This window comes from Mycolicibacterium vaccae NBRC 14118 = CIP 105934, assembly GCF_001552715.1.
Classification (GTDB): Bacteria; Actinomycetota; Actinomycetes; order Mycobacteriales; family Mycobacteriaceae; genus Mycobacterium; species Mycobacterium vaccae.
Window position 1 is genome coordinate 1 of record NZ_BCRS01000022.1, and the last position, 47,914, is coordinate 47,914.

Consider the following 47,914-nt stretch of genomic DNA (forward strand, 5'->3'; position numbering starts at 1 on the left):
CGTCGAGCTGGCAGCCGCGGCCCCGCCGGCCGAAGCGCCGGCACCGCCGCCGCCTGCCGAACTTGTGCCTGTTGCCGCCGAGCCGGTCGTCGCAGAACCTGTTGCCCCAGAACCGGTCGTCGCAGAACCTGTTGCCGTCGAGGAAGTCTCGGCGTTCCACGACGTGGCGCCGGCCCTCGCGGCCCCGCCGGCCGCGGGATCCGACCTGCCCGTGGAGTCGGCTCCAATCCTGCACGCCGCCGCGGTGCCCGTGGCCGCGCCCGGCCCGGTCGTGCCAGTCGTCCCGGTGCCACCGTTGCCCCTGGGGGCGCCGGTGCCGGTGGTGGCGATGAGCCCGCCGGCCCCGGCCGCACCGCTGACGCTGCCGGCGGTGCCGCTCGGTGACGCGTTGCCGGCGTTCCCGCTTCTTCCGGCGACCCTTCCCGTTCCCCGGGACTTCATCTGCGAGGGCACGGCATGGTCGGCGGGTCCCACCGCGCCCGTCGACAGCGCATCCGGGGACGTGACGCGGAACCTGGACCGTGAGGAGTGGTGACCGGTGGGCAGATTCGCCTTGCCGCACTGAGTGATTGCCCCGGTGTACTGCACGTCACGTCATGGCCGTCGAGTGACGTTGCGGGGGTTCACTGGAGCCAGAACAAGGCGGATGGCATTGTTGTGCGGTGATTCGCACCCATGTTCGCCCGTAGGCACGTTACTGTCTCGGGTGGCACTGCAACTGACGCTGGGAGGATATGGATGAGCGCCTATCAAACGGTGCTGGTTGGTACAGACGGATCTGATTCGTCGCTGCGTGCCGTCGACCGCGCCGCTCAGATCGCTGCCGGGGCGAACGCGAAGCTCATCGTCGCGACCGCCTACTTCCCTCAGCACGAGGACGCCCGCGCTGCGGACGTGCTCAAGGACGAGGGTTACAAGATGTCCGGCAACGCTCCGATCTACGCGATCCTTCGTGAGGCACGTGACCGCGCCAAGGCTGCCGGGGCACAGAGCATCGAGGAGAAGGCCGTCGTCGGCGCGCCGGTGGATGCGCTCGTCGAACTTGCCGAGGAGGTCAGCGCGGATTTGCTGGTCGTCGGCAATGTCGGACTGAGCACGATCGCCGGCCGCCTGCTGGGGTCCGTTCCCGCCAATGTGGCGCGGCGGTCCAAGAGCGACGTGCTGATCGTGCACACCTCCTGACCCGGAGCGAAGACGAAGAACCCTGGGCCGGCTCTGCCGACCCAGGGTTCTCTCATGTCAGGTGTTCGATGCCTTGGCGATCGCGGTGATGGCCGCATCCAGCGCCGAGTTGAATTCCTCGTCGCTCTGCTGGGCGGTCAGACCTTCGGTGAGCGCACGCGAGAAGCTCGCGATGACCCCCTGGTTGGCGGCCAGCTTGTCGCAGGCCTGCTCCCGGTTGTAGCCGCCCGAGAGCGCCACCACCCGCAGTACCTTCGGGTGCTCGACGAGCTCACGGTAGAGGTTGTCGACATCGGGCAGGGTCAGCTTTAGCATCACGGCCTGGTCGTCGCCCAGGCTGTCGAGAGCCTTGAGGATCGACGCCTTGAGCTGCTCCTCGGCCTTGCCCTTCTCGGGGCTGTGGATGTCGACCTCGGGCTCGATGATCGGCACCAGTCCGGCGGCCAGGATCTGCCGGCCGACCTCGAACTGCTGCTCGACGACAGCGTCCAGGCCTGCGCCGGGAAGCTTGATCACCGAGCGCATCTTGGTGCCGAAGACACCCTTGTCGCGGGCGCGGGCGAGCAGGTCGTCGAGGCCCGGGATGGGCTTCATCACCTGGGCGCCGTCCTTCTCCTCGGCCAGGCCCTTGTCGACCTTCAGGAACGGCACGATCTGCTTGACGTTCCACAGGTAGTCGGCGGTGTCGCGGCCCTCGATCTGCCGGTCCATCGTGTCCTCGAACAGGATGGCGCCGACGATCCGGTCGCCGTCGAAGCTCGGGCTGGTGATGATGCGGGTCCGCATCTCGTGCACCAGATCGAACATCTCGGCGTCGCTGGAGTACGCGTCCTCGGCGATGCCGTACAGCTTCAGCGCCTTGGGCGTGCTGCCACCGCTCTGGTCGAGCGCCGCAATGAAGCCGGCTCCCTGCTGGGCCTTGTTGAACTGGTCGCTGCTCATGATCCCTTTCTGAACCTTCTCTCCGGTACCGCGGTCACCAACCGCGCTCGCGCCATTCGTCCAGATGCGGACGTTCGGTCCCGAGCGTGGTGTCGTCGCCGTGTCCTGGATACACGGCGGTTTCATCGGGGAAGACGTCGAACACGCGCTCGGTGACGTCGCCGAGCAACTGTTCGAAGTCGCCTTCCCTCCAGGTCTTGCCGACGCCACCGGGGAACAGGCAGTCACCTGTGAACAGGTGGACCCTGCCGTCGGTGGCCGGCCCGCTCAGCGCCAGGGCCACCGAACCGGGCGTGTGGCCGCGCAGGTGGATCACGTCGAAATTCAATTCGCCGACGGTCAGGGTGTCGCCGCCGGACAGCAGGCGGTCCGGGGCGACGGGCAGCGGTCCGGCGTCCAGGCTGTGTGCGGCCGTCGGCGCATCGGTGCTGTCCACGATGTCCTTGAGCGCCAGCCAGTGGTCCTGATGCTGATGGCTGGTGACGATCAGCGACAGCGTCGGCGCGTGCCGGTCGATCAGTTCGAGCAGGCTCTCCGCGTCGTTGGCGGCGTCTATGAGTAACGTCTCGCCGGTCTGGGAACAGGTGACCAGGTAGGCGTTGTTGTCCATAGGACCCACCGACACCTTGATGATCGACGCTCCCGGAAGTGTGCGTCGCGCCGCCCGCTGGGGCTCGACGTGGCCCGTGTAGTTGTCGTCGACGACTGTCATGGGCAACCACGTTACTTCGTGCGCTCCGGGCGGCGGCGACACCGTCGGAGAAACATGTCGGTGGTCAGACCTAGCATGGGTCTGTACTGCGCCCACTCAACGAACAGGGCCGAGACATTTGAGTATCAGAAGGGGCATCGGTGGCTGACCGCCTAGTTGTCAAGGGTGCCCGGGAGCACAATCTGCGTGGGGTCGACCTCGACCTGCCGCGCGACGCCATGATCGTGTTCACCGGGCTGTCGGGCTCCGGCAAATCGTCGCTGGCCTTCGACACCATCTTCGCCGAGGGGCAGCGACGCTACGTCGAATCGCTGTCGGCGTACGCCCGCCAGTTCCTGGGCCAGATGGACAAACCCGACGTCGACTTCATCGAGGGCCTCTCGCCTGCGGTGTCGATCGACCAGAAGTCGACCAACCGGAACCCGCGTTCGACTGTCGGCACCATCACCGAGGTCTACGACTATCTGCGTCTGCTCTACGCCCGCGCCGGCACACCGCACTGCCCGGTGTGTGGCGAGCGGATCGCCAAACAGACCCCGCAGCAGATCGTCGACCAGGTCCTCGCGATGGACGAAGGGCTCCGCTTCCAGGTGCTGGCGCCGGTGGTGCGCACCCGCAAGGGCGAGTTCGTCGACCTGTTCGACAAGCTGAACACCCAGGGCTACAGCAGGGTGCGGGTGGACGGCGTGGTGTATCCGCTGACCGAACCGCCCAAGCTGAAGAAGCAGGAAAAGCACGACATCGAGGTCGTCGTGGACCGGTTGACGGTCAAGGCGAGCGCCAAGCAGCGTCTCACCGACTCGGTGGAGACCGCACTGAACCTCGCCGACGGCATCCTCGTCCTCGAATTCGTCGACCGGGAGGACGATCACCCGCATCGCGAGCAGCGCTTCTCGGAGAAGCTGGCCTGCCCGAACGGCCACCCACTGGCCGTCGACGACCTCGAGCCCCGGTCGTTCTCGTTCAACTCGCCCTACGGGGCGTGCCCGGAATGCCTGGGTCTGGGCATCCGCAAGGAGGTCGACCCCGACCTCGTGGTGCCCGACCCCGACCTCACCTTGGCCGAGGGGGCCATCGCGCCCTGGTCGATGGGTAACACCGCCGAGTACTTCACCCGGATGTTGTCCGGTCTGGGCGACCAACTCGGGTTCGACGTCAACACCCCCTGGAAGAAACTCCCGGCCAAGGCGCGCCGGGCGATCCTGGAGGGCTGCGACGAGCAGGTGCACGTCCGGTACAAGAACCGCTACGGACGGACCCGGTCGTACTACGCCGACTTCGAAGGCGTGATGGCGTTCCTGCACCGACGGATGGAGCAGACCGACTCCGAGCAGACGAAGGAGCGGCTCGAAGGCTTCATGCGCGACGTGCCGTGCCCGGAGTGCGAAGGCACCCGTCTCAAGCCGGAGATCCTGGCGGTCACGATGACCGCCGGCAAGTTTGGCCCGAAGTCCATCGCCGAGGTCGCCGAACTGTCCATCGCCGAGTGCGCGGAGTTCCTCAACGCGCTCACCCTGGGCACCAGGGAGGCGGCCATCGCCGGGCAGGTGCTCAAGGAGATCCAGTCACGGCTCGGCTTCCTGCTCGACGTGGGACTGGACTATCTGTCGCTGTCGCGGGCGGCGGGCACACTCTCCGGCGGTGAGGCGCAACGCATCCGGCTGGCCACCCAGATCGGTTCCGGTCTGGTCGGGGTGCTCTACGTGCTCGACGAGCCGTCGATCGGGCTGCATCAACGTGACAACCGCAGGCTGATCGACACCCTGGTCCGCCTGCGCGACCTGGGCAACACACTGATCGTCGTCGAACACGACCTCGACACGATCGCGCACGCCGACTGGGTGGTCGACATCGGCCCCGCCGCCGGTGAGCATGGCGGCCAGATCGTGCACAGCGGCACCTACGCGGATCTGCTCAAGAACCCCGAATCGATCACCGGCGCCTATCTCTCCGGTAAAGAGGAGATCGAGGTCCCGGAGATGCGCCGGGTGGTGGACAAGAAGCGTCAGCTCACCGTGGTCGGCGCGCGCGAGCACAACCTGCGCGAGATCGACGTCGCGTTCCCGCTCGGGGTGCTGACCTCGGTCACCGGTGTCTCGGGCTCCGGCAAGTCGACGCTGGTCAACGACATCCTGGCCTCGGTGCTGGCCAACAAGCTCAACGGGGCGCGGCAGGTGCCGGGCCGGCACACCCGGATCAACGGACTGGACCAGCTCGACAAGCTCGTCCGCGTCGACCAGTCGCCGATCGGGCGGACCCCGCGGTCCAACCCGGCGACGTACACCGGGGTGTTCGACAAGATCCGCACGCTGTTCGCCGCGACCACCGAAGCCAAGGTGCGCGGTTATCAACCGGGCCGGTTCTCGTTCAACGTCAAGGGCGGACGGTGCGAGGCGTGTTCGGGTGACGGCACCATCAAGATCGAAATGAACTTCCTGCCCGACGTGTACGTGCCGTGCGAGGTGTGCCACGGCGCCCGCTACAACCGCGAGACCCTCGAGGTGCACTACAAAGGCAAGACCATCGCCGAGGTCCTGGACATGTCGATCGAGGAGGCGGCCGAGTTCTTCGAGCCGATCAGCTCGATCCACCGGTATCTGAGGACTCTCGTCGACGTCGGGCTCGGCTATGTCCGCCTGGGCCAGCCCGCGCCGACGCTGTCCGGCGGTGAAGCCCAGCGCGTGAAGCTGGCCTCCGAGCTGCAGAAGAGGTCCACCGGCCGCACCATCTACATCCTCGACGAACCGACCACCGGCCTGCATTTCGAGGACATCCGCAAGCTGCTGACCGTGATCAACGGCCTTGTCGACAAAGGCAATACGGTGATCGTGATCGAGCACAACCTCGACGTGATCAAGACCTCGGACTGGATCATCGACATGGGACCCGAAGGTGGCTCGGGCGGCGGCACCGTGGTCGCGACCGGCACCCCCGAGGAAGTGGCGGCCAACCCGGACAGCTACACGGGCCACTTCCTGGCCGAGACTCTGGGCATGGCCCGACCGAAGGCGAAGGCGCGCAGGCGGACCAAGGTCAGCGCCTGACGGTGGTCGACGCCGTGACCGTCCGTCCTGCGGAGCCGGAGGACGTGGACGCGATCGGCGCGATCTACGCCCACCATGTGCGCACGGGTGTGGCGACGTTCGAACTCGAACCGCCCGGACGTGACGAGTTGCTGCGCCGCATGGCCGCGGTCACCGACGCGGGGCTGCCGTATCTGGTGGCCGTCGCCGACGGGCAGGTGGCCGGATATGCGTACTGCGCGCCCTGGAAGTCCCGGCGGGCCTATCGTTTCACGGTCGAGGACTCGGTCTACGTCGCGCCGGACGCCGCCGGTCGGGGCGTCGGCGGCGCCCTGTTGGACTCGCTTCTCGACGAGTGCGCACAGGTCGGGATCCGGCAGGTGATCGCCGTCATCGTGGACGCCGACGCGGCCGCATCGCTGGCCCTGCACCGCCGCCGCGGTTTCACCGACGCGGGCCGGCTGTCGGCAGTCGGCTTCAAACACGACCGGTGGCTGGACACCGTGCTGTTGCAGAAGGCCCTCCCTCACTCCAGCTGAGGCCTGCACGCGGGGGACGGAAAGCGCGGGTTCACCCGCACCCCGTCCAACCAGTCCGTCAGCGCATCGGCGCGGGCCGAGAGTGCCTTGCGTGCAACGCGTCCCACATCTTCGACCATCACCAACTCCACCCGGCCGGCGGAATCCTGCCGCCACGCACCGACGATGCGCCCGTCCACCCAGACCGTCGGCCCCGCGTTGCCGTTGCGGTCGAACACCGCGTCGCGGTGTGGCCCCAGGTACCAGTCGCGCCCGGCCCACCCCATCGTCGTGACATCCAGCCCGGGCAGAAGCGCCGACCAGGGTCCGACGTCAGGCACCGGCTCGTCGTCACCCGGCAGCACATATCCGGGCACGCCGTCCATGTCGACCTCGACGGCGTCGACGTCGGCCAGCGCCTGCCGCGCCCAGCCGAGCGTATTGCCGAACCACCACTTGACGTCGGTCACCGTGGCAGGACCGAACGCATACAGCCAACGCCGGACCAGGTCGGCGCGGGCCTGCTCCGGCGGTACCGCCTCGGCGGGCTCCAGCCACCGGTCGGCCGCGACCCACCGCGGTCGCGACGTGGTCCAGCCGCCGTCGTTGGGGCCACGGACGATGTGACCACGAGCAGCCAGCACGGTCAGTACCCGCGGCGCCAGATGCGCTTCCCCGCCGTAGGGCTTGCCCGGTGCGGGGTCGTGGGTTCCGCTCAGCTCCGGGAGCGCTTCACGCAACTGCCTGGCCGTGCACGGCCCCTCTTCGAGCAGATGCCGGATCACCGCCGCGCCGGCGGTCTCCAGCCACCCGAGGCCGTCGTCGGCCACCCCCGCCTTCTCGACGTCAGCGGCCAGTCGGCGCGCCTCGTTGGCGGCCACTCGGTCGCTGGCCGCCGACTGCACCGCCGGCAGATGCCCGGGCCGGACCACCCACAACGTCCGCCGCATCGCCAGATGCTTGACCAGCGAACGCCGTTCGTAGAGCGCCGCGTTCAGATCGGCCACCCGGTATCCGGGCACCCTCGCCCACAGTGACAGATGAGGGGTGGCCGGGTCGGTCGCATGCAGGCCGACCAGCTGACCGGTCACCGATTCCGCCGTCGCCACAGAGTCCGGACCGGAGGCCAGCAGGTGGCGGACGGCCAGCCGGGCGCGCCGCTCGTGGAGGGGGATGGACCGCATCGAGACCGAACGTACCGCCGGGCTCCGACACCGGACGGCGGGACACCCGACTATTGGTCGTCCGGCGCCTTCGGGGTCATCGACTCGCGGATCCGGGCGAGGCGTTCGGCGGCCGCGCGCTGCCGCATGTCGTACTGCTGCTCGACCGCGTGACCCTCCGGTGTCTCCGAGGCCAGTTCGGCTGAACCGATCGACGTCGCGTAGCGGGTCTCGATCTTCTCGCGAACCGCATCGAACGTCGGCACACCGTCGGAGGTGTAACCGGTTTCGGGCTCGGCGGGGGGAACGTCCGGCATATCCGACACGCTACCCGCGGATCGTCCACGGCAGACCGACCTGCGGTGCCGCCGGGGTGCCGATCCTGCCCGCGAGCCAGGGCAGCGCGGCGGTGAACGCGGTCGATGCGAACGGCCAGTCGTGGTTGCCCGGTTGGCTCACCACCGCGCAGTCGATGCCCGCCGTGCGTCCGAGCGCGCACAACGTCTGCGCGGCGACGGCCTGGTCGTTGGGCTTGGGGTCCTCGGCCACTGCGACGGCGTCGTTGACGTCGAACCATCCGGCCATGCCGCGATAAAGGCCGTGCCGGGTGATCACCGCGGCCGGGTCGAACGAGGTGTACGCGGCGGTGTCGCCGCCGAAGAGTCGCTGGACGGTCTCGTCCCGGGTCCCGGCGTTGGGTGCGGCATCACCGGCGATGTCGACGAACGCGCTGAACACGTCGGGGTGCATCACGGTCAGGTCGACCGCGCAGGTGCCGCCCATCGACCACCCCACCACCCCCCAGTTCGCAGCGGCCGCGCTCACCCCGAACTTCGCCTTCACGTACGGCACCACGTCGCCGACGAGATGCTTGGCGGAGTTGCCGCGGGGCCCGTCGACACATTCGGTGTCGTTGTTGAACGTGCCGCCGGGGTCGACGAACACGAACACCGGGGCGTACCCGCCGTGGGCGGCGGCGAAGTCGTCGAGCGTCTTCACCGCGCCGCCGGCACGCAGCCAGTCAGCCGGGGTGTTGAACTCGCCGCCGATCATCATCACCGCCGGCAGAGCCGGGGGAGGATCGCTGGCAAACCACGCCGGCGGCAGGTACACCCATTCCTGGCGGTGCTTGAAACCCGATGTGCTGGCGGGGATGTCGACGGCGACCAGGCTGCCCTTGATCGGGATCTTGTGCCGGCTCTGCATCGCCGCGACAGTGACCTGGTCGGTCTGGTCGGGCAGTGGTCCCGCGGTCAACTGGTTCCAGGCCGTCTGCACGGTGGGGAAGTAGCCGACCCAGAGGTTCAGCACCAACGCCGTGGAGAGCACGCACAACGGCACCGCCAGTACGGCGACCGCCCGGCGCCACCACCGGGCTCCCCACCAGCCGGCCACCAACACCCCGAGAGCGAAGCCGGACAACGCGATCCACGCCCAGAACGTGGCCGGTGCCGGATTCGTGTCGTCGGCCACGCCGGCCGATCGGACGTAGCAGTACGCGACGACGGCGAGCACCCCGCCGATCAGCGCCGACCACGGCAGCCACACCCACCGCCACCGCCGGGTCCGCCATCCCGCCGCGGCGGCCACGGCGACCACTGCCAGGATCTGCACCGAAACCGGCAACCAACCGTGCATCAACGTCACAGCACCCACATTGACCCGCGTGGCTGGAAACGAGCTGTGACCCTGCTGCGAACGCGGTTCGGTTCGACGGCCGGGCTACCGCGGCTTGGCCAGCGGGAACGGCAGGGTCTCCCGGATGCTGCGCCCGGTGATCAGCATGACCACCCGGTCCACCCCCATGCCGAGCCCACCGGTCGGAGGCATCGCGTACTCCATCGCCTGCAGGAAGTCCTCGTCGAGTTCCATCGCCTCGGGATCGCCACCGGCAGCCAGCAGCGACTGTTCCTGCAAGCGGCGGCGTTGTTCGACGGGATCGGTGAGCTCGCTGTAGGCGGTGCCGAGTTCCACGCCCCAGGCGACGAGGTCCCACCGCTCGGCGACCCCGGGGATGCTGCGATGCGGCCGGGTGAGCGGCGACACCGAGGTGGGGAAGTCCTTGTAGAACGTCGGTTCCCGGGTCTGGTCCTCGACCAGGTGCTCGTACAACTCCAGGACCACCGCGCCGGCATCCCAGTGCGTCAGATACGGAATGCCCGCGCGGTCGCACAGTTTCCGCAGCGTCGCCAGCTCGGTGTCCGGGCCGATCTGCTCGCCGAGTGCCTCGGACACCGCCCCGTGCACGGTCTTGACCGCCCACTGCCCCGAGATGTCGACGGGCTCGAGAACGCCGTCGGCCCGGGGTCGCATGAACACGTGCGCGCCGTTGGCCGCCTGCGCGGCGTTCTGGATCAGCTCGCGGCAGCCGTCGATCCACACGTGGTAGTCGGCGTGCGCCTGGTAGGCCTCCAGCAGCGTGAACTCGGGGTTGTGGCTGAAGTCGACACCCTCGTTGCGGAAGGCCCGCCCGAGCTCGAAGACCCGCTCGACGCCGCCGACGCAGAGCCGCTTCAGGTACAACTCGGGGGCGATCCTCAGATACAGATCGAGGTCGTAGGCGTTGATGTGCGTCAGGAACGGCCGGGCGTTCGCGCCGCCGTGAATCTGCTGCAGGATCGGCGTCTCGACTTCCAGAAACCCTTTACCGACCAGGGTTTCGCGGATCGCATGCAGCACCCCGCTGCGGGCGCGGATCAGGTCGCGGGCGTCGGTGTTGACCGCGAGGTCGACGTAACGGGCGCGGACCCGCGCCTCCTGGTCGGTCAGGCCCTTCCACTTGTCGGGCAGCGGTCGCAGGCACTTACCGATCAGACGCCAGCCGGTCGCCAGTAGAGACCACTTGCCCGACCGGCTGTTGCCCATCGTCCCGGTCACCTCGATCAGATCGCCGAGATCGACCGCCCGGGTGAAGTCGGCGGTGTCCCCGCCGGTCAGCAGCGAATTGTCAAGCACCACTTGGATTTCCCCGGACCAGTCGCGTAGACGGGCGAACAGCACGCCGCCGTAGTCCCGCAGTCGCAGCACCCGCCCGGCAACGGTGACCACGGTGCCGGCCGCGTCGGCAGACGCCTCCTCGACGGTGTGACTGGGCGGGCTGCCCACCGGGTAGGCGTCGATGCCCTGTGCCTGCAGCGCTTTCAGTTTGGCCATTCGGACGCGGACCTGCTCGGGCAGCCTCGGCCGGTCGTCCTCCACCGGTTCGTCCTGCAGCGCGATCCCGTCCGGAGCGGTGCCGTCGCTGTGCAGCCGGCCGGTGGCCACCAGCGTGCCGGGCGCAGCGATGTGCTGGCCCGTGTGGGGCTGCGTGTTGCGCCGGGAGAACGGCAGCACCAGAAAGCCTTCGGCGATGACCGAGGCCACACCCACGCGGGGCACCAGCCGGGCGTCCTCGTAACAGGCGTAGCGCGGCACCCACTCGGGCTGGTACTTCATGTTCGACCGGTAGAGGGTTTCCAGCTGCCACCACCGGGAGAAGAACACCAGTAGCCAACGCCACAGCCGCGCCACCGGTCCCGCACCCAACTGGGCGCCCTGCTCGAACGCCGAGCGGAACATCGCGAAGTTCAACGAGATCCGGGTGATGCCGATGTCCTCGGCCTGCATGCACAGCTCGCTGACCATCAGCTCGACGGTGCCGTTGGGGGAGTGCGGGGAGCGTCGCATCAGGTCCAGCGACACCCCGTTGCTGCCCCACGGCACCAGGGAGAGCATCGCGACCACGTCGGTGCCCTGCACCGCCTCGACCAGGAGGCAGTCACCGTCGGCCGCGTCGCCGAGCCGGCCCAACGCCATCGAGAAGCCGCGTTCGTCCTCGGTGTCGCGCCAGGCGTCGGCCCGCCGGATGACCTCGGCCATCTCGTCCGCGGACAGCTCCCGGTGCCTGCGGATGCGCACCGTCGCACCGGCGCGCCGGGCGCGCGTCACCGCCTGCCGGACCGCTCGCATGTCCGGCCCGGACAGCCGGAAGCTGTCCGGATGCAGGATCGCTTCGTCGCCGAGCTGGAGTGCGCTGAGCCCGGCCTCGCGGAATGTCTGGGCGGCCGTCGAGCTGGCTCCCATCACCCCCGGCGCCCACCCGTAGGTCTCACAGAGCTTCAGCCAGGCCTGGACAGCCTGCGGCCAGGCTTTCGGGTCGCCGACGGGATCACCGCTGGCCAGGCATACGCCGACCTCCACGCGGTAGGTGATCGCGGCGCGGCCGTCGGGCGCGAACACCACCGCCTTGTCCCGGCGGGTGGCGAAATAGCCGAGGGAGTCGTTCTTGCCGTAGACCTCCAGCAGACCCCGGATGGCCGACTCGTCCTCACCGGTGAGTGCGTTGTCCGCGCGCTGCGACTGGAACAGCACGATCGCGGCGATCATCAGCGCGACCGCGCCGAACAGGCCGAGCAGCGCGTTGACGAACACGTGCGGGTGACCGCTGAACTGGTCGGCGTCGGCGCCGGCGAACGCGCTCACCCGGTTCAGCGCGTACCAGAACCGATCCGGACGGGCGAGGCTGCCGGGGAACAGTTCCAGCAGACCCCAGCCGATGAGTGTGCCGACGGTCATGCCGGCCACCAGCGTCGCGGCCGACTTCACCAGCGCCCCGCGGCGCACCCTGGCCCAGAACTGGGAGCGGGCCAGTAGCAGGCACGCGACCGCGGCCACGTGGAAGGCGAGGCCGATGATCTCGCCGGCTTCCTGGTACCACCGTTGCCCGCCGTCGACGAGTGCGGCGACGTTCCACCCTGCCGCCGCCACCAGGTAGCCGACCAGAATCCACCACGCGACGCGTTTGCGCGCGGCGAGCGCCGCGGCCAGCAACGCCAGGACGAACGCCCACGCGAAACTGGTGTCGGGGAAGTTGAAGATGTACGCGTCGACCCACTCGCGGGGAACCCGGATCACCGAGCGGACCAGCGGCGACACACTCGCCAGCAGCGACAACGTGGCGATCACGCCTACGACCCAACCGGCGGCCGCCGGGACCCACCGGTAGGTGGACGACGGATGTGCCCGGACGAGGCGGGTGGAGGTCATACGCCCGGAGGATATTCGCTCGGGCCGAGAATTCCCTGCTACCAGACCGGCCCGGTGTATTTCTCTCCCGGACCGTGACCGGGCTCGTCCGGCGCGGCGCTGGCCTCGCGGAATGCCAACTGCAGTGTCTTGAGACCGTCGCGGACCGGGCCGGCGTGCGGCCCCAGGTACTCGACCGACGCGGTGACAAGGCCGGCGAGTGCGGTGATCAGACGCCGGGCCTCGTCGAGGTCCAGGTGCGGGCTCTCCTCGGGATCGGCGTCGGACAGCCCGAGCTTCTCGGCGGCCGCACTCATCAGCATCACGGCCGACCTGGTGATCACCTCGACCGCGGGTATCGTCGCGAGTTCGCGAACGTTCGGGTCGTCGGGATCGGCGGCGGCCGGGCCGCTGGATTCGGGGATGTCGGAGCTATCGGTCATGGCTGCTAGACTGGCATGCGCGACCGTCCCGGCTCACGCCAGGGACAGCAAGTGGAGTCCCAAACTCCCACCGCCGGCCACCGGATCACCGAAGGCTACGCGGTCCGGTCACAGACATCGACGATGTCTGTCCTGGTCGGCATTGGGCCCTGCGCTGAGCAGGGCTTACGTGTTTCTTCGGAAGCCGCCTGCCGACGGATCGAGGGACTCCTGAGGACAACATAGGAGGCCCCATCAGCACTGAGACCCGCGTCAACGAGCGCATTCGCGTACCTGAAGTCCGCCTGATCGGACCTGGCGGTGAGCAGGTAGGCATCGTGCGCATCGAAGATGCACTCCGCGTCGCCGCCGATGCCGATCTCGACCTTGTCGAAGTAGCCCCCGACGCCAAGCCGCCGGTGTGCAAGATCATGGACTACGGCAAGTTCAAGTACGAGACGGCACAGAAGGCGCGTGAGTCTCGCAAGAACCAGCAGCAGACCGTCGTCAAGGAACAGAAGCTGCGTCCCAAGATCGACCCGCACGATTACGAGACCAAGAAGGGTCACGTCATCCGCTTCCTCGAGGCGGGGTCGAAGGTCAAGGTGACGATCATGTTCCGCGGACGCGAGCAGTCGCGGCCCGAACTGGGTTTCCGGCTCCTGCAACGCCTGGGCGCCGATGTCGCCGATTACGGCTTCATCGAGACGTCCGCGAAGCAGGACGGCCGCAACATGACGATGGTGCTGGCGCCGCACCGCGGTGCGAAGACTCGCGCGAAGGCGGCGCATGACGCCGATGAGCCGCTGGCAGGTAGAGCACCCGACACCCAGGCTGCGCCGCCTGCCGGCGCACCGACCGACACACCGAAGAACTGAGGAAACATGCCCAAGGCGAAGACCCACAGCGGCGCTTCGAAGCGGTTCCGTAAGACCGGAACCGGCAAGATCGTCCGGCAGAAGGCCAACCGTAGGCACCTGCTCGAGCACAAGGCTTCCAAGCGCACCCGTCGGCTCGACGGCCGCACCACGGTGTCGGCGAACGACTCGACGCGCGTCGCGAAGATGCTGAACGGCTAGAGCGCGACCGCCCCGAACCTGACCCGACCGAGATAGGAAAACCCCATGGCACGCGTGAAGCGCGCACTCAACGCGCAGAAGAAGCGGCGCACAGTACTGAAGGCCTCGAAGGGCTACCGCGGCCAGCGGTCGCGCCTGTACCGCAAGGCCAAGGAGCAGCAGCTCCATTCGTTGACCTACGCCTACCGTGACCGTAAGGCGCGCAAGGGCGACTTCCGCAAGTTGTGGATCACCCGTATCAACGCCGCTGCCCGCCTCAACGGCATCACCTACAACCGGCTGATCCAGGGTCTGAAGGCCGCCGGTGTCGAGGTCGACCGCAAGAACCTGGCAGAGATCGCCGTCAGCGATGCCGCCGCGTTCACCGCGCTGGTCGAGGTCGCCAAGGCCGCTCTGCCCGCCGATGTGAACGCGCCGTCGGGCGAGGCTGCCTGACCCTCACCGAGCGTTCTGCCCGGGTGGCGGCAGCAGTCAAACTGCACCGCCACACCGGGCGCCGCCGCGCCGCACGCTTCCTCGCCGAAGGTCCCAACCTGGTCGAGGCCGCGATGCGGCGCGGTCTCGTTCACGAGGTCTTCGCCACCGAGAGCGCCGCGGAGCGATTCGCCGCGCTGCTCGGGTCGGCGTCGGTGCATCTCGTGTCGGACAAAGCGGCAAAAGCGTTGTCCGACACCGTGACTCCTGTCGGCTTGGTCGCCGTGTGCACGATGCCGGAAGTCGCACTCGAGGACATCCTCTCGCGAGACCCGACGTTGATCGCGGTCCCTGTGGGCGTCTCCGAACCGGGCAACGCCGGCACGATCATCCGCGTCGCCGACGCGATGGGCGCCGACGCGGTGGTGCTCGCAGGGGACAGCGTCGACCCGTACAACGGGAAATGCCTGCGCGCGTCGGCCGGCAGCATCTTCAACATCCCGGTGCTCAGCGCACCCGACGCCGCGGCCGCCGTGGCCGCGATCAGGGACGCCGGGCTTCAGGTGCTGGCGACCACCCTCGACGCCGCGGTCAGCCTCGAGGACGTCGCACTGGACGCGCCGACGGCATGGCTGTTCGGGCCCGAGGCGCACGGTCTGCCGAGCGAGGTGGCCGCGCTCGCCACCACACGCGTGCGGATTCCGATGGCCGGTGGCGCCGAAAGTCTCAACGTCGCGACGGCAGCGGCGATCTGCCTCTATCAGAGCTTCCGCAGCAAGTAATTTTTCGGTTGCTGGCCTTATGGCTATCTGTTTCCCGCGTGCCGTGCGGAACTACGTCCTCCATCGTTGCCGATGAGTAGTTACCTTCCCTCTGCAACATCCTGAGCTGCAGGTACACCCTGCGTCGGCGAGGGGATCTAGACCGGGTTCACCGAGTAGATGGATCCCCAGGTCTATTGCCGACCGACCAGTCGATTCGTAACCTGGTCGACAAGGGGCAACTTCACGCGGGGGGCGGGTGGTGACCATGAATCGTTGGGTCACGTTGATCGGGGTCGTGGCGGTGGCGTTCACGCCTGCCGTGGCCAACGGGGCGACGGCACTTCTGGTGGGCGGCAAAGGCGGCTACGCCGAGCTGACGGACGAACAGATGTCGACAGCCTTCGGTGGCTTCTTCGGCGACTACCACCGGGTCAGCGTGCCGTTTCCCGGCGCGGACGATTTCAAGTACTCGGTCGAGGTCGGAACTGAGAGCCTTTACCGCGCGATCTTCGAGACGCTCGAGGCCAAGCCGGGAGAGCTGATCACCATCGGGGGTGTCTCGGAGGGCGCCCCGGCGGTCGACAAGGTTCTGCGCCGGCTGATGGAACTCCCGGCAGAGGACCGTCCCGATCCGCTGCGCCTCAACGCGATGATCTACGGCGCGCCGAGCAAGCTGCTGATGACGTTCGGGGGTGTCCCGTACCGGCCGCTGCCGGACACGCCGTACAACGTGATGATCGTGATGGCCGAGTACGACGGCGTGACGGATTTCCCGGACAACCCGTTCAATTTGCTCGCCGTCATGAACGCGGTGATGGGCGGAATCGACCTGCATGTGGCTGCGGCATGGACCGATCTGTACAACGTGCCGACGAAGTACCACATCGTCGAGGGCAAAGCGGGTGGCAAGACGACCATCGTGCTGATCCAGACGCCGTTGCTGCCGCTGCTGCGCCCGCTCAAGGACGCGGGTTTCGCACCGGAGTTCGTCGATTTCCTGGACAGGTTGTTGCGGCCGATCGTCGATTCCGCCTACAACCGTCCGAAGTGGCAGGTCGGGATTCCACCCACGCTGGCCGAGATGGACCTGTCCGCGCAGCAGGCCCCGATGCTGAGCTCGCCGCCCGCCGCACCCGAGCTCACCGCGGGGCAGGCGCCGGAGGCTCGGAGGCAGCTGACCGTCCACCCGCAGACGATGTCGCCACCGGCCGAGCCGACACCCACCAACCAGCCCGAGGCGCCCAAGCCGGTCGCACCGGCGGCCGACGGGGATCACGGCGGAGACGCGTCACTGGATACGCAACCGCCAGGCGGTCCGGATGCGGGCGCCGGGGCGATCGGGCAGCCCGATCCCGACGAAGGCACACAGATCGACGAGAACGACCTGGGCCGTGACGATTCCGACGGCGACGACTCGGATCCGGGCGAGTCAGGCAACCAGGACTCGGGGAACGACGCCGGCAACGACGGCGCCGGTAACGGCACCGCCGATGGACCGGCCGGTGGGGCTACGGACACCGGCGACAACAGCAACGACAACGACACCGGTAACGACAGCGGCACGGAGTAGCGCGAGGTCGGACAGTAACTCGAATGCGCGCCGCGTGGCCTGAAGCTACGGTGACGGCCGTGGCCGAACACCGTCCTGCCGCCGAGCGTTGGCGCGCCGAACTACGTCACCGCCTGATCACGGCACGCAAAGAACGCGACGCCGCGTCGACGTCGGCGCTTCGCTCGACGATGAGCGCCATCGACAACGCAGAGACCCCTGACGGGCCGGTGCCGGCCGCCGGCGCGATCGCCGACAGCGCAGTCGGCGTCGGCGCGGCCGAGGTGCCCAGAAGGGAACTCCGCGACGACGAGGTGCGGCGCCTGATCCACGGCGAGATCGACGAACGACGAACCGCGGCCGACCAATTCACCCTTGCCGGTCACCATGACCGGGCAGCGGTGCTGCACGCCGAGGCCGACGTGCTCGCCCGACTGCTCGACGAGGTCTGAGCCGGCCCGCTAGCCCCTGAGCAGACCCTTTGCCACGTGGGTGATCTGGACTTCGTTGCTTCCCGCGTAGATCATCAGCGACTTCGCGTCGCGGGCCAGCTGCTCGACGCGGTACTCGGTCATGTAACCGTTGCCACCGAAGAGTTGCACCGCTTCCATCGCGACGTCGGTCGCGGCCTGCGAGCAGTAGTACTTGATCGCCGACGCCTCGGCCAACGAGATCGGGGCGCCCTTCTCGGCGGCCTCGATGACGCGGAACAGCATGTTGCGCACGTTCATCCGGGCGACTTCCATGTTGGCCAGCTTCAGCTGGATCAGCTGGAACTGCCCGATCTCCTTGCCCCACAGCGTGCGGGTCCTGGCGTAGTCCACCGAGAGCCGCAGGCACTCCTCGATGACACCGAGCGCCATCGCCGCCACCCCGATCCGTTCGGCGGAGAAGCTCGACCGCGCGCTGTCGCGGCCGTCACCGGACTTGTTGTCCTCGGTCTCGCCGAGCAGGCGGTCCTTACCCAGCCGCACGTTGTTGAAGAACAGTTCACCCGTGCGGGAGGAGTGGATTCCCATCTTGCGGAACGGCTTCGACTGGACGAAGCCCTCCATGCCACGATCGAGGACGAAGGTCAGCACCTTGCGGTCACGCTTGTCGACCGAAGCATCGCCTTCGTCCAGCTTGGCGTACACCACGACGACGTCGGCGTCGGGACCGTTGGTGATGAACGTCTTCTGGCCGTTGAGGATGTAGTCGTCGCCGTCGCGGACCACATAGGACTTCATGCCGCCGAACGCATCTGACCCGGAATCCGGCTCGGTGATGGCCCACGCGCCGACCTTCTCGTAGGTCACCAGCTCCGGCAGCCACCGCTCCTGCTGGGCCAGCGTGCCTCGGCTCTGAATGGTCGGCACGGTGAGGCCGAGGCTCACACCCATGCCCGTCACCACGCCCATCGACACCCGGCACAGCTCGCTGACCACGACGAAACCCATACCGCCCTGGCCGCCGCCGAACATGCCGCCCCCGCCGCCGGAGGACGACTCGCCGTTGCGGAGCCGGGTCAGCCGTTTCTCCAGCGCCTCGCGGGCCATCGCATCGATGCCGAACGTGGTGAAGAGCTTGCGGATGATGGGGTAGGGCTCCATCTCGCCGCTTTCCAGCGCATCGACGTGCGGACGTATTTCCTTGTCGACGAACTCGCGGACGGCATCGCGCACGGCAAGATCGACATCAGACCACTCAAGCATGCGTTCAGGCTGCCTTATGGCGTCCGCGGGCCGGACGGCCCCCCGCCAAAGAGAACGTCGTGTGCACCAGTGAACCGACCCGGTCCAGCAGCGAACGCTGCGGCGGCAGGTAGTGCATGGGCATGTGCCGGCGGTCCCGCGGGGGTGCCATGAACGCCGGCGCCTCCACTAGAGGGGCGTCGGCGGCGATCTTGCCCTCGGCGCGGCGGTAGGCCGCCACCGCGCGCGGGTGCAAGCGGATCTCGTCGGGCACCGCGAGGAAGGCTAGCTCGACCAGCTTGCCGAACAGACGCAGCACGATCTCGTCGCCCGGTGTCCACCGCATGCCCGCCCGCTCGCGCACCACCGGATCGAAAACCCCTGCGGCGACCCAGCGTTGCGCGCCGATCATCGGTTTGAAGATCTGGTCCCACAGTGGCGTGGGCAGCGCCACGAACCACGGCTTGGGGATCCGCATCGAGAAGATGTCCAGCGTCGCCTTGTTGATCTCCAGCTCCTCGCGGCACTTGCGGTCCCAGTACTCGCAGAACGCCTCCCACGATGTCGGAACCGGCTTCATGCTCATCCCGTACATCCGGTACCACTGCACGTGTTCGTCGAAGAGCTGTTGTTTCTCGGCTTCGGTCAGGCCGCCGCAGAAGTACTCCGCGGTCTTGATGATCAGCATGAAGAACGTCGCGTGCGCCCAGTAGAACGTCTCGGGATCGAGCGCGTGATAGCGCCTGCCGTCGGCGTCGACTCCCTTGATCGTGTGGTGGAACCCGCGGACCTGCGCGCCGGTCTGCGCGGCGCGATCACCGTCGTAGACCACGCCCATGATCGGATACACCGAGCGGGCCACCCGCTGCAGAGGCTCGCGCAGCAGCACCGAATGGTCTTCGACCCCGGCGCCCAGTTGCGGATACATGTTCTGGATCGCGCCGATCCAGACGCCGAGGATGCCGGTCCGCACGTCGCCGAAGTACTTCCACGTCAGGGATTCCGGGCCCAGGGGATGGGCGTCGGAGGTCCGGGCGGAGTCCGCCGTCGCCGTTGATCGCACCCTTTCCACGATAGGCGCTGACAACAATCGTTGTCTATGGATCGGAAGTCGTCCCGGACGGCTCGATTAGGCTTGCGCCGTGGACGACGACCCGCCGGGTGAACCAGCAGGCCGACGGTCTGCAGGACCCGTGGGCTGGTTGCAGGGCGTCAATCACCACGACGGGATCATCGCGTTTCTGCGCCGCACCCGGCGTGCGCTGCCCGGTGACCCCGAGTTCGGCGATCCGCTCTCGGTCAGCGGGGTGGGCGGTCCGCGCGCGGCCGCCCGTGCAGCCGACCGGATCCTGGAACGTGACGCGGTGACCCGAGAGGTCAGCCTCGGTGCGCTTCAGGTGTGGCAGGCGCTGACCGAACGGGTCTCGGGGCGTCCCGCCAACGCCGAGGCCACCCTCGTGTTCACCGACCTGGTGGGATTTTCGGCATGGTCGCTGGAAGCCGGCGACGACGCGACTCTGCGCCTGCTGCGCCGGGTAGCGCAGGTCGTCGAACCCCCGCTGCTGGAAGCCGGCGGGCACATCGTCAAGCGCATGGGCGACGGCCTGATGGCGATGTTCGCGGAACCCACCACCGCGGTCCGTGCCGTCATTGCGGCCCGACAGGCTGTGAAAGCCCTTGACTTCGACGGATATACGCCGCGGATGCGGGTCGGGGTCCACACCGGCCGACCGCAGCGGATCGGATCAGACTGGCTGGGCATCGATGTGAATCTGGCTGCCCGAGTGATGGAACGCGCCACGCGCGGCGAGCTCGTCGTCTCCGAGGCCACCCTGGACCGCATCCCGGACGAGGAGTTTCAGACTCTCGGGGTGACGGCCAAGAAACTCCGCAGGCCGGTGTTCGCGGCACGGCAGGACGGAGTGCCGCCCGACTTCACCATGTACCGGCTCAGAACTCTCAGGCAGTTACCAGCGGACGAGGACGGCGACGAGGTGCCCGCCGGCGGATAGTGGGCCCGGTGCGGGTCACCTTGTGCTACACGACGCTCGTCGCCGCGGTCACGGCGGTGACCGTGCAGATGGCACCGGACCGGTACGCCGCCCTCGTCCGGCACGTCAGCACCAACCTGCACAACCTGGGTCACGGCCGGTTCGTGACGCTGATCGGCAGCGCGTTCGTGGTCGACGCCGGGCCGGTCTACCTGTGGCTGCCCGGTCTGGTGTGTCTGCTTGCTGCGGCCGAAATGCTCTGGGGAGGCTGGCGATTGGTGCAGACAGTGGTGGCCGGCCATGTCGTCGCGTCGCTGGTCGTGGCCGCGGGCCTGGCGGTGGCGGTGCATATGGGCTGGTTGCCCGCAGCGATCGCCCGCGCCTCCGACACCGGGATCAGTTACGTCGCGATGGCCGCGTTGGGCGCGCTGACCGGGGCGATCCCGTCGCGGTGGCGCCCGGCCTGGAGGGGGTGGTGGGGCGCGGCCGCGGTGATGGTGCTCGCGGGCGGTCCCGACTTCACCGACGTCGGACACCTACTGGCGTTGGCCATCGGAGCCACGCTGTCACTGCGCTTCGGTGTCCCGTCGGGTTGGACCGGGCCGAGGATCACGCTGTCGGCGGCCGGCGCGGTGTTCGGGTATCTCGTGCTGACCGGCGGCGCAGAATCGACCGGCTACGGCGTCGCGTGGGGTGCTCTGGGCGCTCTGTGGTGTGCCGGTGTTGCACGACTGTGGCGCGGGCGAAACGAAGCGAGGCACCTCCCGGCGGGAGGTGCCTCGGCTCCGGTCTCCGGTCAGCGCACGTCGACGTAGTAGATGCTGCCGGTCTTGCTCTGCTGGTAGGTCCGGTCGTTGAAGTAGTCGCGGACCGTCGAGCGCAGGTCGCCGCCCTTGTTGATGCCGACGACGGTGGCCTGGCTCAGCGGGGCATCGGAGAGACGGTTGACCACGACCCGGTTGCCCTGGGCCTCCAGCCGGCTGATCGTCTGGTCGGCGTTGCCTCCGGTGGGGGCGGCCGACGCGGGGACGGCCAACCCGACGGCGGCGGCGCTCAGACCGGCGGCGATGGTGGTGGCGATGGTGAGGTTCCTCATGGTTCTGCTCTTCCCTTTATCTCGGGTCGGAGCCGTGGAGCAAGTCGCGCGGTTCGACTTCGGTGGTGATGGATCTTGATGATCTGAACCCTTAAACCTGCAGCTCACCGCATAAATTCCGGTGGCAGTATTTGATCGGCGATTGGCAGAAGTTCGTCGTTGGAGGCAGACGGAGTGCGCGGGAACGCATCGCCTATGATCGCCGGGTGGCTGATCAGCCAGGAGACCTAACAGACCAAGCGCTGGCCGAAGCGGTCAGCGCAGCCGAGCGTGCCTTCGACCAGGCCGCGACCCTCGACGAACTCGCCAGGGCCAAGACCGAGCACCTCGGTGATCGGGCCCCGATCGCCGTCGCGCGGCAGGCGCTGGGCTCGCTGCCCAAGGCCGAACGGGCCGACGCCGGAAAGCGGGTCAACGTCGCGCGCACCGAGGCCCAGCGGCTCTACGACGACCGGTTGGCGGTGTTGCGTGCCGAACGGGACGCCGCGGTGCTGGTCGCCGAGCGCATCGACGTCACGCTGCCGACGACCCGTCAGCCGGTCGGGGCCAGGCACCCGATCACGATTCTGGCCGAGAACGTCGCCGACACCTTCGTCGCGATGGGCTGGGAGCTCGCCGAGGGACCCGAGGTCGAGACCGAGCAGTTCAACTTCGACGCGTTGAACTTCCCACCCGACCATCCGGCGCGCAGCGAGCAGGACACGTTCCACGTCGCCCCGGACGGATCTCGGCAGGTGCTGCGGACCCACACCTCACCGGTGCAGATCCGTGCGCTGCTGGAGCGGGACCTGCCGGTGTACATCATCTCGATCGGGCGCACGTTCCGCACCGACGAACTCGACGCCACCCACACCCCGGTTTTCCATCAGGTCGAGGGCCTCGCGGTGGACAAAGGCCTGACCATGGCGAACCTGCGCGGCACGCTCGACGCGTTCGCCCGCGCGCAGTTCGGCCCCCAGGGCCGTACCCGGTTCCGGCCACACTTCTTCCCGTTCACCGAGCCGTCCGCGGAGGTCGACATCTGGTTCCCGAACAAGAAGGGCGGACCCGGTTGGGTCGAGTGGGGCGGCTGCGGCATGGTGAACCCGAATGTGCTGCGCGCCTGCGGTATCGACCCTGAGGTGTACTCGGGCTTCGCGTTCGGCATGGGTCTGGAGCGCACGCTGCAGTTCCGCAACGGCATCCCGGACATGCGCGACATGGTCGAGGGTGACGTGCGGTTCTCGCTGCCTTTCGGGGTGGGGGCCTGATGCGCCTTCCGTACAGCTGGCTGCGCGAGGTCGTGCAGGCGGGCGCTCCGGGCTGGGACGTGTCCGCCGAGGAGCTGGAGCAGACGCTGATCCGCATCGGCCACGAGGTCGAAGAGATCATTCCGGTCGGTCCGGTGACCGGTCCGTTGACGATCGGCCGGGTCGCCGAGATCGAGGAACTCACTGAGTTCAAGAAGCCGATCCGCGCGTGCAAGGTCGACGTGGGGGAGTCGGAGCTGCGTGACATCGTCTGCGGAGCAACGAACTTCGCGGTCGGTGAGTTGGTCGTGGTCGCGCTGCCCGGAACGGTGCTGCCCGGTGATTTCACCATCGCCACCCGCAAGACCTACGGACGCACCTCCGACGGCATGATCTGCTCGGTTTCAGAACTCAACCTCGGGTCGGATCGTTCCGGAATCCTGGTGCTGCCGCCGGGCACCGCCGAGCCGGGCACCCCGGCGGCCGGCGTGCTCGGACTCGACGACGTGGTGTTCCATCTGGCGGTCACCCCGGACCGGGGCTACTGCCTGTCGGTGCGCGGGATGGCGCGGGAGATCGCCAACGCCTACGACCTCGAGTTCGTCGACCCCGCCGACGTCGCACCACTGCCTGTCGAGGGCGAGGCACTGCCGGTGAGCATCGAACCGGGCACCGGTGTGCAGCGGTTCGGTCTGCGCCCCGTCGCCGGAATAGATCCGAAAGCGGTGTCCCCGTGGTGGATTCAGCGCCGACTGATGCTCAGCGGCATCCGCGCGATCTCGCCCGCGGTCGACGTCACCAACTACGTCATGCTCGAGCTGGGCCACCCGATGCACGCCCACGACCGCAGCCTCATCACCGGCGGGTTCCGGGTCCGGTTCGCCGAGCCGGGGGAGAAGGTGGTCACCCTCGACGACGTCGAACGCACTCTTGATCCCGTCGACGTACTGATCGTCGACGACGTCGCGACCGCGGCGATCGGCGGGGTGATGGGCGCCGGCACCACCGAAGTGCGCGAGAGCACCACCGACGTCCTGCTGGAGGCGGCCGTCTGGGATCCCGCGGCGGTGTCGCGGACCCAGCGTCGGCTGCGTCTGCACAGCGAGGCCGGCCGGCGTTACGAGCGCACCGTCGACCCTGCCGTGTCGGTCGCCGCGCTGGACCGCTGTTCTGCGCTACTGGCCGAGATCGCCGGGGGCACAGTCGAACCCAAGCTGACCGACTGGCGCGGTGACCCGCCGCGCGACGACTGGTCGCATCCGGCGGTCAGCATGCCCGCCGACCTGCCCGACCGCACCGCCGGCGTGGAATACCCCCAGGGTGCCGTCCGCAAGCGGCTGACCCAGATCGGCGCCGCGGTCGTCGTGGACGGCGGCACGGTGACGGCCACGCCGCCGAGTTGGCGGCCCGACATCCGCCAGCCTGCCGACCTGGTCGAGGAGGTGATGCGTCTGGAGGGGCTCGACGCGATCCCGTCGGTGCTGCCCGCCGCGCCGGCCGGCCGCGGCCTCACCGCCTCGCAGAGGCGTCGGCGCGCTGTCGGAAAGTCGCTGGCGCTCAACGGGTTCGTCGAGATCCTGCCCACTCCGTTCCTACCCGCGGCGATCTTCGACCAGTGGGGCCTGGCCGACGACGATCCCCGGCGCAACACCACCCAGGTGCTCAACCCGCTCGAGGCCGACCGCCCGAACCTGGCCACCACCCTGTTGCCGGGCTTGTTGGAGGCGTTGAGCCGCAACGTGTCCCGCGGAGCGGCCGACGTCGCGTTGTTCGCGATCGCGCAGGTGGTGGAGCCGACGGCCGAGACCAGGGCCGTCGAGCGCATCCCTAACGACCGGCGGCCCACCGACGAGGAGATCGCGACGCTGGACGCGTCGCTGCCCAGGCAGCCCCAGCACGTCGGCGCGGTACTGGCCGGCCTGCGGGAGCCGGCCGGGCCGTGGGGCCGCGGCCGTCCCGTCGAGGCCACGGACGCGTTCGAGGCCGTGCGGGTCATCGGCCGTGCCGTCGACGTCGAGTTCACCTTCCGGGCCGCGCAGCACCTGCCGTGGCATCCGGGCCGGTGCGCCGAGATCCTCGTCGGGGACGTGGTCGTCGGCCACGCCGGTCAGCTGCATCCCGCGGTGGTCGAGCGCTCCGGGCTGCCGAAGGGCACCTGCGCGGTGGAGATCGACCTCGACGCCGTGCCGCTGGTCGAGCGTCTGCCTGCTCCTGCGGTGTCGCCGTTCCCGGCGGTGCTGCAGGACGTGGCCTTGATAGTGGACGAGGACGTCGCGGCGCAGAGCGTGGTGGACGCGGTCCGTTCGGGTGCCGGTGAGCTCCTCGAGGATGTACGGATCTTCGACGTCTACACCGGCCCGCAGATCGGTGAGGGGCGCAAGTCGCTGGCGCTGGCGCTGCGCTTCCGCGCCCCGGATCGCACGCTGACCGAGGACGAGGCCAGTGCCGCGCGGGAGGCCGCGGTCGCCGCCGCGGCCGCCAACGTGGGCGCCGAGCAGCGCCGCTGAGCTCAGTCGGCAGGTGGATCGAACCCGGCTGCTGTGCACGCCGCCGCGTGTTGTCTTCGCAGCGCACTGAAAGCCGCTGTGTCGCCGTCGTATTCGGCGACAGCCGCGCGAAGGCGCAGCGTGGCGAGCCTGTTGAAGACGAAGCCGTCGTCCGTGGGGATCGCAGCCAGGCGTTCGACGGCAGCCAGCGCCGCGTCGCGATCGAGGGAAGTGCCGCGACGGAGCAGAGACTCGGCAAGCACCGTCGTGGCGACGCCCACCGACAGCATCTCGCCGCTGTCCGTCATCGCAGTGATCGCGGTGCGGGCGAGGTCGATCGCGCTGTCGAGGTCGCCGGCCCGCGCCCGGTGACGGGCCAGCGTCGGAGTCACCAGACTCGCGGCGTTCATCGTGAATCTGCGACTCGTTGCGAAGTTTTCGGCCGCGCTGAGCAGTTCGATTGCTTCCTGTCCGGGGTCGCCGGCATGGATGAGCGCGATGCCCCGGACGATGCGGGCGAGCGTGAGGGTGTATCCGTCGCCCGCCTGCTCGGCCATCTCCAGTGCCTCGGCGGTCTCCCGCAGAGCCGTGTCGTCGACCCGCCGTGCACCGACCGGCACCGCGAGGATGTACTTGTAGACCACCGAGATGATGTGATTCATCGGGTCCAGGCCCCTGGCCATCCGGATCGCGGTGTCGGCGTCGGATCGCCACCCGTGCATCCCCAGACACAGCCGATACAGCCCCCGCATCCTGATCGCGGCGACGGCGGGGCGGCTGAACAGGACGTCGCTTCGTACCCCGGGATCGGTGGCGAGCGCGGAGGCGCGTTCGGCGAGGTGCAGCGCTTCGCGAAGTTCTCCCACCTCTGACTTGGCATACCCCAACGCCAACAGGAGAGCCGGTGTCAATGCCGGATCGTCGATCGATCCGAGCAGGGATGTCAGGTCCGCGATCAGTGGATTCGCCTCGTGATGCCGATGTTGGCCGGCGAGGGCCAGGATCATCCCGGCAGTCCCGATGGCCAGGGATCGGTGGTCGCCCGACCCCGTGCACAGGATCCGCAACTCGTCGAAGCCCGTTTCGTCGAGATCGCCGCCTGTCTTCCAGATTTCGGCGCAGAGCTTCGTCAGCGCGGTGATCAACCGCGACACCCGTTCCGGGTCGCCCTCGGGCAGATGGGCTGCCGCGTGGCGGGCGCGTTGCCAACTTGCCCGGGCGGCAGAGCGGTCCCTGCTGTTGAGCCACGCACCGGCGCGCATATGCCAGTCGAATGCCTGTCGAAGATCCCCGGCGGTGTGAAGGTGGGCCGCGATCAGGGCGGCGTTCGGGTGGGCCTTCCCCGGGTCCTCACCTGCCAGCTTCGCCGCGGCCCGTCGATGTAGTTCAGTTCGCGTCGCCCTCAGCTGCGATTCGTAGGCCACCGTCCGCACGACGGGGTGACAGAAGGCGAAGCCTGCCGCCGGAAGCTCGGCCGCAGGCTCCACGAAGTCCGCGTCACAGAGCTCGGTGAGCGAGGTCGCCACCGGCACGCTCTCGTCCACCAGCGCCTCCAGAAGACCTGTATCGAAATGCATCCCGATCACGGCACCGGCGTAGAGCACCGATTTCGCCGCGGACCCGAGACGGTCTATACGGGCGGCAACGGTGGCCTGCAGGGTGGGCGGCACCGGAATATCGGCAAGCGGGCGGGCGCATCGGTACCGACCGCGTGCGCCCCGCAGAACACCGCGCTCAGCCAGGTCTCTCACGATCTCTGTCACGAAAAAAGGGTTGCCGGAGGAGGTCTCGACAATCTGGTGCGTCAGCGCCTGCAGTGACGGATCGGTGCCGAGCAGCTCCGACAACAGGGCGGTGGTGTCTCCTTCCGCCAGAGGTGGCAGGACGATCGACACCACGCCGCGCAGATCGGCGAGCGCACCCGAGTATTCCGGTCGGTGTGTGATCAGCTGCAGTGAGGCCGACGTGGCCGGGGCCTCGGCCATGCCGGCGAACAGGGATTCACTTGCGGCGTCGATCCAGTGCGCATCCTCGATCACATAGAGGGTCGGGGTGGCTCGGTCGAAGAGGCATCGTCGCACCAGCGCGGCGACCCGTCGCTGGCGCGCCTCCGGACTGATGCCGGACAGCACCGGCGTTGCGTCGGCGATCCCGAGCAGGTCGTCGAGCAACAGCAGGTCGTGTTCGGCGGCGCCGGCCAGTGCCTTGCGCACCTGACTCCGTGCCGTTGCGTTGTCGCGGCCGGTGACGGTGAACACCGACCGCAGCAGGTTGGCGACCGCCCCGCCGGAGATGCCCCGGGTATGTGACTCGCACTGTGTCGTGTGCACCTCGACGAAACGGTCGACAGCCATGCGGGTCACCTCGCGGCGGACGCGGGTCTTGCCGATTCCCGCGGGACCCGCGACACGGACTGCACCACCTTCCCCGGACACCGCACGGTCCAGAAGCGCCGCGATGGATGCGAGCACCTCGGCGCGTCCGACGAGCGCTGGTTCCCCGTGTGTCCGGGGTGTCAATGGATCGTCGGGGACGGCCAACAGGCGGCGCACCGGAACGGGGTGGGGCTGCCCCTTCACCGGCACCGCCTGCGGTGGCCCGAGAACCGCGGCGTGCTCCACCTGTGCGGCGGTGCTCTCACTGAGCATGACGCCGTCGGGCGGGGCGACGGACTCCATCCGCTGTGCCAGACCGACGTGCTCGCCGATGGCGGTGTATCCGAGCGCTCGTGTGCCGATCTCGCCGGCGATGACCTGCCCGGAGTTCAGTCCCACCCGCAGATGCAGTGCGACACCGTCGCGTGCGCGAACCCCGACTGCGACTTCGCGCGCCTGTTCGCATACTCCGAGTGCGGCCCGGCACGCCAGCAGCGCATGGTTCTCCAGTGCGAACGGAGCGCCGAACACCGCCATCACGCCGTCGCCGGTGAACTGGCTGACCACGCCTCCATGGAGTTCGACGACGTCGGTCGCGCGGTCCACGAGTTCGGCCATGATCTCGCCGAGACGCTCGGGTCCGACGGTTCTGGCGATGTCCATCGATCTCACGACATCGGCGAACATGACGGTGACCTGCTTGTACTCGCCGGCGACCGCACGGGGTGCGCGCGCCCCGCAGCGGTCGCAGAAGCGGGCCTCAAGGCGTAGCGCCAGGCCACACGCTCGGCAGGAATGTGGTTCCATCGGAACCCCCGCGAAGTGTCGAAACAGGTCGAGAACAGCGTAGGCGGCGACTGCCGGTGACGGCCCCGGACAGCTGATAATGAATTTGCATATCCATGCATAACCATGCAAAACTGTTCGGCATGGTTTCAGTCGCGGTCGCCGGTGCCAGCGGTTATGCCGGCGGAGAGATTCTACGTCTGCTCCTCGGTCATCCCGCGCTTGCCGACGGCAGGCTGACGATCGGCGCGCTGACCGCCGCCTCCAGTGCAGGAACGGCGCTGGCCGAGCACCACCCACATCTGCTGCCGCTCGCCGACCGTGTGCTGGAGCCCACCGAGCCCGAGGTGCTGGCCGGCCACGACGTCGTCTTCCTCGGCCTGCCGCACGGTCATTCCGCCGCACTGGCCGAGCAGCTGGGCCCGGACGTCCTGATCGTCGACTGCGGCGCCGACTTCCGGCTCACCGACGCAGGTGCCTGGCGGCGGTTCTACGGTTCCGAGCACGCCGGCAGCTGGCCCTACGGGCTGCCCGAACTTCCCGGTGGCCGCGAGCGGCTGCAGGGCGCCAAGCGTGTCGCGGTGCCCGGCTGCTATCCCACCGCCGCGCTGCTGGCGCTGTGGCCCGCCCTGGCCGAGGGCCTCGTCGAGCCCGCGGTGACCGTCGTCGCGGTCAGCGGGACCTCCGGAGCCGGCCGGGCGGCCAAGGTCGACCTGCTGGCCGCCGAGGTCATCGGATCGGCACGGGCGTACAACATCGGCGGCAAGCACCGGCACACTCCCGAGATCGCTCAGGGGCTGCGCGCGGTGTCCGGCGGGGACGTCACGGTGTCCTTCACCCCGGTGCTGATCCCGACGTCCCGCGGCATCCTCGCGACGTGCACGGCCCGCACCGACGCGACGGCTTCGCAGTTGCGGGCCGCCTACGAAAAGGCCTACCACGACGAGCCTTTCGTCTACCTGCTGCCCGACGGCCAGCTGCCCAAGACAGGCGCGGTGATCGGAAGCAACGCCGCGCAACTGGCGATCGCGGTCGACGAGGACGCGTCGACGTTCGTCGCGGTCGCCGCCATCGACAATCTCGTGAAGGGAACCGGAGGAGCGGCTGTGCAGTCGATGAACCTCGCGCTGGGCTGGCCCGAGTCCGAGGGGCTCTCCACTGTGGGGGTGGCCCCGTGACGCGGCTGCTGCGCACCCAGGGCGTCACCGCGCCTGCCGGATTCCGGGCCACCGGCATCGCCGCCGGGATCAAGGCCTCCGGAAAACTGGACCTGGCGCTGGTGTTCAACGAAGGCCCCGACCACGCGGCCGCGGGCGTGTTCACCCGCAACAAGGTCAAGGCCGCCCCGGTGCTGTGGTCCCAGCAGGTGCTGACCACCGGACGGCTGCGCGCGGTCATCCTGAACTCCGGCGGCGCCAACGCCTGCACCGGCCCGGGCGGATTCCAGGACACCCACGCCACCGCCGAGGCGGTTGCCGCGGCGCTGTCGGACTGGGGCACCGAGACCGGGGCGATCGAGGTCGCCGTCTGTTCGACCGGTCTGATCGGCGACCGCCTGCCGATGGACAAGATGCTCGCCGGCGTGCGTGAGGTCGTGCAGGAGATGGCCGGCGGCCTGACCGGTGGCGAGGAGGCCGCGCGCGCCATCATGACCACCGACACCGTGCCCAAACAGGCTGCACTGCACCACGAGGACAAGTGGACCGTCGGCGGGATGGCCAAGGGTGCCGGCATGCTCGCCCCGTCCCTCGCAACGATGCTCTGCGTCATCACCACCGACGCAGTGGCCACCCCGGAGGCGCTGCAGGCCGCGCTCAAGAAGGCGGCCGCCCGCACGTTCGACCGGCTCGACGTCGACGGCAGCTGCTCGACCAACGACACCGTGCTGCTGCTGTCCTCGGGCGCCAGCGAGGTCACCCCCAGTCAGCAGGAGCTCGACGACGCGGTGCTGCGGGTGTGCGACGACCTGTGCGCGCAACTGCAGGCCGACGCCGAAGGCGTCACCAAACGCGTCGTGGTCACCGTCACCGGCGCCGAGAGCGAGGACGACGCGCTGACCGCCGCGCGGGTGATCGCCCGTGACAGCCTGGTCAAGACCGCGCTGTTCGGCTCCGACCCGAACTGGGGCCGCGTGCTGGCCGCGGTCGGCATGGCGCCGGTCAAGCTCGATGCCGACCGGATCACCGTGTCGTTCAACGGTTCCCCTGTCTGCGTCGACAGCGTCGGCGCCCCGGGAGCGCGGGAGGTCGACCTGTCCGGCGAGGAGATCGCAGTCGTCGTCGACCTCGGCGTCGGCTCCGGCGCCGCGTCGATCCGCACCACCGATCTGTCCCACGCCTACGTCGAAGAGAACTCGGCCTACAGCTCATGAGCATGACGACGCCGGAGAAGGCGCAGGTCCTCGCCGACGCGCTGCCGTGGCTGACCGCGCTGAACGACAAGATCGTGGTGGTCAAGTACGGCGGCAATGCGATGACCGACGACCGCCTCAAGGCCGCGTTCGCCGCGGACATGGTGTTCCTGCGCAACTGCGGGATCCACCCCGTGGTGGTGCACGGCGGCGGCCCGCAGATCTCGGCCATGCTCAAGAAGCTCGGCATCGCAGGGGATTTCAAGGGCGGCTTCCGGGTCACCACGCCCGAGGTGCTCGACGTCGCGCGGATGGTGCTCTTCGGTCAGGTCGGCCGCGAGCTGGTGAACTTGATCAACGCCTACGGTCCCTACGCCGTCGGCATCACCGGTGAAGACGCCCACCTGTTCACCGCGGTGCGCCGCACCGTGATGGTCGAGGGCGTGGCCACCGACATCGGACTGGTCGGTGACGTGGAGAAGGTGAACACCGACGCCGTCCTGGACCTCATCGACGCCGGCCGGATCCCGGTGGTGTCGACGATCGCCCCGGATGCCGCCGGCCTGGTCTACAACATCAACGCCGACACCGCCGCGGCTGCGCTGGCCGAGGCGCTCGGCGCCGAGAAGCTGCTGATGCTGACCGACGTCGAGGGGCTCTACACACGCTGGCCGGACCGCGATTCACTGGTCAGCCAGATCAATTCGGACGCACTGGCAGAACTGCTGCCCACGCTGGAGGCGGGCATGGTCCCCAAGATCGAGGCGTGCCTTCGGGCGATCGACGGCGGCGTGCCGAGCGCACACGTCATCGACGGCCGGGTGGAGCACTGCGTGCTCGTCGAACTGTTCACCGACGAAGGAGCGGGCACGAAGGTGGTTGGGGCATGACCGACGGGAACCTGCTGGACCGCTGGTCGGCGGTGATGATGAACAACTACGGCACGCCGCCGCTGGCTCTGGCGAGCGGGAACGGCGCCGTCGTCACCGACACCGACGGCAAGACCTACGTCGATCTGCTCGGCGGCATCGCGGTCAACGTGCTGGGCCACGGCCACCCCGCGGTGATCGAGGCGGTCAACCGCCAGATGCATACCCTCGGGCACACCTCGAACCTCTACGCCACCGAACCCGGTGTCGCGCTGGCCGAATCGCTCGTCGGGCTGCTCGGCGCACCGGCCAAGGTGTTCTTCTGCAACTCCGGCACCGAAGCCAACGAGGTCGCGTTCAAGATCACCCGGCTCACCGGCCGGACGAAGATCGTCGCCGCCCAGGGCGCCTTCCACGGTCGCACCATGGGATCGCTGGCACTGACCGGGCAGCCGGCCAAACAGGCGCCCTTCGAGCCGCTGCCGGGTTACGTCACCCACGTGCCCTACGGGGACGTCGAAGCGCTGCGCGCCGCCGTCGGCGACGACACCGCCGCGGTGTTCCTGGAACCGATCATGGGGGAGGGCGGCGTCGTCGTCCCGCCCGCCGGCTACCTGGCCGCCGCGCGCGAGATCACCTCCGCGCACGGTGCACTGCTGGCGCTCGACGAGGTGCAGACCGGCGTCGGGCGCACCGGAACGTTCTTCGCCCACCAGCACGACGGCGTCACTCCCGACATCGTCACACTGGCCAAGGGCCTGGGCGGCGGACTGCCGATCGGAGCCTGCCTGGCCGTCGGCGACACCGCCGACCTGCTCACCCCCGGGCTGCACGGCAGCACCTTCGGCGGAAACCCGGTGTGCACCGCCGCGGCGCTGGCGGTGCTGAAGGTGCTGGCCGACGACGGTCTGGTGGAGCACGCCGACGTGCTGGGTAAGACGATCGCCCACGGCATCGAAGCGCTCGGACATCCGCTGGTCGACCACGTCCGCGGTCGGGGGCTGCTGCGCGGCATCGTGCTCACTGCCGACGCCGCCAAGCCCGTCGAGAACGCCGCCCGCGAGGCCGGTTTCCTCGTCAACGCCGCCGCGCCGGCCGTCGTGCGGCTCGCGCCACCGCTCGTGCTCACCGAGGCGCAGGCCGAGGCTTTCCTCACGGCACTTCCGTCCATCCTCGACCAGGCGGCACAGGAGACATCTCGATGACCCGGCATTTCCTTCGCGACGACGACGTCTCACCCCAGGAGCAGGCCGAGGTGCTGGCGCTGGCCGCCGACCTCAAGAAAGACCGGTTCAGCCGCCGCCCGCTCGAGGGCCCGCGCGGGGTCGCGGTGATCTTCGAGAAGAACTCGACGCGCACCCGGTTCTCGTTCGAGATGGGTATCGCCGAGCTCGGCGGGCACGCCGTGGTGGTCGACGGTCGCAGTACCCAGCTGGGACGTGAGGAGACCCTCGAAGACACCGGCCAGGTGCTGTCGCGCTACGTCGACGCGATCGTGTGGCGTACCTTCGCTCAGGAACGATTGACCGCGATGGCCTCGGGTTCGCGGGTGCCGATCATCAATGCGCTGTCCGACGAGTTCCACCCGTGCCAGGTGCTGGCCGATCTGCAGACGCTGGCCGAACGCAAGGGCGCGCTGAAAGGGTTGCGGCTGGCCTATTTCGGCGACGGCGCCAACAACATGGCGCACTCGCTGATGCTCGGCGGGGTGACCGCGGGTATCGACGTCACCATCGCCGCCCCGCGGGGTTTCGAGCCGCACCCGATGTTCGTGGCCGCGGCCGAGACCCGTGCCCACCAGACCGGCGCCACCGTCAGCCTGACCGACGATCCGGTTCGCGCCGCCACCGGCGCCGACGTGCTGGTCACCGACACGTGGACCTCGATGGGGCAGGAGAACGACGGGCTCGACCGGGTGCGGCCGTTCCGCCCGTTCCAGGTCAATGCCGAGCTGATGTCCCATGCCGACTCCGAAGCAGTTGTGCTGCACTGCCTTCCGGCGCACCGCGGACACGAGATCACCGACGAGGTGATCGACGGGCCGCAGAGCGCGGTCTGGGACGAGGCCGAGAACCGGCTGCACGCCCAGAAGGCGCTGCTGGTGTGGTTGCTGGAGCGGGCGGGGACCGGGCGATGACCGCGGCCAGTACCCGGGCGGGCCGGCAGGCCCGCATCATCGCGCTGCTGTCGGCGCAGTCGGTGCGCAGCCAGAGCGAGCTGGCCGCGCTGCTGGCCGACGAGGGCATCGACGTCACCCAGGCGACCCTGTCGCGCGACCTGGAGGAGCTCGGTGCGGTGAAGCTGCGCGGCGCCGACGGCGGGGTCGGGGTGTACATCGTCCCGGAGGACGGCAGCCCCGTGCGCGGTGTGGCCGGCGGTACCGAACGGGTGTCGCGGCTGCTCGGTGACCTGTTGGTGTCCACCGACTGCAGCGCCAACCTTGCGGTGCTGCGCACCCCGCCGGGCGCGGCCCACTACCTGGCCAGCGCACTGGACCGGGCCGCGCTGCCGTACGTGGTCGGGACCGTCGCCGGTGACGACACCATCCTGGTCATCGCCCGAGAACCGATGACCGGCGCCGAACTGGCCGCCACCATCGAGAACCTTTCCAAAGCCTGAAGTAGTTCAACAAGAAGGAGTTTCGTTATGTCCGAACGCGTCATCCTGGCGTATTCCGGCGGTCTGGACACCTCGGTGGCCATCAGCTGGATCGGTAAGGAGACTGGTCGCGAGGTCGTGGCGGTGGCCATCGACCTCGGGCAGGGCGGCGAGGACATGGAGGTCATCCGGCAGCGCGCCCTGGACTGCGGCGCCGTCGAAGCCGTCGTCATCGACGCCCGCGACGAGTTCGCCGAGCAGTACTGTCTGCCCGCCATCCAGTCCAACGCCCTCTACATGGACCGCTATCCGCTGGTGTCGGCGCTGAGCCGGCCGTTGATCGTCAAGCACCTCGTCGACGCGGCCCGCGAACACGGCGGCGGCATCGTCGCGCACGGTTGCACCGGCAAGGGCAACGACCAGGTGCGTTTCGAGGTCGGATTCGCCTCGCTGGCACCCGATCTGAAGGTCCTCGCGCCGGTGCGTGACTACGCGTGGACGCGGGAGAAGGCCATCGCGTTCGCCGAGCAGAACGCGATCCCGATCAACGTGACCAAGCGGTCGCCGTTCTCGATCGACCAGAACGTCTGGGGGCGGGCGGTGGAAACCGGCTTCCTGGAGCATCTGTGGAACGCCCCCACCAAGGACGTCTACGACTACACCGAGGACCCGACCGTCAACTGGAGCACCCCGGACGAGGTGATCGTCGGATTCGAAAAGGGAGTGCCGGTGTCCATCGACGGCAACCCCGTCACGGTGCTGCAGGCCATCGAGCAGCTCAACGCGCGCGCCGGGGCCCAGGGTGTGGGCCGCCTCGACGTCGTCGAGGACCGGCTCGTCGGCATCAAGAGCCGCGAGATCTACGAAGCCCCCGGCGCGATGGTGCTCATCACCGCACACACCGAGCTCGAGCACGTCACGCTGGAGCGTGAACTCGGCCGGTTCAAGCGCACCACCGACCAGAAGTGGGGCGAGCTCGTCTATGACGGCCTGTGGTTCTCGCCGCTGAAGACCGCGCTGGAGTCGTTCGTCGCCAAGACCCAGGAACACGTCAGCGGTGAGATCCGGTTGGTGCTGCACGGCGGTCACATCGCGGTCAACGGCCGGCGCAGCGCCGAGTCGCTGTACGACTTCAACCTCGCCACCTACGACGAGGGCGACACCTTCGACCAGTCGGCGGCCAAGGGGTTCGTGCACGTGCACGGCCTGTCGTCGAGCTTGTCGGCACGCCGGGACCTGGCGGGGGATCGATGAGCCGCTTGCGCGAAGAGCAACAGCCGTGAGCACCAACGAGGGTTCCCTGTGGGGCGGCCGGTTCGCCGACGGCCCCGCGGACGCCCTTGCCGCACTGAGCAAGTCGACACACTTCGACTGGGTGCTGGCGCCCTACGACGTCGCGGCGTCCAAAGCGCATGCTCGCGTGCTGTTCCAGGCCGGCCTGCTGACCGAGGAGCAGCGTGACGGGTTGCTGGCCGGGCTGGACAGCCTGGGCTCCGACGTCGCCGACGGCAGCTTCGGGCCGCTGGTCTCCGACGAGGACGTGCACGGCGCACTGGAACGCGGCCTGATCGAGCGGGTCGGCCCCGACCTCGGCGGGCGACTGCGCGCCGGACGGTCCCGCAACGACCAGGTGGCCACGCTGTTCCGGATGTGGTTGCGCGACGCGATCCGCCGGGTCGCCGACGGTGTGCTCGATGTGGTGGGGGCGCTGACGACACAGGCGGCCGCCCACCCGACCGCGATCATGCCGGGCAAGACGCACCTGCAGTCGGCGCAGCCGGTGCTGCTGGCCCACCACCTGCTCGCGCACGCACATCCGCTGCTGCGCGATGTGGACCGGCTCGCCGACTTCGACGCCCGGGCCGCGGTGTCCCCGTACGGATCGGGCGCGCTGGCCGGCTCGTCGCTGGGCCTGGACCCCGACGCGATCGCCGATGAGCTGGGTTTCGCAGCGGCAGCGGACAATTCGATCGACGCGACGGCATCCCGCGACTTCGCGGCCGAGGCGGCGTTCGTGTTCACGATGATCGGGGTGGACCTGTCTCGGCTGGCCGAGGACATCATCCTGTGGAGCACCACGGAGTTCGGCTACGTCACACTGCACGACGCGTGGTCGACCGGCAGCTCGATCATGCCGCAGAAGAAGAATCCCGACATCGCCGAACTGGCCCGCGGTAAGTCCGGCCGGTTGATCGGCAACCTCGCCGGGCTGCTGGCCACCCTGAAGGCCCAGCCGCTGGCGTACAACCGGGACCTGCAGGAGGACAAGGAACCGGTCTTCGACTCGGTGGCCCAGCTGGAGATGCTGTTGCCGGCGATGGCCGGACTGGTCTCCACGCTGAGCTTCGATGTGGACCGGATGGCCGAACTCGCCCCGCTGGGCTACACGCTGGCCACCGATGTCGCCGAATGGCTGGTGCGCCGCGGCGTGCCGTTCCGGGTGGCGCACGAAGCCGCGGGTGCCGCGGTGCGTGCTGCCGAGGCCCGGGGTATCGGTCTGGAGGAGCTCGCCGACGCCGAACTCACCGGCATCCATCCCGCGCTCACCCCGGAGGTGCGCGACGTGCTCACCACCGAGGGGTCGGTCAACTCGCGCGATGCACGCGGCGGCACCGCGCCCGTCCAGGTGGCCCGGCAGCTCGGCGCGGTGCGCGACGTGTCGGACTCGTTGCGACTGCGCCTGCGGCGGTAGCCGGGCGTTACCATCCATCGGCATGGACACCCGTGCCGCGCGCCGGTGGCTGGCCTCGCGCAAGGTGAGCCACTGGTGGAGAGCCGCACTGGCGGCGATTCTGGCGGTCGCGGCGCTGTTCGGCGGTCTCGATCCCGTCAACACCAAGGCCACACCGTTCGCGCCGGGGGAGGAGTTCAGCGACGGGCAGTTCACCGTCACCGTCGAACGGGCCCGTCTGGTCGAGGAGATCCGAGGTGGGGGACGCGTTGTCGGGACGGCCAAACCCGGCCGCAGGTATCTGGGAGTGGTCGCCACTCTGCGCAACGATGCGACGATGCCGGGACGGCTACGCAACGAGCTCGACGTCCGGGACGTGCCCGACAAGGAGTTCCATGGTGTCTTCCGGTTCCGGGACGGCTCGCCGATCCAGAACCTGGGGCCCGGGCTGACCGAGCAGCTCGTGTTCGCCTGGCTCGTCCCCGACCGCGTGCTGGATGCGGGTGACCTGTTGACCATCCGGATCTGGAAGAAGCACCACCGTCAACTGATGGTCACCTACGGCGGGGAGGAGTGGCTCGACAGCCTGACCGACTACGGCGTCACCGAACTCCCGGTGGGAACGCCGTCGTGACCGATCGGAGCGTGAAACTCGGGACGGTGTGGTCGGCGGTCGCGGTCGTCGTCACCGTCTCGGCGGCCGCGGTGATCTGGCACCACCTCCCGGCGCCCACCGATCTGTACGGCCCCTTCGACGTCCGCGGCGCGGCGGGCGACCGTGTCCAGGGCCGCGCAGTCGCCGCCACGGTGACCTCGGTACGTGTTGCGCCGCAGGTCAACTCGGTGACGGCGGCCGGCGACTGGGTTGTCGTCGACACCACCATGGAGGCGACACGCTCCACCGAGCTTCCCCGAGCAGATCTGATCGTGGGTCCGAACCGATACCTGCCGTCGGACCGGTTCTTCGGAAAAACCCTGATGGCAAAGATCTCCCCGGGTATCACCCAACGCGGCAGTTGGGTGTTCGACGTCGCCTCGGAACTCGTCGCGCCGGACGCCACCGAACCCATCACCCTGCGGGTATGGGTGGGCAGCGACATCCTGGATTCCCGTCTGGTCATCGATGTTCCCGCAGGCGACCCGCGCATCGCCAGGGCAGGCGATGTGGAACTCACCCCTCCGGAACTGAGTGCAGAATGAGCCGCATGGCGGCGCTGTGGCAGCGCAATCTCGTCGGCACCGTCGTGGTCGCCTGTGCGGTGAGCGCTTTCGTCGCGCTCGATTTCGGACCGCCGTGGGCGGCCTACCGGAACACGTTGACGCCCGAGTTGGTCATTCCCGACGGTCGCAGCGGTACCGCGGACGGCCAGACCTGGAGGGTGGACTCCATCCGGTACCTCAATCGCACCCCGCTGAGCTTCGGCCCGCAGCTTCCGCAGGGCACGGTGCTCACGGTCATCGTCGTCGACTGGTCCGGGACCCCGCGTCCGGGCTACTGCAAAGGTGTCCTCACCGACGGGGAGCGACGGTGGGATGCCGAAGGAGTCGGCGGTTTCAGTCCGATCCCACCGGAGGGGGTCAAACCGCTGTGCGACAAGCCGGGCCGGATCCAGTTCGGCTTCGTGCTGCCGTCGGATGCGGTGCCCACCGCGCTGGATGTCACCCACGACGGCCAGATCACGGCGCGGATGCTGTTGTAGCGTCCTTCGGGCGGACGTGCTCCAGGCAGTACGCGACCGTGGAGGCGATCAGACACACTCGAAGCGGCTCGATGATCAGGTGTGAGACGAACACGAGCGCCGGTTGTGCCCAGTCCCAGAACGACATGGCATGGGGGCCGACAGCCCAGGCCACGCCCCGGAACAGGTACCCGGCCCGCACCTCCGGCCGGTAGAAACTGCCCGCCATGTCCGACCACGCCAACCCGAGATAGCCCAACACATAAAGCGACAACGCCAGCACACCGCCGTGCAGGATGAGCCGCGCCGAGTCGACGATGGTCCGGTAATTGCCCAGCCGCGACAGCACCCAGTCCCGTGCCTCGCTGCGGTGGACATCGGGCAGGCGCGACCACCGGGCCCGCACCTGATGCTCCCGGGCGGCCGCCACTTCGAACACCCGGTCGGCCCGTCGGCCTGCGACCCGGCGCGCGGCGCCGCGCCAGTCCTCAGGCATGGTGACGCCGTAGATGATCGCACCGACCGCCAGCCACAGCAGCGGTATCGTCGCGCCGCCGAACACGGTGCTCACCGCCCACGCCGCGGTATCCCAGAGCAGCTCCAGAGGACGCAGGTGGGAGAACAGATCGGCGCGGGTCTCGTTGAACCACACAACGATCCGCCGCTCGGCCAGCCAGCCGGTGGGATTGATGAAGAACGTCAGGTCCTTGCTCGCCGCGAAACTCACACCGAGAAACACCCACAGAGCGTCCACATAGACCCGGACGGTGATCATCCAGGCGGGCAGGCTGTCCTTGAACCGGCTGAGCGCATACCGCAGGGCGAGCGCGGCGAAGATCAGTGCCCAGGTGAGCGCGCTGACCGGCAGGGTCTCCGGGTGCAGCTCGGTGACTCCCGGTGTGGCCACGGCGTCGTCGATCCGATACTCGAGCGCCCGTGCCTGGAACGCGATCCAGTCCTCGGCGAACAGCTTCCACGCCAGATAGATCGCGAAGAACGGCACGATGACCGTCGAGAACACGTCGATGCCGCGCGCCGACCTCCGGGGCAGCGCCGCCAGGACCGGGATCGCAGACCGCAGCACGAAGAACATCGCGACATAGGACCCCAGACGGGCCAGCCCGGCCAGCGGCATGATGAGCGAGGCCCAGACGTCGTTGTCATGGCCGGCCCACGCCGCCAACTCGATGGCGCCGCGCCGCCCGAGCATTCCCAGCAGATAGCACGCCGCCAACTGCGGCCAGTAACGTACGCAAAGCACGAACGGCCGCAGCAGAGAGTTCATCTAGCTCTCGAAATGTTCCGAGAGCTCTAGCCAGCGTGACTCCTGTTCGGCCACTTGGCTCTCCAGCTCGCGCAATTGCGCGGTGAGCCGACCGAGCCCGACGTGATCGGACTGGTCGTGCGCGGCCATCTCGTCGTGCTTGGCTTTGATGCGGTCGGCCAGCTTGGCCAGCGACCGGTCGATCGACGAGATCTCTTTCTCCACGCTGCGCAGTTCGGCGCCGGACAGCCCCTCGGTGACAGCTGCTGGTTTCGCACGGGGTGCGGTGCTCTCCGGCTGTGCCGCGGAGAGCCGGAGGTACTCGTCGATGCCGCCCGGCAGATGCCGGAGCCGACCGTCGAGAATCGCGTACTGCTGGTCGGTGATGCGCTCAAGCAGATAGCGGTCGTGGGAGACCACGATCAAGGTGCCCGGCCAGGAGTCGAGCAGATCCTCGGTCGCGGTGAGCATGTCGGTGTCGACGTCGTTGGTCGGCTCGTCGAGCACCAGCACGTTCGGCTCCGACAGCAGCACCAGCATCAACTGCAGCCGGCGGCGCTGACCGCCGGAGAGTTCACCGACCCGCGCGGACAGATGCTCACGGGCGAAACCCAGCCGCTCGAGCAGCTGAGCGGGCGTCACGTCCTTGCCGTCGATCTGGTAGGTCGTCTGCAGGCGGGCGAGCACTTCGCGCACCATGTCGCCGGCCAGCGGTTCCAGCTCACGGGATTCCTGGTCCAGGACGGCCAGTTGCACGGTCTTGCCGCGCTTGACCCGGCCCGAGGTCGGCGTCACCGTGCCCGCGATCAAACCGAGCAGCGTGGACTTCCCGGCGCCGTTGGCGCCGAGGATGCCGGTGCGTTCACCGGGGGCGATCCGCCACTCGATGTCGCGCAACACTTCCCGGTCCGCGGATCCCTCGGCCCCTGCCGGGTAGCTCACCGACACGTCGAGCAGGTCGATGACGTCCTTGCCCAGCCGGGCCATCGCCGCGCGGGACAGCTCCACGCTGTTGCGCAGCGGCGGGACATCCGAGATCAACGCGTTGGCGGCATCGATCCGGAACTTGGGCTTCGACGTCCGTGCGGGCGGGCCGCGACGCAGCCAGGCCAGCTCCTTGCGCATCAGGTTCTGTCGCTTGGCCTCAACGGCCGCGGCCTGGCGGTCACGCTCCACGCGCTGCAGCACATACGCGGCGTAGCCGCCCTCGAACGGTTCCACGATGCTGCCCTGGGTACGGCCGGAGCCGGGGGGATGGACTTCCCACGTGGTGTTGGCCACCTCATCGAGGAACCACCGGTCGTGGGTGACCACCAGCAGCCCGCCCGATCCGCGGGCCCATCGCTGCTTGAGATGCGCGGCCAGCCAGGTGATTCCCTGGATGTCGAGGTGGTTGGTGGGCTCGTCGAGCGCGATGACGTCCCAGTCGTCGATCAGCAGCGCAGCCAGCTGGACGCGGCGGCGCTGACCACCCGACAGGGTTCCGACCTCGGCGTCGAACGGGATGTCGGAGACCAGACCACCGATCACGTCGCGGACCCTCGACACACCGGCCCACACGTGGTCGGGTTGGTCACCGACCAGCGACCAACCGACGGTGCGCTCGCGGTCCAGTGTGTCGGCCTGGTCCAGCGCCCCGACCCGCAGACCGCCACGGCGCGTCACCCGGCCGCCGTGCGGCGCGATACGTCCGGTCAGCAGACCCAGCAGGGTGGATTTGCCGTCGCCGTTGCGGCCGACGACGCCGATGCGGTCGCCTTCGCTCACTCCGACGGTCACCGAATCGAAGACCACCCCGGTGGGGTACTCCAGGTGGAGGTTTTCGCCTCCGAGCAGGTGTGCCATCGCCCGCCGACCTTAGCCGGTAGGCCCCGACGGCACCCAATCGACGGCTGCCCGATTAGCCGGGAACAGCCATGGGGGCTGTGCCATGATGTCGGCGGCAGTCGGGTTGAGCAGATACTCACAGTGGGGAGTCAGCAGTGGTGGATCTCTCGGCGATCACCCGGCCGGTCGGACGGTTGGTCGCGACTGCTCAGAACGGGATCGAGGTGTTGCGCTACGGCGGGTTGGAGACCGGCGCCGTGCCCTCGCCGTTCCAGATCATCGAGAGCGTGCCGATGTACCGGCTCCGTCGCTACTTCCCGCCCGACACCCGCCCGGGCAACACACCTGTGGGCGCCCCGGTGCTGATGGTCCACCCGATGATGATGTCGGCCGACATGTGGGACGTCACCCGCGACGAGGGTGCTGTCGGAATCCTGCACAAGGCCGGCATCGACCCGTGGGTCATCGACTTCGGCTCGCCCGATCAGGTCGAAGGCGGCATGCAGCGCAACCTCGCCGACCACGTGGTGGCGCTCAGCGAGGCCATCGACACGGTCAAGACGGTGACCGGTCGTGACGTGCACCTGGCCGGTTACTCGCAGGGCGGGATGTTCGCCTACCAGACCGCGGCGTACCGCCGGGCCAAGGATCTGGCCAGCATCGTGGCGTTCGGTTCGCCCGTCGACACGCTTGCGGCGCTGCCGATGAACCTGCCCGCCAGCCTGGCGCCTGCGGCCGCGGACTTCATGGCCGACCACGTGTTCAGCCGCATCGACATTCCGGGATGGCTGGCGCGCACCGGATTCCAGATGCTCGATCCGGTCAAGACGGCCCAGTCGCGACTGGACTTCCTGCGTCAGCTCCACGACCGCGAAGCGCTGCTGCCCCGCGAGCAGCAGCGGCGGTTCCTGGCCTCCGACGGTTGGATCGCGTGGTCGGGGCCGGCGATCTCCGAGCTGCTCAAGCAGTTCATCGCGCACAACCGGATGATGACCGGCGGCTTCTCCATCCACGGCGACCTGGTGACCCTGTCGGACATCGACTGCCCGGTGCTCGCCGTGATCGGTGAGGTCGACGACATCGGCCAGCCGGCGTCGGTGCGCGGCATCAAGCGTGCCGCACCCCGCGCCGACGTGTACGAGTTCCTGATCCGCGCGGGCCATTTCGGATTGGTGGTGGGGTCCAAGGCCGCGACGCAGACCTGGCCGACGGTGGCCGAGTGGGTGCGCTGGCTCGACGGCGGCGGCAGCATGCCCGACGGCGTCACACCGATGCCCGTGCAGCCGTCCGAGCCGAGTGAGAGCGGAGTCTCGCTGACCTCGCGGTTGACGCACAGCGCCACCGCGGCCACCGAGATGGCGTTCACCCTGGCCCGCTCGGCTGCCGACGCGTTCGTCGCGGCGAACAAGTCGGCGCGCGCCCTGGCCGTCGAGACCGCCCGCACCCTGCCCCGCCTGGCCCGTCTCGGACAGGTCAACGACCACACCCGGATCTCGCTGGGCCGCATCATGAGCGAACAGGCGCGGGATATGCCGCACGGCGAGGCGCTGCTGTTCGACGGCCGGGTGCACACCTACGAAGCCGTCGACCGGCGCATCAACAACGTCGTGCGCGGGCTGATCGGGGTCGGCGTGCGGCAGGGCGCGCGGGTCGCCGTGCTGATGGAGACCAGACCCAGCGCGCTGGTGGCGATCGCGGCGTTGTCCCGGCTCGGCGCGGTGGCCGTGCTCATGCCGCCCGACGCGGACTTCGCCGAGGCCGCGCGGCTCGGTGCGGTGACCGAGATCATCACCGACCCGACCAATCTGGAGGTGGCGCGCCGACTCGGCATGCGGGTACTGGTGCTCGGGGGCGGTGAATCCCGCGACCTGGACCTGGCCGGGGACGCCGACGTGGTCGACATGGAGAAGATCGACCCCGACCAGGTGAATCTGCCGGGCTGGTACCGGCCCAACCCCGGGCTGGCCCGCGACCTCGCCTTCATCGGCTTCAGCACCATCAGCGGAAACCTGGTGGCACGCCAGATCACCAACTACCGCTGGGCACTGTCGGCGTTCGGCACGGCGTCGGCGGCCAACCTCAGCCGCAGCGACACCGTGTACTGCCTGACCCCGCTGCACCACCAGTCGGGGCTGCTGGTCAGCCTCGGCGGCGCGGTCGTCGGCGGTGCCCGCGTCGCGTTGTCGCGTGAACTGCGCCCGGGTCGCTTCGTCCAGGAGATCCGGCAGTACGGCGTGACGGTGGTGTCCTACACCTGGGCGATGCTGCGTGAGGTCATCGACGACCCGGCGTTCTCGTTGCACGGCAGCCATCCGATCCGGCTGTTCATCGGCTCCGGCATGCCGGCCGGGCTGTGGGAACGAGTCGTCGACGTGTTCGAGCCGGCCAACGTCGTCGAGTTCTTCGCCACCACGGACGGCCAAGCAGTGCTGGCCAACGTCAAGGGCGCCAAGATCGGCAGCAAGGGCCGACCGCTGCCCGGCGGCGGCGAGATCGCGCTGGCCGCCTACGACCCCGTCGACGACGTGATCCTCGAAGACGAGCAGGGTTTCGTCCGCCGCGCCGAGGCCGGTGAGGTGGGCGTGCTGCTCGCCCACCCGCGCGGACCGGTGGACCCACTGGCGTCGGTCAAGCGCGGCGTGTTCGCCCCTGCCGACACGTGGGTGTCCACCGAGTATCTGTTCCGCCGGGACGAGGACGGCGATTACTGGCTGGTCGACAACCGTGCCTCGGTGATCCACACCACCCGCGGACCGGTGTTCGCCGCGACCGTCAACGACGCCGTCGGCCGGCTCGGCGCCGTCGACATGGCGGTCACCTACGCCGTGGACGTGGACGGGCGGACCCTGGCCGTCACCGCGCTGGCGTTGCGCCCGGGTGGGAGCATCCCGTCGGCGGATCTGTCCGAAGCACTGGCCGATCTGGCGGTCGGCCACGGTCCCGACATCGTGCATGTCGTTCCCGACATGGACCTGACCGCGACCTTCCGGCCGCTGGCCGGACCGCTGCAGGCGAAAGGGGTCCCGAAGGCGTCGCGTAACGCCTGGTACCTGGACGCCGATAGCAGTCGGTACAAGCGGTTGACCGCTGCCGTGCGCAGCGAGTTCGCGGGCGGTCAGCAGTGACGCCCGCCTCGCGGTGCACTGTTAGGGTCTTCGAGTGGCAGGTTGTCGCCTGCTCGGGTCGGCCGCGCCAACGCGCTGGAGGATGAGATGACGTCGCAGAACACCAACCGTTCGCCGATGCACCGCGTGGCGACGGGAGCGCTGACGGGTGCCGCGCTGGCGTTCGGCCTGATCATCGGTGTCGCGCCGACGGCGACGGCGCAACCCGCAACCCCGGTCCAGCCGAGTCCCGCGGCGCCAGGTCAGCCCGCGCAGCCGGGTCAGCCGGGTCAGCCGGGTCAGCCTCGCATGATGACCGCCGATCAAGCGCTCGCCATCGTCGCCCGCGACTACGATCTCGGCGCCGGCGGCGGCCAGCTCTCGAAGCTCATCGACCAAGTCATGACACTGCGGGCCCGCGGATTCCGGGCGTCCCCCGCAAACCAGCAGGCGATCGTCGCCGCGCTCGACAGGCGACCGGACCAGAAGCCGCTGATCGAGGCTCTCAAGGCGACCTTGGCTTACCAGCGCAAGGTGATGGCCCAGTCGCAGGGCGCCCAGCAGCAGGCGCCGGCCGCGCCGGGCCCGCAGACCGGCATGGGCCCGATCGGTCCGTCCTGGGCGCCCGGCCAGGGCAACCCGATGATCCAGGACGGCGACACGATCTTCCCGATGCCGGGTCGTTGACCCGATGGCTCTCGACGACACCCTCAAGGCGATCCTGGTCTGCCCGCAGGACCGCGGGCCGTTGGTCTACACCGGCGACGCCCTGTACAACCCCCGGTTGCGGCGCAAGTACCGCATCGACGACGGCATCCCGGTGCTCCTCGTGGACGAGGCCGTCACCGTCGACGACGACGAGCATCAGCGCTTGATGTCGGCCGCCGAACAGGCGTAGGCCGGTTCTGGTCGTCGGTGCTCCGAGCTGACCTGGACGTCGATCCCCTCACCGCGGCGCGGTTACTGCTGGGATCTGGGCTGACCGGCCGCGGTGTCACCGCGACCATCGTCGAGGTGGAAGCGTACGGCGGCCCCGCCGACGGGCCCTGGCCCGATCCGGCGGCGCACTCGTTCCGCGGACCCGGGCTGCGCAACTCGGTGATGTTCGGCCCGCCCGGCCGGCTCTACACCTACCGCAGCCACGGCATCCACGTCTGCGCCAACGTCGTGTGCGCAGCCGACGGCGTCGCCGCCGCGGTACTGCTGCGCGCGGCGGTCATCGACACCGGTCATGACGTGGCCTGGGCTCGTCGCGGCACGTCGGTGCGAGAGGTCGCACTCGCGCGGGGGCCCGGCAATCTGTGTTCGGCCCTCGGGATCACCATGGACGACAACGGAATCGACCTGTTCGATCCGCAGTCCCCGGTCCGGCTCGAGCTCAGTGAGCTGCAGGTCGGCCAGACCGGGCCGCGGGTCGGGGTGAGTAAGGCTGCCGATCGGCCGTGGCGGATGTGGCTGCCGGACCACCCCGAGGTGTCGGCGTACCGGCGCAGTCCACGGGCACCGGTGCCGGGCGGAAGCGACTAATACGGGAAGATCGACCAGGTGAGCGTTACGAGCACCTCGAAGATCCTCGATGAGTTGGACTGGCGCGGCCTGATCGCCCAGTCCACCGACCGCGACGCACTGGCCGAAGCGCTGGCCGAGGGGCCGGTCACGGTGTATTCCGGTTTCGATCCCACGGCGCCGAGCCTGCACGCCGGTCATCTCATCCCGCTGCTCACGTTGCGGCGCTTCCAACAGGCCGGACATCGTCCGATCGTGCTCGCCGGCGGAGCCACCGGGATGATCGGCGACCCACGCGAGGTGGGGGAGCGGACCTTGAACACGGCGGACACCGTCGCGGACTGGGCCGACCGGATCCGCGGTCAGCTCGAGCGGTTCGTCGAGTTCGACGATTCCCCGACCGGTGCCGTCGTCGCGAACAACCTGTCGTGGACGAGTGAACTGTCGGCGATCGAGTTTCTGCGTGACGTGGGCAAATTCTTTTCGGTGAATGTGATGTTGGACCGAGATACCGTGCGCCGCAGGCTAGAAGGCGAGGGCATCTCCTACACGGAGTTCAGCTACATGCTGTTGCAGGCCAACGATTACGTCGAACTGCACCAGCGCTACGGCTGCACGTTGCAGGTCGGCGGGTCCGATCAGTGGGGCAACATCATCGCCGGGGTGCGGCTCGTCCGGCAGAAGGCGGGGGCCGCGGTCCACGCCCTGACCACACCTCTGGTGACCGACTCCGAGGGCAAGAAGTTCGGCAAGTCCACCGGCGGGGGCAGCCTGTGGCTGGACCCGGAGATGACCAGCCCCTATGCGTGGTACCAGTACTTCGTCAACACCGCCGATGCCGACGTGGTGTCCTACCTGCGGTGGTTCACCTTCCTCGACGCCGACGAACTGCGCGAGCTCGAGCAGGCGACCGAAGAACGCCCGCATGAAAGAGCCGCCCAGCGCCGGCTGGCCCGCGAGCTCACCAACCTGGTGCACGGTGAGGCGGCGACGCTGGCGGTCGAGCACGCGAGCCAGGCGCTGTTCGGCCGGGCCGAGCTGTCCGAGCTCGACGAGCCCACCCTCGCGGCAGCGTTGAGAGAGGCATCGGTGGCTCCGCTGGCGGCCGGTGAACCCGATGCGATCACGGATCTCCTTGTGGCAAGCGGACTCTGCGCGAGTAAGGGAGCGGCCCGCCGGACCATCGCCGAGGGCGGGGTGTCGGTCAACAACGTGAGGGTCACCACAGAGGACTGGTCACCGCAGCCGTCGGACTTCCTGCACGGCAAGTGGTTGGTGCTCCGCCGCGGCAAGCGCAACATCGCCGGAATAGAGCGAATGGCGTGAATGGCGCGGTGAATTCCCAGGTCAACCTCCATCGATGCGGCGGGAACACGTCCGGACTCTGCGTTGTTGAAGCTGATCGGGTCGCTCGGCCGCCCCGCCGGCCGTGACTGGAAGCGCACCTCGAAAACGCGCTCTACCAGGTGATTTGACTCCTGAGTTATCCCTGACGTAACTTATCGAAGTCGCCGCGACACGGGCCAGAAACCCGGAGAGCGCGGCGCCACTCCAGAGGGAACTCCGCTAACGCGGATGTCCTCTTCTGTCCGAACGAGAGTCACGGCTTTTAAGCCGGGGTTCTTGCGCGGCCGGTCT

Annotated in this window: 42 protein-coding genes and 1 pseudogene; 30 read left to right on the plus strand and 13 right to left on the minus strand. The window is 68.8% G+C overall.

Translation table 11 applies throughout. The annotated features are described in order from the left end of the window. Positions 1-535: pseudogene (locus tag MVA01S_RS06665) on the plus strand (hypothetical protein); the annotation flags it as partial. Positions 536-738: 203 nt separating this feature from the next. After that, positions 739-1,182 (plus strand): universal stress protein, encoded by a 444-nt coding sequence (locus MVA01S_RS06670; protein WP_003931940.1) that lies wholly within the window; start codon positions 739-741, stop codon positions 1,180-1,182. A 57-nt stretch (positions 1,183-1,239) separates the two neighbouring features. Here MVA01S_RS06670 and MVA01S_RS06675 read toward each other — a convergent pair whose 3' ends face one another. Together MVA01S_RS06675 and MVA01S_RS06680 are read right to left on the minus strand one after the other, a co-directional pair. Next, the gene (locus MVA01S_RS06675) at positions 1,240-2,124 is read right to left on the minus strand and encodes a fructose bisphosphate aldolase (RefSeq protein WP_003931941.1); all 885 of its coding nucleotides are present in this window, start codon (positions 2,122-2,124) and stop codon (positions 1,240-1,242) included. A gap of 34 nt (positions 2,125-2,158) precedes the next feature. Further along, complete coding sequence (locus MVA01S_RS06680) at positions 2,159-2,836, minus strand: MBL fold metallo-hydrolase (RefSeq protein ID WP_003931942.1); 678 nt, start codon at positions 2,834-2,836, stop codon at positions 2,159-2,161. A 140-nt stretch (positions 2,837-2,976) separates the two neighbouring features. On the opposite strand from MVA01S_RS06680, the gene uvrA reads away from it, so the two are divergent. Next, positions 2,977-5,880 carry an excinuclease ABC subunit UvrA gene (gene uvrA / locus MVA01S_RS06685; RefSeq protein WP_003931943.1) on the plus strand — a complete coding sequence of 968 codons (2,904 nt, stop codon included), beginning with the start codon at positions 2,977-2,979 and terminating at the stop codon, positions 5,878-5,880. Between the two features lie 14 nt (positions 5,881-5,894). After that, positions 5,895-6,398, plus strand: coding sequence for a GNAT family N-acetyltransferase (locus MVA01S_RS06690; protein WP_040542260.1), 504 nt, complete (start codon positions 5,895-5,897; stop codon positions 6,396-6,398). Here MVA01S_RS06690 and MVA01S_RS06695 read toward each other — a convergent pair. The 5 genes from MVA01S_RS06695 to MVA01S_RS06715 all read right to left on the minus strand — a co-directional run bounded on the left by MVA01S_RS06695 (position 6,386) and on the right by MVA01S_RS06715 (position 12,987). Beyond that, positions 6,386-7,561: a winged helix DNA-binding domain-containing protein gene (locus tag MVA01S_RS06695; protein ID WP_003931945.1), complete on the minus strand. Its 1,176-nt coding sequence runs from the start codon at positions 7,559-7,561 to the stop codon at positions 6,386-6,388. The genes MVA01S_RS06690 and MVA01S_RS06695 overlap by 13 nt on opposite strands. Before the next feature lie 50 nt (positions 7,562-7,611). Continuing rightward, positions 7,612-7,857, minus strand: coding sequence for a PspA/IM30 family protein (locus tag MVA01S_RS06700; RefSeq protein ID WP_003931946.1), 246 nt, complete (start codon positions 7,855-7,857; stop codon positions 7,612-7,614). A 10-nt stretch (positions 7,858-7,867) separates the two neighbouring features. Then, a complete protein-coding gene (locus MVA01S_RS06705) occupies positions 7,868-9,178 on the minus strand; it encodes an alpha/beta hydrolase (protein WP_003931947.1) in 1,311 nt (436 codons plus the stop codon). Between the two features lie 84 nt (positions 9,179-9,262). Next, positions 9,263-12,565, minus strand: coding sequence for a bifunctional lysylphosphatidylglycerol synthetase/lysine--tRNA ligase LysX (gene lysX, locus MVA01S_RS06710; RefSeq protein WP_003931948.1), 3,303 nt, complete (start codon positions 12,563-12,565; stop codon positions 9,263-9,265). Between the two features lie 38 nt (positions 12,566-12,603). Continuing rightward, positions 12,604-12,987 (minus strand): DUF1844 domain-containing protein, encoded by a 384-nt coding sequence (locus MVA01S_RS06715; protein ID WP_003931949.1) that lies wholly within the window; start codon positions 12,985-12,987, stop codon positions 12,604-12,606. 188 nt (positions 12,988-13,175) lie between these two features. Between MVA01S_RS06715 and infC the strand changes: the two genes are divergently transcribed. The 6 genes from infC (at position 13,176) to MVA01S_RS06745 (ending at position 17,224) form a co-directional block, all read left to right on the plus strand. Further along, positions 13,176-13,844 (plus strand): translation initiation factor IF-3, encoded by a 669-nt coding sequence (gene infC / locus MVA01S_RS06720; protein ID WP_081529127.1) that lies wholly within the window; start codon positions 13,176-13,178, stop codon positions 13,842-13,844. Positions 13,845-13,850: 6 nt separating this feature from the next. Continuing rightward, positions 13,851-14,045 (plus strand): 50S ribosomal protein L35, encoded by a 195-nt coding sequence (gene rpmI / locus MVA01S_RS06725; protein WP_003931951.1) that lies wholly within the window; start codon positions 13,851-13,853, stop codon positions 14,043-14,045. Between the two features lie 45 nt (positions 14,046-14,090). Beyond that, positions 14,091-14,480, plus strand: coding sequence for a 50S ribosomal protein L20 (rplT, locus tag MVA01S_RS06730; protein ID WP_003931952.1), 390 nt, complete (start codon positions 14,091-14,093; stop codon positions 14,478-14,480). 23 nt (positions 14,481-14,503) lie between these two features. Next, positions 14,504-15,241, plus strand: a complete 738-nt coding sequence (locus MVA01S_RS06735; RefSeq protein WP_003931953.1) for a TrmH family RNA methyltransferase — start codon at positions 14,504-14,506, stop codon at positions 15,239-15,241. Positions 15,242-15,488: 247 nt separating this feature from the next. Beyond that, positions 15,489-16,793 carry a PE-PPE domain-containing protein gene (locus MVA01S_RS06740; RefSeq protein ID WP_144033070.1) on the plus strand — a complete coding sequence of 435 codons (1,305 nt, stop codon included), beginning with the start codon at positions 15,489-15,491 and terminating at the stop codon, positions 16,791-16,793. A gap of 59 nt (positions 16,794-16,852) precedes the next feature. Further along, the gene (locus MVA01S_RS06745) at positions 16,853-17,224 is read left to right on the plus strand and encodes a GatB/YqeY domain-containing protein (protein ID WP_040542263.1); all 372 of its coding nucleotides are present in this window, start codon (positions 16,853-16,855) and stop codon (positions 17,222-17,224) included. Between the two features lie 9 nt (positions 17,225-17,233). On the opposite strand, the gene MVA01S_RS06750 is transcribed toward MVA01S_RS06745, so the two are convergent. After that, complete coding sequence (locus tag MVA01S_RS06750; RefSeq protein ID WP_003931956.1) at positions 17,234-18,466, minus strand: acyl-CoA dehydrogenase family protein; 1,233 nt, start codon at positions 18,464-18,466, stop codon at positions 17,234-17,236. 4 nt (positions 18,467-18,470) lie between these two features. Further along, positions 18,471-19,508 carry an oxygenase MpaB family protein gene (locus MVA01S_RS06755; protein WP_003931957.1) on the minus strand — a complete coding sequence of 346 codons (1,038 nt, stop codon included), beginning with the start codon at positions 19,506-19,508 and terminating at the stop codon, positions 18,471-18,473. A gap of 79 nt (positions 19,509-19,587) precedes the next feature. Between MVA01S_RS06755 and MVA01S_RS06760 the strand changes: the two genes are divergently transcribed. After that, complete coding sequence (locus MVA01S_RS06760; RefSeq protein ID WP_051015330.1) at positions 19,588-20,457, plus strand: adenylate/guanylate cyclase domain-containing protein; 870 nt, start codon at positions 19,588-19,590, stop codon at positions 20,455-20,457. An 8-nt stretch (positions 20,458-20,465) separates the two neighbouring features. Next, entirely contained in the window at positions 20,466-21,251 is a 786-nt protein-coding gene (locus MVA01S_RS06765; protein WP_174538857.1) for a rhomboid-like protein, read from the plus strand. Here the strand turns inward: MVA01S_RS06765 and MVA01S_RS06770 are convergent. Further along, complete coding sequence (locus tag MVA01S_RS06770; protein ID WP_003931960.1) at positions 21,233-21,532, minus strand: hypothetical protein; 300 nt, start codon at positions 21,530-21,532, stop codon at positions 21,233-21,235. The two genes, MVA01S_RS06765 and MVA01S_RS06770, sit on opposite strands and share 19 nt — an antisense overlap. 206 nt (positions 21,533-21,738) lie before the next feature. On the opposite strand from MVA01S_RS06770, the gene pheS reads away from it, so the two are divergent. Both pheS and pheT read left to right on the plus strand, forming a co-directional pair. Continuing rightward, positions 21,739-22,782 carry a phenylalanine--tRNA ligase subunit alpha gene (pheS, locus tag MVA01S_RS06775; protein ID WP_003931961.1) on the plus strand — a complete coding sequence of 348 codons (1,044 nt, stop codon included), beginning with the start codon at positions 21,739-21,741 and terminating at the stop codon, positions 22,780-22,782. Next, on the plus strand, positions 22,782-25,268 hold the full coding sequence (pheT, locus tag MVA01S_RS06780; protein ID WP_003931962.1) for a phenylalanine--tRNA ligase subunit beta: 2,487 nt from the start codon (positions 22,782-22,784) through the stop codon (positions 25,266-25,268). The genes pheS and pheT overlap by 1 nt, the downstream gene beginning before the upstream one ends. 2 nt (positions 25,269-25,270) lie before the next feature. Here pheT and MVA01S_RS06785 read toward each other — a convergent pair whose 3' ends face one another. Further along, the gene (locus tag MVA01S_RS06785) at positions 25,271-28,429 is read right to left on the minus strand and encodes an ATP-binding protein (protein ID WP_040542192.1); all 3,159 of its coding nucleotides are present in this window, start codon (positions 28,427-28,429) and stop codon (positions 25,271-25,273) included. Positions 28,430-28,551: 122 nt separating this feature from the next. Here MVA01S_RS06785 and argC point away from each other — a divergent pair, with 122 nt between their 5' ends. From argC to MVA01S_RS06840, 11 genes are read left to right on the plus strand one after another with little or no spacing between them, the layout of a single operon-like run. Continuing rightward, positions 28,552-29,586 carry an N-acetyl-gamma-glutamyl-phosphate reductase gene (argC, locus tag MVA01S_RS06790; RefSeq protein ID WP_040542265.1) on the plus strand — a complete coding sequence of 345 codons (1,035 nt, stop codon included), beginning with the start codon at positions 28,552-28,554 and terminating at the stop codon, positions 29,584-29,586. Further along, positions 29,583-30,779, plus strand: coding sequence for a bifunctional glutamate N-acetyltransferase/amino-acid acetyltransferase ArgJ (gene argJ, locus MVA01S_RS06795; RefSeq protein ID WP_003931965.1), 1,197 nt, complete (start codon positions 29,583-29,585; stop codon positions 30,777-30,779). Before argC ends, argJ begins: the two co-directional genes overlap by 4 nt. Then, positions 30,776-31,648 (plus strand): acetylglutamate kinase, encoded by an 873-nt coding sequence (gene argB / locus MVA01S_RS06800; protein WP_003931966.1) that lies wholly within the window; start codon positions 30,776-30,778, stop codon positions 31,646-31,648. The genes argJ and argB overlap by 4 nt, the downstream gene beginning before the upstream one ends. After that, positions 31,645-32,832, plus strand: coding sequence for an acetylornithine transaminase (locus MVA01S_RS06805; protein WP_003931967.1), 1,188 nt, complete (start codon positions 31,645-31,647; stop codon positions 32,830-32,832). Before argB ends, MVA01S_RS06805 begins: the two co-directional genes overlap by 4 nt. Further along, on the plus strand, positions 32,829-33,764 hold the full coding sequence (gene argF / locus MVA01S_RS06810; RefSeq protein WP_003931968.1) for an ornithine carbamoyltransferase: 936 nt from the start codon (positions 32,829-32,831) through the stop codon (positions 33,762-33,764). Before MVA01S_RS06805 ends, argF begins: the two co-directional genes overlap by 4 nt. Next, positions 33,761-34,246 carry an arginine repressor gene (locus MVA01S_RS06815; RefSeq protein WP_003931969.1) on the plus strand — a complete coding sequence of 162 codons (486 nt, stop codon included), beginning with the start codon at positions 33,761-33,763 and terminating at the stop codon, positions 34,244-34,246. The genes argF and MVA01S_RS06815 overlap by 4 nt, the downstream gene beginning before the upstream one ends. A gap of 27 nt (positions 34,247-34,273) precedes the next feature. Beyond that, positions 34,274-35,479 (plus strand): argininosuccinate synthase, encoded by a 1,206-nt coding sequence (locus MVA01S_RS06820; RefSeq protein WP_003931970.1) that lies wholly within the window; start codon positions 34,274-34,276, stop codon positions 35,477-35,479. Positions 35,480-35,504: 25 nt separating this feature from the next. After that, on the plus strand, positions 35,505-36,917 hold the full coding sequence (gene argH / locus MVA01S_RS06825; protein ID WP_003931971.1) for an argininosuccinate lyase: 1,413 nt from the start codon (positions 35,505-35,507) through the stop codon (positions 36,915-36,917). A 22-nt stretch (positions 36,918-36,939) separates the two neighbouring features. Then, the gene (locus MVA01S_RS06830) at positions 36,940-37,530 is read left to right on the plus strand and encodes a hypothetical protein (RefSeq protein ID WP_003931972.1); all 591 of its coding nucleotides are present in this window, start codon (positions 36,940-36,942) and stop codon (positions 37,528-37,530) included. Continuing rightward, the gene (locus MVA01S_RS06835) at positions 37,527-38,096 is read left to right on the plus strand and encodes a hypothetical protein (RefSeq protein ID WP_003931973.1); all 570 of its coding nucleotides are present in this window, start codon (positions 37,527-37,529) and stop codon (positions 38,094-38,096) included. The genes MVA01S_RS06830 and MVA01S_RS06835 overlap by 4 nt, the downstream gene beginning before the upstream one ends. After that, positions 38,093-38,596: a hypothetical protein gene (locus tag MVA01S_RS06840; protein ID WP_110765657.1), complete on the plus strand. Its 504-nt coding sequence runs from the start codon at positions 38,093-38,095 to the stop codon at positions 38,594-38,596. Before MVA01S_RS06835 ends, MVA01S_RS06840 begins: the two co-directional genes overlap by 4 nt. Here MVA01S_RS06840 and MVA01S_RS06845 read toward each other — a convergent pair. Together MVA01S_RS06845 and MVA01S_RS06850 are read right to left on the minus strand one after the other, a co-directional pair. After that, positions 38,574-39,860, minus strand: coding sequence for a hypothetical protein (locus tag MVA01S_RS06845; protein ID WP_003931975.1), 1,287 nt, complete (start codon positions 39,858-39,860; stop codon positions 38,574-38,576). The genes MVA01S_RS06840 and MVA01S_RS06845 overlap by 23 nt on opposite strands. Then, positions 39,861-41,684: an ABC-F family ATP-binding cassette domain-containing protein gene (locus MVA01S_RS06850; protein ID WP_003931976.1), complete on the minus strand. Its 1,824-nt coding sequence runs from the start codon at positions 41,682-41,684 to the stop codon at positions 39,861-39,863. 140 nt (positions 41,685-41,824) lie between these two features. Between MVA01S_RS06850 and MVA01S_RS06855 the strand changes: the two genes are divergently transcribed. From MVA01S_RS06855 to tyrS, 5 genes are read left to right on the plus strand one after another with little or no spacing between them, the layout of a single operon-like run. Further along, on the plus strand, positions 41,825-44,791 hold the full coding sequence (locus MVA01S_RS06855; protein WP_040542271.1) for an acyl-CoA synthetase: 2,967 nt from the start codon (positions 41,825-41,827) through the stop codon (positions 44,789-44,791). Positions 44,792-44,833: 42 nt separating this feature from the next. After that, positions 44,834-45,457, plus strand: coding sequence for a hypothetical protein (locus MVA01S_RS06860; RefSeq protein ID WP_237024379.1), 624 nt, complete (start codon positions 44,834-44,836; stop codon positions 45,455-45,457). A gap of 4 nt (positions 45,458-45,461) precedes the next feature. Then, positions 45,462-45,668, plus strand: a complete 207-nt coding sequence (locus MVA01S_RS06865) for a Trm112 family protein (protein WP_003931979.1) — start codon at positions 45,462-45,464, stop codon at positions 45,666-45,668. A 17-nt stretch (positions 45,669-45,685) separates the two neighbouring features. Continuing rightward, positions 45,686-46,297, plus strand: coding sequence for a DNA-3-methyladenine glycosylase (locus MVA01S_RS06870; protein WP_003931980.1), 612 nt, complete (start codon positions 45,686-45,688; stop codon positions 46,295-46,297). A gap of 18 nt (positions 46,298-46,315) precedes the next feature. Continuing rightward, on the plus strand, positions 46,316-47,602 hold the full coding sequence (tyrS, locus tag MVA01S_RS06875) for a tyrosine--tRNA ligase (RefSeq protein ID WP_003931981.1): 1,287 nt from the start codon (positions 46,316-46,318) through the stop codon (positions 47,600-47,602). Positions 47,603-47,914 lie beyond the last annotated feature (312 nt).

Excerpts from the sequence above, each read along its gene's own strand:
- MVA01S_RS06670 (WP_003931940.1), top strand. The coding sequence starts at position 739 with ATGAGCGCCTATCAAACGGTGCTGGTTGGTACAGACGGATCTGATTCG.
- MVA01S_RS06675 (WP_003931941.1), bottom strand. The coding sequence starts at position 2,124 with ATGAGCAGCGACCAGTTCAACAAGGCCCAGCAGGGAGCCGGCTTCATT.
- MVA01S_RS06680 (WP_003931942.1), bottom strand. The coding sequence starts at position 2,836 with ATGACAGTCGTCGACGACAACTACACGGGCCACGTCGAGCCCCAGCGG.
- MVA01S_RS06695 (WP_003931945.1), bottom strand. The coding sequence starts at position 7,561 with ATGCGGTCCATCCCCCTCCACGAGCGGCGCGCCCGGCTGGCCGTCCGC.
- MVA01S_RS06700 (WP_003931946.1), bottom strand. The coding sequence starts at position 7,857 with ATGCCGGACGTTCCCCCCGCCGAGCCCGAAACCGGTTACACCTCCGAC.
- MVA01S_RS06705 (WP_003931947.1), bottom strand. The coding sequence starts at position 9,178 with ATGCACGGTTGGTTGCCGGTTTCGGTGCAGATCCTGGCAGTGGTCGCC.
- lysX (WP_003931948.1), bottom strand. The coding sequence starts at position 12,565 with ATGACCTCCACCCGCCTCGTCCGGGCACATCCGTCGTCCACCTACCGG.
- MVA01S_RS06715 (WP_003931949.1), bottom strand. The coding sequence starts at position 12,987 with ATGACCGATAGCTCCGACATCCCCGAATCCAGCGGCCCGGCCGCCGCC.
- rpmI (WP_003931951.1), top strand. The coding sequence starts at position 13,851 with ATGCCCAAGGCGAAGACCCACAGCGGCGCTTCGAAGCGGTTCCGTAAG.
- rplT (WP_003931952.1), top strand. The coding sequence starts at position 14,091 with ATGGCACGCGTGAAGCGCGCACTCAACGCGCAGAAGAAGCGGCGCACA.
- MVA01S_RS06740 (WP_144033070.1), top strand. The coding sequence starts at position 15,489 with ATGAATCGTTGGGTCACGTTGATCGGGGTCGTGGCGGTGGCGTTCACG.
- MVA01S_RS06750 (WP_003931956.1), bottom strand. The coding sequence starts at position 18,466 with ATGCTTGAGTGGTCTGATGTCGATCTTGCCGTGCGCGATGCCGTCCGC.
- MVA01S_RS06770 (WP_003931960.1), bottom strand. The coding sequence starts at position 21,532 with ATGAGGAACCTCACCATCGCCACCACCATCGCCGCCGGTCTGAGCGCC.
- pheT (WP_003931962.1), top strand. The coding sequence starts at position 22,782 with ATGCGCCTTCCGTACAGCTGGCTGCGCGAGGTCGTGCAGGCGGGCGCT.
- MVA01S_RS06785 (WP_040542192.1), bottom strand. The coding sequence starts at position 28,429 with ATGGAACCACATTCCTGCCGAGCGTGTGGCCTGGCGCTACGCCTTGAG.
- argC (WP_040542265.1), top strand. The coding sequence starts at position 28,552 with ATGGTTTCAGTCGCGGTCGCCGGTGCCAGCGGTTATGCCGGCGGAGAG.
- argB (WP_003931966.1), top strand. The coding sequence starts at position 30,776 with ATGAGCATGACGACGCCGGAGAAGGCGCAGGTCCTCGCCGACGCGCTG.
- MVA01S_RS06805 (WP_003931967.1), top strand. The coding sequence starts at position 31,645 with ATGACCGACGGGAACCTGCTGGACCGCTGGTCGGCGGTGATGATGAAC.
- argF (WP_003931968.1), top strand. The coding sequence starts at position 32,829 with ATGACCCGGCATTTCCTTCGCGACGACGACGTCTCACCCCAGGAGCAG.
- MVA01S_RS06815 (WP_003931969.1), top strand. The coding sequence starts at position 33,761 with ATGACCGCGGCCAGTACCCGGGCGGGCCGGCAGGCCCGCATCATCGCG.
- MVA01S_RS06820 (WP_003931970.1), top strand. The coding sequence starts at position 34,274 with ATGTCCGAACGCGTCATCCTGGCGTATTCCGGCGGTCTGGACACCTCG.
- MVA01S_RS06830 (WP_003931972.1), top strand. The coding sequence starts at position 36,940 with ATGGACACCCGTGCCGCGCGCCGGTGGCTGGCCTCGCGCAAGGTGAGC.
- MVA01S_RS06840 (WP_110765657.1), top strand. The coding sequence starts at position 38,093 with ATGAGCCGCATGGCGGCGCTGTGGCAGCGCAATCTCGTCGGCACCGTC.
- MVA01S_RS06845 (WP_003931975.1), bottom strand. The coding sequence starts at position 39,860 with ATGAACTCTCTGCTGCGGCCGTTCGTGCTTTGCGTACGTTACTGGCCG.
- MVA01S_RS06850 (WP_003931976.1), bottom strand. The coding sequence starts at position 41,684 with ATGGCACACCTGCTCGGAGGCGAAAACCTCCACCTGGAGTACCCCACC.
- MVA01S_RS06865 (WP_003931979.1), top strand. The coding sequence starts at position 45,462 with ATGGCTCTCGACGACACCCTCAAGGCGATCCTGGTCTGCCCGCAGGAC.